Consider the following 57,671-nt stretch of genomic DNA (forward strand, 5'->3'; position numbering starts at 1 on the left):
TGCTGGGCTGCGTCATGGTATTCAGCTCGCCCTCGCTGCCCCCGGCGGAACCGGCGTAGCTCTCCCCTACCGGGGGCACCCCCTGGCCCAGGGACACGCCGGTCTCGATGGTCACCTGGTCGCTATCGGAGACCTCGGAGGTGCCCCCGGCGCTGAGGAAGGTGGGCCGGGGCGGAGCGGTCCCGGTGCGGTAGTCCACAGCGTAGGACATGGTGGTGCCGCCGGGGGTGCAGATGTCGCTGGCCGGCGTGAATCCGGCCACGTTCACCAGCCCCGATAGCACGGCGGGCTGGCTGAACACCCGCTCGCCGCCCGTGAATTCCCAGTACCAACCGCCCCTCTCCTTCACCTTGGCGCGCATCTCGGCAGGCTTGTTGGTGCCGCAGTCCGTTCCCCAGGGGCAATCGCTGTACTCCACCGCCTTGGCCTCCTGGACCACCAAGTCCGAACCGTCGGGGCATTCGGTGGAGTCGCCACCGCTCGCGGTCTGGAAGAAGCTGCTACCGCAGCGGCATTCGTAGGAGACCGGCTCCGCCCGGACTTCCACGCCTTCCATCCTGGGTATGGAGTCCGGGCTAACGGTCATCATCTTGGGAAGGTCGTCCTGCACCGTGACGGTACCGTCGCAGTTCTCCCCGCCGTAGACGTCCCCCTCCTCGCTTCCGGAGCCGTCGCCCCAGCACCCGTCCACGAAGCCGAAGAAGTACTGGGACAGATCGTCGGTCTGGTCATCCTCGGAGAAGAACCGCCCCGTGGCGCCGTAGATCCAGAGGTCGCCTTCGGGGTCCAGGGCGCCGCCCGGCGCGGCGAAGAAGGGCCGGCCCGTGGAGGAGCCCACCTCGGCGGCCAGGGTGAGATCCCAGTCCTCCACGGCATCCGCCAGATGGAGCCGGTAGAGGCGGCCCTTCTCCTCTCCGGGGGCGCCGTAGGTACCGAAATACACCGCGTCGGTCAGGTTGTCCTGATCGGGGTCGAAGGGCAGGGGCTCCCCCACCGACGCCGGGCCAGCGGCCGGTTGGTCGTCCCGGAAGTTCGCCGAATCGGTAAGGTCCATGGTCCGGGCCAGCTCTCCCGTCCGGAGGTTGAAGGTATAGAGCTGCGGAGGATCCACGAAGGTTTCCGCCTCCGGATCCAGGGGCCCGCTGCCCAGGACCAGGTACCAGTCGCCCTGGTTGTTGGTATTACCTCGGCGTACCACCGCCGGGGTGGTCAGGGCCAGGGATTGGTCATCGAGATTGCGCTCCCACAGGAGCTCGGGATTCTCCGGCTCGGTGACGTCCAATACGAAGACGGACGAGCTGAGGGTATCGGCCTCCCCGTTCCCGTCCACGTCGTCGCAGGATATTGCCTGCCCGCCGAAGCCCATGGTGCCCACCAGCAGGGTCCGCCAATCGTCCTTGCTGGCCATGGCATCGCTGGCCTCGCCGGCAACGGCCGCGTCCACCAGCTGCACCCGGTAGTCCACCGTGGGGATGTTGCACTCGGGCCCCATCTCCCCGTACCAGCGCAGGTAGGGCAGGGCGTTCTGCGGGATGAAGGACCAGGCCTCCTTGCCCGCGTTGCCGTTGTCCGGCTCCTCCAGGGTGGCGGTGGCGTTATCGTCGTCGGGAGCGCTCTCCACCGAACCGGCGTAGAAGGCGTGGAGCATGCCGTCGTTGGCGCCGACGAAGACCATGGGGGCCCGGTTCTGAATATCCGGGGCCTCGCCATCGGAGGTGTAGAAGTCGGTGTAACCGATGGCGCCTTCGTCGGCGTAGCTGGATACGGGGCCCGGCCGCAGCACGCGAGGGGTGGAGGTGATGATGGCCCCCAGCTTCCACACTTCCTCCCCGGCGTCTTCGCCGTAGTCCGTCGCCGTAAGGTCCTCGGCCTGCCGTACCCGGTAGTCCTCGGTGTTGCCGTCGGGATTGTCCATTCCCCTGATGAACTTGATCAGCTCGGTGGGGACGAGGTCGGAGCTGTCCGCCTGCCAGTAGGGGGCCAGGATATCCGCCACCTCCGTTTCCACGTCGAGATCCCGCAGGCGGTCGTCGGAAGGATCGCCCGGATCGCCGTGGTTGAAGTAGATCTCCCGGGAGCTGGTTTCCACCCCGTCGTTGACAGTGCCGGGGGTCCGCTGCTCCAGGCGGACACCCGCCTCCCACACCGGTGGCACTCCGGTGTTCAGGGTCTTCTTCACCCGGGAGCTCTCCGAGGGATCCGCGCAGGTGTCGGGAATATTGTCCTTGGCCTCGGCGCCGTCGATCTCCCCGTCGTCGGGGTAGTGGATGACCTCCACTTCCCGACCTTCCGTGTCGTACTCGAAGCTCAGGATGTGGTCGTCATCGAGAACCAGTTCGTCGTCCTGGCTGTTGTCGTCCCGGATGTTGCCCGCGGGGTCCGTCCACAGGGTGCGCAGGTGCCCCTGCCACGACAGGTTGTAGGTATCGCCCTCGGGGTCAATGACCGTCTTCTGAGGCTGGTAGTAGGCCTGCAGCAGGACGCCGCCGCTGCGGGTCTGGGTGGAGATTGTGGCCACGGTGGAGCCGGTGGAGACCCGCTCCAGGATGGCATTGATGGCCTTGCGCAGCTGGTTCTCCAGGTTGGTGCCCTTGCCCGCCTGGAAATAGGCGTCGGGGCTGTCGTCGAGGTTCTCGTCCCACTCCTCGCAGTTGACCCCCTCCTTGTTGTTGGTGTCGGGGTCCAGGTCACAGGCCCCGTCCTCTTCCACATAAGTAGGCAGCCCGTCCTTCTCGCCGTTCTCGTCCCTAAGGTCCTCGAAGGCGCCGTTGACGGCGCTGTTCTGCATGATCCGCTTGGCCTCGTCATTGTCCCCGAAGGCGTAGACGGGGTAGGTCATGATGTTCTGGGTCCCGTCGATATCCGGCCGGAAATCGTTTGCCCACATGTAGTACGCCACGTTGTCCAGGCCGTAATCCCCATTGAGGGAGTTATCCGGGTCTACGAGGTCGTAATCCAGGTCACCCGCCCGATAGGTGGTCAGGTCGTCGGGGAGCTTGTCGTCGGCATCAGGCATGCCGTCCGAGATCAGCAGCACGTAGCTGTTGGCGCATTGGGGGTATTCGCCGTCGTAGTTGAAGGGGTCCTTGTTGTCCGTGGTGGGGATGTCGCCGTTGTTGTATTCCGGGCCGTCGCCGGATATATCCCCCGGCATGCCGCTGGCCTCGGTCTCTCGAGCGTAATACCCCGTCGCGGTCCACAGGGCCTCCGCCAGGGGGGCATCACCACCCGCGGACCAGTTCTGCACGGTGCTTTCCACATCGGTCATGTTGTCCTTGCCGATGGGGGTGTCGATATACGCACCGTCCTCCGCGTTGGTGCTGGCCACTCCCCAGCGGGCGTCGTCGGCAACCTCCTGCAGCACTCCGGTACGCGGGTCGGAATCGGGCGGCTCGAAGACCTCACCGTGCTCCGTTTCGTACTTATTGGTGTCCTTCTGCCGTGAGGCCCCCTTGCCGCCCACCAGAACCACCCGCGCCATGTCCATGCGCGGCATAAGCAGGAAGTTCAGGAAGTTTCCGGAATACCAGGTGGTGGCTCCGGTGTTGTCATCATTGTCCGGGCCGAGGTAATCCCGCCAGTAGGGCTGTTCGGGGTCGCAGTGACCCCCGCTGGTGCAGTCCTGGACGACCTCCCAACCCCCGTTACTACCAATTTTGTACCAATAGTTGTTGTGGGCGTAGCCGGGGTACTTCTGGTTGGAGTCGTAGGAGTTCTGCAGCGCACCGTCTTTGTAGCAGCCCCAGAAGTCGTAATCGTCCAGGCCGTTGTCGGGGTCCGTCGGGCAGGCGCCGTAATCGGCGTAGGCGGCCCGGTTCATGCTCTCGGAGGTATCCAGGAGCACCAGGATGTTGGGCTTCAGGTCCGAGGCGATGGCGGGGTTGTCGTAGCAGTAGTTGTCCTTGACGGCAGCCCAGGCCGGACTGGAGGTCAGGACCAGCAGGGCGACGACGGCAAATGCGCGGACGGCGACGTTCATCGGCGCTCTCCCAGCTCGTAACCGAAGGGAAGGATGACGATCTTGGCAGCCCGGCGTTGGACCCCGCTGACACGCACGCGGTAGACGTCCTCCAGGTAGCGGGGCCGGTAGGGGCTGGGCTTCGCTTCGGGGCGGGTGGAGAAGAAGACCTTGGTCTGGTCATCCACCAGGAAGTGGGTGCCGCCCACCACCACGTGCTCATCGCCGCGCTCCTGGACCCGGCCGGTTACCGTCATAGCCGCGGCCCAGGTCGGCCCCAGGAGCAAGAGAGCCAGGAAGGAAAACAGGATGGTCGGACGCAAGAAGCTCCCCCTTCGGTCCGCATCGGAATATCCGGCTACAGCATACCTGTAGTGCCGGACAGGATCGACCGCAGGAGGAGCCCTGGCAGAGAAGTGACGTGCCCTGTCGCTAGAGCCGCTTTTTGTCCAACAAAAAACGCTCTACAGAGATTCGGCCTGCCCCTTTTTGCGGAGCTCGACGGGGACCTGAAAGTGCACCCCTTCCTCGGGGCCTTCCAGGCTAACCGGCCCCTCCCCACCCAGCTCCCGGAGGCGGTCCACCACGCCCTGCACGAGCATTTCCGGGGCGGACGCACCTGCGGTCACGCCGACCCGGTTGCAATCTTCGAGCCAATCGGGGTCCACCTCTTCGGCGTTCTGGACCAGGTGTCCGGGGACGCCGAGCCGGGAGGCCACCTCAACCAAGCGGTTGGAGTTGGAGCTGTTCGGGGCGCCCACCACCAGGATCAGGTCGGTATGCTCGGCCAGCTTCTTAACGGCGTCCTGACGGTTCTGGGTGGCGTAGCAGATGTCGTCGCCCTTGGGCCCCACAATGTTGGGGAAGCGCTGCTGCAGGGCCCGGACCACGCCGATGGTGTCGTCCACGGACAAGGTGGTCTGGGTGACGTAGGCCAGGTTGTCCGGGTCCGCCACCTCCAGATGGGCCACCTCTTCCTCCGTGGCGAGAAGGCGGATGCCGCCGTCCACCTGGCCCATGGTTCCCTCCACCTCGGGGTGGTTGGCGTGGCCAATGAGCACCACCTCCCGCCCTTCCTTGTGGTGGCGGACCACCTCGATGTGGACTTTGGTCACCAGCGGGCAGGTGGCGTCGAAGACCTTGAGATCCCTTGCCTTTGCCCGCTCGCGCACTTCCTGGGAGACCCCGTGGGCGCTGAAGATGGCGGTCTCCCCGGCGGGGATCTCGTCCACCTCCTCCACGAACACCGCGCCCTTCTCCCGCAGGTCCTCCACCACCTGGCGGTTGTGGACCACCTCGTGGCGCACGTAGATGGGCGCGCCAAAGCTCTCCAAAGCCCGCTCCACGATCTCGATGGCGCGATCCACCCCGGCGCAGAAGCCGCGGGGATTGGCGAGCAGGATTTCCATGGATCTATCTCCTCGGAGGCGGAGCCTCCAATGGTAAGCGGAATCAGCCGGCCCGATCCCGGCGGGCGGCGCGCTCCTCGCGGATCAGCACCCCCACCAGGACCACGGCCCCCACGGTGATGGCCGAGTCGGCAACGTTGAAGGCGGGGTAGTGGTAGACTTCCTGCCAGTGGACGTCGACAAAGTCCACCACGTAGCCCAGCCGGACGCGATCGATCAGGTTTCCCAGCGCGCCGCCGATGATCAGCCCCAGGGCCAGGCGGGTCCCGGCCTCGGTACGCCCCAGCCGGAACAGCCAGACCCCCAGGACCACGATCACTACCCCGGTAACCGCCGCCAGCAGCGGCACCTGCCATCCGCCGAGCCCGGACAGCATGCCGAAGGCCACGCCCCGGTTATGGGCGTGCACCAGGTTCAGGAGGTCAGGGACGAGCACGACCCCTGCCCCGGGGGCCAGAGCGGCCTGCACCAGAATCTTGGTCACCTGATCGGCAACCAGGATGACACCCGCCAACAGCCATGGCCAAGCCATTCGCACCGCCTCTTCCTTCAGGGCCGGCAAGGGGGCGGGCGGCCTAGATGGCCTGCCGCCGCTCCCCCTCGCCTTCCACGTTGGCGACGCAGCGGTCGCACAGTTCCGGATGCTCGGCGTGGCTGCCCACCGACTCGCGCCGGTGCCAGCAGCGCCCGCACTTGGGCGCCCCGCTCACCCGCGCCGCTACCCGCAGGCCCTGCGGCTCCTCGGCGGCCACCGCCTCAGCCGGGGCCTCCGCGGCGGGTCGCAGGCGGGCCTCGGAGGTGAGCAGCATGAAACGTAGCTCCGGGGCGTAGGCCTCCAGCAGCTCCCGCAACTCACCGTCGGCGTACAGATCCACCTCGGCGTCCAGGGCGGATCCGATGGTCTTGTCGGCGCGCATGGGCTCCAGCACGCCATCCACGGCGGCGCGCACCGCGCGCAGCCGCGCCCAGCGCTCGCGCAGGCCCTCGGGGTCCGCCACCTCGGGCAGCTCGTAGTAGGTCTCCAGCAGCACGCTCTCGGACCGCTTTCCGGCCATGTGCCGCCAGATCTCCTCGGCGGTGAAGGAGAGCACCGGCGCCAGCCAGCGCACCAGGGCCTCCAGCACGTGCTGCATGGCGGTCTGCGCGGAGCGCCGCCCGCGCGACTCCGAGGGCATGGTGTAGAGCCGGTCCTTGAGGATGTCCAGGTAGAAGGACGACAGGGTCTCGGCGCAGAACTGGTGCACGCGGCTGTACACCTTGTGGAAGGCGTACTCGTCGTAGGCCCGGGCCACGTCCCGCTGCACCTCCGCCGCCTCAGCGAGGATCCAGCGGTCCATCTCCAGCAGGTCGGCGGGGGCTAGGGCGTCGCGCTTCGGCTCGAAGCCGGCCAGGTTGCCGAGGATGAAGCGGCCGGTGTTGCGGATGCGGCGATAGGCCCCGGCGAGCTGGTCGAGGATCTCGTCCGAGATGCGGATGTCGCCGCTGTAATCCTGGGCCGACACCCACAGGCGTAGGATGTCGGCGCCGAGGCGCTCCATGACGTCCTGCGGGGCGATCACGTTGCCCGCGGACTTGGACATCTTCTTGCCCTCGGCGTCCACGGTGAAGCCGTGGGTGAGCACTCCCTTGTACGGGGCGCGGCCGCGGGTCAGCACCGACTCGATGAGCGACGACTGGAACCAGCCGCGGTGCTGGTCCGAGCCCTCCAGGTAAAGGTCCGCCGGGGACTGCAGGTCGTCGCGCTTCTCCAGCACCGCGGCGTGGGAGACCCCGGAGTCGAACCAGACGTCGAGGATGTCCTCCACCTTGTGGAAGCTGCCCCCGCCGCAGTGGGCGCAGGTGCGGTCGCCGCTGACCACCTCGGATAGGTCCATGTCGAACCAGGCGTCCACGCCGCGCTCCTCCACGGCAGCGGCCACCGCCTCCATGACCGCCGGGTCCTCCACGGGTGCGCCGCAGCCGTCGCAGGCCACCAGGGTCAGCGGGACGCCCCACAGGCGCTGGCGGCTGATGCACCAGTCGGGACGGTTCTCCACCATGCCGTGAATGCGGTGCTCGCCGCTCGCCGGGATCCAGGTGGTCTCGCCGATGGCGGCCATCGCCTTATTCCGCAGGTCGTTCTCGGCAAGGCTGATGAACCACTGCGGCGTGGCGCGGAACAGCACCGGCGTCTTGTGGCGCCAGCAGTGGGGATAGCTATGGGCCAGGTCCTCCCGGTGGACCAGCATGCCCCGCTCCTCCAGCAGGGCCACCACGCCCTTGTTGGCCTTGAGGGCCTCCTGGCCGGCGAAGTGGGGGGTGTCCTCCTTGAAGCGGCCCGCCTCGTCCACGCGCGTGTCCACGGGGAGGTCGTAGCGCTGGCCCACCAGGTAGTCGTCCTGGCCGTGGCCGGGGGCGGTGTGCACGCAGCCGGTGCCCGCCTCGATGGTGACGTGCTCGCCCAGGACCACCGCCACCACGCGATCCTCCAGGAAGGGATGGCGCAGGCGCACGCCCTCGAGATCGCGGCCCCGGCAGCGGGCCACCACCGCAGGCTCGCCCAGGCCCCAGCGCGCGGCCACCTCACTGGCCAGTTCCTGGGCCACCAGGTAGCGGCGGCCGTTGCCCTCGATGACCGCGTACTCCAGGTCGGGATGCACGGCCACGGCCCGGTTGGCGGGCAGGGTCCAGGGGGTGGTGGTCCAGATCACCGCCGCCACGTCCTCGCCGGCGCCCGGGCAGGCTGCCTCCAGGCCCTCGGCCACCGGGAAGGCCACGTCGATGGCCGGGTCGGTGCGGTCGTGGTACTCCACCTCCGCCTCGGCCAGGGCCGAGCCGCACTGCACGCACCAGTGCACGGGCTTGGCGCCGCGGTAGATGTTGCCCGCCTCCAGCACCTTGCCCAGCTCGCGCACGATCTGCGCCTCGTAGGCGTAGTCCATGGTGACGTAGGGGGCCTCCCATTCCCCCGCCACCCCGAGGCGCTTGAACTCCTCGCGCTGCACGTCGATGTAGGTCTGGGCGTACTCCCGGCAGCGGCGGCGGAACTCGGCGGCGGTCACCTCCTCCCCGGCCTCGGCCAGCTGCTCCTCCACCTTCTGCTCGATGGGCAGGCCGTGGCAGTCCCAGCCCGGCACATACGGGGCATCGAAGCCCGCCAGGTGGCGCGACTTGCAGATGACGTCCTTGAGGACCTTGTTCACCGCGTGGCCGATGTGGATGTGGCCGTTAGCGTAGGGCGGGCCGTCGTGGAGGATGAACTTGGGCCGTCCCTGGGCCGCCTCGCGGACCTTGCGGTAGGTGTCGTTCTCCGCCCAGCGGGCGAGCTGCTCCGGCTCCCGCTTGGGCAGGCCGGCCCGCATGGGGAATTCGGTCTTGGGGAGGTTCAGCGTGTCTTTGTAGCTCATGGTCGCTGCCGGGATCGGAGGCGTATGGAACAGGGTGGCTCCGGTCCGGCCGCCGCGGGCGGCGCGGGGCGCCCGGGATCCGGCCGGACCGAAAGGCCCAAATGGTATCACTTAACAGAGGAAATGCGTCGCGCCTACTCCGCGGACCGGCCGAAGTGCTCCCGAGCCTGGCGGACGTCGGCGGCGATCTGCTCCCGGAGGGCGTCCAGGCCGGGGAAATCCCGCTCCGCCCGCAGGCGGCGCTCGAAGACCAGCTCCACCCGGGCGCCGTAGAGGTCCCCATGGAAGTCCAGCAGGTGGGCCTCCACGCGCACGTCCACCCCCTTCACCGCGGGTCGCGTGCCCACGTTCACCGCCGCCGGGTGGCCGTCGAGCCCCGCCCCGTGCACGCGGCCGGCGAACACCCCGGCCACCGGCAGGCGGAGGTGGTGCAGGTGGAGGTTCAGGGTGGGGAAGCCCAGCTCGCGGCCGATGCGGTCGCCGGGCACCACCCGCCCGCACAGACTATAAGGCCGGCCCAGCAGCCGCTCCGCCCGGTCCAGATCGCCCTCCGCGAGGGCCTCGCGGATCGCCGTGGAGCCCACCACCAGCCCGTCCTCGCGGTACTCCGCGATCTCCTCGGCGGCAAAGCCCCGCTGCTCCCCGATCCGGCGCAGGTCCTCGACGGATCCCCGCGCCCCCTGACCGAATACGAAGTCGTGCCCCACCACTACGTGGCCCACGCCCAGGCCCTCCACCAGCACCCGCTGGACGAAGGCCTCCGGCTCCAGGGAAGCCAGGGACCGGTTGAAGGGCAGGACCAGAACCCGGTCGACCCCGTGCCGGCGCAGGACTTTCACCTTGCCGCGCAAGTCGGTAAGGCGCGCCGGGGCCCGCTCCGGGGCGAAAAACTCCTTGGAATGGGGTTCGAAGGTAACCACGCAGGAGGGCAGCCCGAGATCGGCGGCCCGCTCCCGGGCCCGTTCCAACAGACGCGCGTGGCCCCGGTGCACCCCATCGAAGTTGCCGATGGTGGCCACGCAGCCCCGGTGGCGGGGCTTGAGGTTATGGATTCCGCGGATCAGCTCCATGCTCCGGCCTTCTGCCCAGCCCGGTCGGTGCAACCGACGTGGGGATTCGGGGGGACTCTCGATCAAGCCTAACAAACCGCCGCCCTCCGGAAGGCCCCGGGACCCTAGCGGCTCCCCGAGCGGCCCTCCAGGAGCCGGCCCGCCAGCCAGCGCGGCGCCCGGCGCACCTCCTCCACATCCAGCAGCCAGGCGATGGCCAGGTAGACGGCTCCGGCGAGCCCCACCGCCAGCGTCAGGTCCAGGGCCCGCTCCCCGGCGCCGGCCTGGTCCCAGGCCCCCGGCCCCGGCGCCATCCACCAGGCCACCGCCAGCATGACCGCCACCGCCAGAGCCACCTTGGCGAGATGCGCCGGCCAGCCCGGCTGGGGATGGTACAGGCCACGGGCCAGCAGCGCGCGCAGCAGCAGTCCCGCGTTCAGGAAGGAGGCCAGGCTGGTGGCCAGCGCCAGCCCGGCATGGGCCAGGGGGCCGATGAGGGCGAGATTCAGGACGATGTTGGCCAGCAACGCCACCACCGCGATCCGCACCGGGGTGCGCGTATCCTGCCGGGAATAGAAGGCCGGCGCCAGGACCTTGACCCCGATGAAGGCCATAAGGCCCAGCGCGTAGGCCGCCAGGGCCCGGTAGGTGGCGGCGGTGGCCGGGGCGCCGAACTCCCCATACTGGAACAGGGTGGCCAGGATGGGGTAGCCCAGCAGCACCAGCCCGGCGGTGGCCGGGGCGCCGATGGTGAGGATCATGCGCAGCGCCCGATCGAGGGTGACGCCGTAGTCCGCATCCCGCCCCTGGCTCACCAGCCTGGATAGGGTGGGCAGGATGGCCGTGCCCAGAGCGATGCCGAACAGCCCCAGGGGGAACTGCACCAGCCGGTCGGCGTAATAGAGATAGGACACGCTGCCCCCGGCCAACAGCGAGGCGAGTATGGTGTCGATGAGCACGCTGATCTGCGCCACGCTCACCGACAGCATGCTCGGCCCCATCAGCCGCGCGATGCGCCGCACTCCGGGGTGGCCCGGCCGGAAGCGGGGCCGCACCGCCATGCCGAGGCGGCGCAGGAAGGGCCACTGGAAGCCCAACTGGAGCACGCCCCCGGCCAGCACCCCCCAGGCCAGGGCCGCGATGGGCCGCTCGAAGTAGGGCGCGGCCACCCCCGCCGCCACGATCATGGCCACGTTGAGGAGGACCGGCGTGAAGGCGGGCGCGGCGAAGCGACCGAAGGTGTTCAGCACCCCGCCGGCCAGGGCCACCAGGGAGATGAGGAACAGGTAGGGGAAGGTGACGCGCAGCAGGTCGGCGGTGAGGGCCATCTTCTCCGGGTCGTCGCCGAAGCCCGGGGCCAGGACCCACACCAGCAGGGGCGCGGCGACCATCCCCAACAGGGTAACCCCCGCCACCACGGCGGCCAGCACCCCGGACACCGCCGCCAGCAGCCCTTGGAGCTCCTCCCCACTGCGCTGCTCACGGTATTCCGTGAACACCGGCACGAAGGCGGTGGCGAAGGCCCCCTCGCCGAACATGCGGCGGAAGAAGTTGGGCAGCTTGAAGGCGACGAAGAAGGCGTCGGTGGCCATCCCCGCCCCGAACACCCGGGCCAGCACCATGTCCCGGACGAAGCCCAGGATCCGGGAGATCAGGGTCATGGCGCTGATGGTGGCGGTGGAGCGGAACAGGCCGGCCAAGGGCGCGTTCTCCGGGGGTTATTCGGTTCCGGGTTTTGACACCGGGGCGCAAGGCAGGGGATAATACGCGTTTCCCCGAGCCCGGGGAAACCGCGAGTCCAGATCCAGTCGAATGCGAAGGCCCGAATAGGAGGAAGCGAGCGTGGCCAATACGCCCCAAGCCCGCAAGCGCGTGCGCCAGAACGAAGAGCGCCGGCTGCGCAACAAGCACCACAAGAGCCGCATGCGCACGGCCATCAAGAAGGTCGAGAAGGCCGTGGCCGAAGGCGACAAGCAGGCCGCCGAGAGCGCCCTGGAACCGGCCGTCTCCATCGTCGACCATGTGGCCGGCAAGGGTGCGATTCACCGAAACACCGCGGCCCGCACGGTCAGCCGGCTCACCCGCAAGGTGCAGCAGCTCTCCTAGCTTCGGTCCCGCCGCGGGCCCCATTCCGCCTGGCACCCCGGTGCGGCGGAGCGGGGCCTGCGTGTGCGGAGCACAGCCCCCACCCTTCCGGTTCCTCCCCGCAAAGCCTGCCCCGACCCGTTCGGGACGGGTTCCTTTTTGCGTCCGCAGGCCGGACCAGCCTGTTTTGTGCACGGGCGTAGCGGGCGATGAGAGAACCGACCGTGGGACCCCACCCGCCGGGGCCTACAGAATCGCCAGGTCGTCCCGGTGGATGAGCTCCTCGGTATCCAGGTAGCCGAGCTCCTCGGCGATGCGCCCGGTGGGTAGGCCCTGGATCCGGCGCACCTCGTGGGCCGGATAGTTCACCAGCCCCCGGCACACCTCCCGGCCTTCCGGGTCCACGCAGGATACCACCTCCCCGCGGCGGAACTCCCCCTCCACCGCGGTGATTCCCACGGGCAGCAGGGAGCGCCCCTCCTCCCGGATGACCCGCGCCGCCCCGGCATCAACGTGCAGGCGCCCGTGGACCTGGAGCTGATTGGCGAGCCACTGTTTGCGTGCCGTGAGGGCGTCCCGTCCCGGATGCAGGTAGGTCCCCAGGGGCTCCCCCTGCCGCAGTCGCAGGATGCCGTCCTCCTCGTAGCCCGAGGCGATCGCGGTGCCGGTTCCCGAGCGGGCGGCCCGCTGTGCCGCCAAAATCTTGGTGCGCATGCCGCCGGTGCCCACGGCGCTACCGGCCCCGCCGGCCACCTGGAGGATGGCCGGATCCCCGGCCTCGCCCTCCCGGATCAGGGCGGCATGGGGGTCCACCCGGGGGTCGGCCTGGAAGACGCCCTCCGAGTCGGTGAGGATCACTAGCAGGTCCGCCTCCACCAGGTTGGCCACCAGGGCCGCCAGGGTGTCGTTGTCGCCGAAGCGGATCTCCTCGGTGACCACGGTGTCGTTCTCGTTGACGATGGGAACCACGCCCAGCTCGAGGAGGGTGCGCAAGGTGTTGCGGGCGTTGAGGTAGCGGCGGCGATCGGAGAGGTCGTCGTGGGTGAGCAGCACCTGGGCGCTCAAAAGGCCGTGGGCGGTGAAGCGCTCCTCGTAGGCCTCCACGAGCCCGCTCTGCCCCACCGCCGCGGCGGCCTGCAGATCGTGGATGGCGGTGGGCCGATCCGCCCAGCCGAGCCGGCCCATGCCGGCGGCCACCGCCCCGGAGCTCACCAGAATGGGCTCCACCTCCCGGCCCGCCAGCTCCGCAAGCTGGCGCACCCATTCGGTGATGGCCTCCAGGGCCAGCCCGCCCCCCGGCCGGGTCAGGAGGCTGCTGCCCACCTTGACCACCCACCGCCGGGCGTTGCGCTGCCGTTCACTCCGGTTCCGACTCACGTTCCAGCTCGCTCATGATGTCCGTGGTAAGACGACGCAGGCCGATGCCCGCCTCCGCCGAGACCCCGTATACCGGCCCGGGCCAGCCCAGCTCCTCCGCCAGCAGGTCGAGCCAGTCCTGGCGGTCGGATTCCGGCACCAGGTCCATCTTGTTGGCCACCAGCCAGCGCTGGCGCCCGAGCAGCTCCGGATCGTACTTCTCCAGCTCCGCCTCCACCCGGCGCACGTTGGCGGCGGGGTCGCTGCCGTCCGGCGGGGCGATGTCCACCACGTGCAGCAGCAGCTTGTTGCGGGCGAGCTGGCGCAGGAAGCGGGTGCCCAGCCCGGCGCCCTCCGCGGCGCCCTCAATGAGGCCGGGGATGTCGGCCATGACGAAGCTGCGCTCTGGGTCCACGCGCACCACGCCGAGGACCGGCTGGAGGGTGGTGAAGGGGTAGTCGGCCACCCGCGGCCGCGCCGCGGAGACGGCCCGAACCAGGGAGGACTTGCCGGCGTTGGGCAGGCCCACCAGGCCCACGTGGGCGAGCAGCCGCAGCTCCAGGCGCAGGGCGTAGCGCTCCCCCGGCATGCCCTCGGTGCTCTGCCGGGGGGTTCGGTTGGTGCTGCTCTTGAAGTGGACGTTGCCCAGGCCCCCACGGCCCCCGCGGGCCACCACCAGGCGCTGGCCGTCGGCCACCACGTCCCCCACCAGCTCCCCGGTCTCCTCGTTGAAGACCTGGGTGCCTACCGGAACGGGGAGCACGCAATCCTCCCCCGAGCGCCCCGTGCACTGCTGGCCGGCGCCGTCGGTGCCGCGCTCCGCCCGATAGCTCTTCTGGTACCGGAAATCCACCAGGGTGGCCAGCGACTCGTCCCCCACCAGCACCACGTCGCCGCCCTTGCCGCCGTCGCCACCGTCGGGGCCTCCCTTGGGGACGTACTTCTCCCGCCGGAAGTGGGCCACGCCGTGGCCGCCGTCTCCCGCCTGGACGCGGATACGGGCTTCATCGACGAAATGCATGGGAAGGCTCCCCGGGCGTGGGATGGTGCTTGGGGGCACGGGGCCCCAACGACGGCGGCCCCGCCACCGTGCCCGGCCTTGGGCCGATCGGTGGCGGGGCCGCCGGGGTCCCGTTGCGGGCCGGGAGCGCCTAGTGGTTAACGACGCTCACGTACTTGCGCTGCTTCGGGCCCTTGCGCTCGAACACCACGCGACCGTCGGCCTTGGCGAACAGGGTATCGTCGTTGCCGCGACCCACGTTGGCGCCGGGATGGAACCGGGTGCCGCGCTGCCGGACGAGGATGTTTCCGGCCTTCACCGCCTGGCCGCCGGAGCGCTTCAAGCCCAGGCGCTTTGACTCGGAATCGCGACCGTTGCGGGTACTACCGCCAGCCTTCTTATGTGCCATGCCTCACACTCCGTATTGCTCTAGGCGTCACCGGCGGGGGCCGCTAGCCCTCGATGCCGGTGATCTCCAGCTCGGTGTAGTCCTGCCGGTGACCCTGGCGCTTGGTGTAGCCCTTGCGCCGCTTCTTCTTGAAGATGCGGATCTTCTCGCCGCGGCCGTGCTCCTTGATGGTGGCCTTGACGCTGCCGCCGTCCACCACGGGACGGCCCACCTTCACGTCGCCGCCGTCCGCCACCATCAGCACGCGGTCGATCGTGACATCGTTGCCCGGCTCGCCATCCAGCTTCTCCACGCGAATGGTGTCGCCCTGCTTGACCTTGTACTGTTTCCCACCCGTCTCGATGACCGCGAACATTGACCGTCTCTCCGTGCCGATGACATCTCTCGCGAAAGCGGAAAATTATACGGCGGTTCCGCCCCCGAAGTCAAAAAGGGCCCGTCCCCTTCTCCGCCGTGGCCGGCCGGGGATCCGGCCAGCGCGCCAGGCGCCCCCGGAACACGGTGACCGCCGGCCCCGTCATCCGCACCGGGCTGCCGCGACCCGCCCACTGGATGACCAGTTCCCCGCCATCCAGAACCACGGTCACCTCCTCCCCCACCCGGCCCCACAGCCGCGCCGCCACCACCGCCGCGCAGGCGCCGGTGCCGCAGGCCAGCGTCACGCCGGCGCCCCGCTCCCAGACCCGCACCCGCAGCCGGTCCGGGGCCTCCACCGCCACGAACTCCACGTTGGCGCGGTTGGGGAACAGGGGATGGTGCTCCAGGGCCGGCCCCAAGACCTCCAGGGGGGCGGCGCCGGCATCGGGTACCTCCAGGACACAGTGGGGGTTGCCGACGGAGACGGCGGTGATGCGGTGCTCCTCCCCGTCCACCGCCAGCGGCGCCCGCACCCATTCTCCGGGCTCGGTGAGCGGGATCTCCGCCCCGTCCAGGCGCGGCACACCCATGTCCACCGTGACCCGGCCGTCGGCCAGGATTTCCGGTTCGATTTCCCCACCCAGGGTGGTCAGCCGCAGGAGGTCCCTGTCCGTCAGCCCCGTCTCCCGGGCGAAGGCCGCCACGCAGCGGGCGCCGTTGCCGCACTGCTCCACCTCGCCGCCGTCGGCGTTGTAGATGCGGTAGGCGAAGTCCACCCCGGCGCGCTCGGAGGGCTCCAGCACCAGCACCTGGTCGCAGCCGACGCCGAAGCGCCGGTCGGCAAGGGCGCGGATGCGCTCGGGGGTCAGGTCCACGGTCTGGCGCACACCGTCGAAGACGACGAAGTCGTTGCCCAGGCCGTGCATCTTGGCGAATTCGAGGTTCATGCCAACGGTTCCCCCACCGCAGAGACGCAGAACGCGCAGAGCAACAATTTGGCTCTCCGCGACCACTGCGCCTCTGCGGTTATCCCATCTGTTCGAACCATCCCCCGGCGGGAATGGACTCCGGCGCGTAGAGCTCCTCGACGGTCTCGCGGCGGCGCACCACCTCGAACCGGTCGCCGCTCACCAGCACCTCCGGGGCGCGCGGCCGGGTGTTGTAGTTGGAGGCCATGGTGGCGCCGTAGGCGCCGGCGCTCATCACCGCCAGCAGGTCCCCCTGCGCCAGCCGCGGCAGCGCGCGGTCCTTGCCGAGGAAGTCGCCGGACTCGCAGATGGGGCCCACCACGTCCACCGCCTCGGTTTCCCCGCCACCCTCCCGGACCGGGCGGATCTCCTGCTCGGCGCCGTACAGGGCCGGGCGCATGAGGTCGTTCATGGCGCCGTCCACCACGGCGAAGCGCTTCTCGGGCTGATCCTTGGTGTAGAGCACCGCCGAGACGAACACCCCCGCGTTGCCGGCGATCACCCGGCCCGGCTCGAAGATGAGCTTGCCGGCCCAGTCGCCGAGCTGGTCGTTGATGGCCCGGCCGAAGTCCTCGGGATGGGGCGGCGCCTCGTCCAGGTAGGAGATGCCCAGGCCGCCCCCCAGGTCCAGATGCTGGATCCGGTGGCCGTCCTCGGCCAGGGCGGACATGAGGGCCTGGAGCCGCTGCAGCGCCTCCACGAAGGGGGCCACGGAGGTGAGCTGGGAGCCGATGTGGCAGTCCACCCCCACCACCTCGATGCCCGGCATGGCCGCGGCGCGGTTGTAGAGGTCGCGGGCCTCGCCGATGGGCACGCCAAACTTGGTGGCGCGCAGGCCGGTGGCGATGTAGGGATGGGTGAGCGGGTCCACGTCCGGGTTGACCCGCAAGCTCACCGGGGCCCGCTGCCCCCGCGCGCCGGCCACGGCGTCGAGCAGCTCCAGCTCGCCCACGGACTCCACGTTGAAGGCCAGGATCCCGGCGTCGAGGGCCGCCTCCAGCTCGTCGCGGCGCTTGCCCACCCCGGAGAACACCATGCGCTCCGCCGGGATGCCGGCGGCCAGGCCGCGCGCCATCTCGCCGCGGGAGACGATGTCCAGGCCGCTGCCCTCGCGGCCGAGCAGATGCAGCACCGCCAGGTTGGAGTTGGCCTTGGCGGAGAACGCGACGAGGTGGTCACGGTGGGCGAAGGGTTCGCGGAACACCCGGAAGTGGTGGCGCAGGGTGGCCGCCGAGTAGCAATAGAACGGCGTGCCCACGGCCTCCGCGATGGCGGGCAGGGGCACCTCCTCGGCATGCAGCACGCCGTCCCGGTAGTGGAAATGGTGCACGGGGGATCTCCGGATTCAGTCCGCGTTATGTTGGAGGGATGCGGGGGCCGGCTCGGGGGACGCGAGGTCCTGCGCGGGCTCGGGCCGGTAGAGGGGGCCCTTCTGGCCGCAGCCGCTCAGGACCAGGACGAGGGCAACAAGCACTGCAGGAGCGGCCGTCCCGGCCGCGACCGGATGGGCCCGTACCGTGTAGGCGCCGCCTCCCGCCTGTGCGGCGGGATACGGCGCATCGCGGCCGGGACGGCCGCTCCTACACAGGCTTCGGGGGAACCGAGCCATCACCCCTCCCCCTCCATCCGCCGCCGGGCCCGCTCCACCGCCGCCCGCACCTGGTCCGGGGCGGTGCCGCCGATGTGGTCGCGGGCACTCACAGAGCCCTCCAGGGTCAGCACCTCGTAGACGTCTTCGCCGATCACTCCGGAGAAGCCCTGCAGGGTGGCAAGGTCCATGTCGGGCAGCTCCAGGCCGTGGTCGATGCAGTGGCGCACTGCCTTGCCCACCACCTCGTGGGCCTCGCGGAAGGGCAGGCCCTTGCGCACCAGGTAGTCGGCCAGGTCGGTGGCGGTGGCGAAGCCGGCGCTCGCCGCCTTGCGCAGGGCGTCGCGGTGGAAAGCGATACCCGGGACCATGTCCGCCATGACCTTCAGGGAGCCGCGCACCGTATCCAGGGCGTCGAACAGGGGCTCCTTGTCCTCCTGCATGTCCTTGTTGTAGGCGAGCGGCTGGCCCTTGAGCAGGGTGAGCAAGCTCATGAGGTCGCCGTTGACCCGACCGGTCTTGCCGCGCACCAGCTCGGGGACGTCCGGGTTGATCTTCTGCGGCATGATGGAGCTACCGGTGCAGAAGCTCTGCGGCAGGGTTGCGAAGCCGAACTGCGGCGAGGCCCACATCACCAGCTCCTCGGCCAGGCGCGACAGGTGCGCCATCACCAGCGAGCAGGCCGAGGCGGTCTCCACGGCGAAGTCCCGGTCGGAGACCGAATCCAGGGAGTTTTCGGTGACGCCGTCGAAGCCCAGCTCCTGCGCCACCCATTCCCGGTCGATGGGGAAGGTGGTTCCGGCCAGGGCGCCGCTGCCCAGGGGCAGGAGGTTGACCCGCCTGCGGGCATCCCGGAGCCGGCCTGCGTCCCGCTCGGCCATCTCCTGGTAGGCCAGTAGGTGGTGACCGAGGGTTACCGGCTGCGCCGCCTGCAGGTGGGTGAAGCCGGGCATCACCGTATCCGCCTCGCGCTCGGCGGTGTCCACCAGGGCGGCGCGGAAGCGGGCCAGCTTCGCCAGGATGGCGTCGATCTCGTCGCGCACGTAGAGGCGGAAGTCCGTGGCCACCTGGTCGTTGCGCGAACGGCCGGTGTGCAGGCGCTTGCCAGCGTCGCCGATGCGCTCGGTAAGGCGGGCCTCGATGTTCATGTGGATGTCCTCGAGGGCCACGGAGTACGGGAACTCGCCGGCCTCGATCTCCTCGCGCACCGCCTCCAGGCCGTCCAGGATGGCCTCCACGTCCGCTTCCGACAGGATCCCCTGCCGGCCTAGCATGCGGGCATGGGCCCGGGAGCCCGCGATGTCCTGCAGGGCGAGCCGCTTGTCGAAGTCGATGGAGGCCGTGAAGGCCTCCACGAACTCGTCGGTGGGCTGGGTGAAAGCGCCGCTCCAGGGCTTCTCGCTCACATTCGTATCCTTTTTGGCGGCCGGGACTTGTGGGCAGGAACCGTTACCACGGAGGCCACGGAGGAAACCATCACGGCCTGACTTGCTTGAAGGCCCGCCCGCTCTAACGTCAATACGGCGCCGTTCTCTGTGCCCTACGCGGTCAGCATCCCCGGTTAAAGGGCCCCGGCGTCTACGCTTGCTCTGGCGCCTCGATCAGCTCGATCTTGTAGCCCGTGGGGTCCACGGCGAAGGCGATGCGGGTGCCGTTCTTCATGGTCTTGGGCTCGAGGGAGAAGGAAACCCCCTTGGCCCGCCATTCCTCGAAGGTCTCGTCGACGCTTTCCACGTAGAAGGCGATGTGGCCGAAGGCGTCGCCGAGGTCGTAGTCGCGGCCATCGTGGTTGTAGGTCAGCTCGATCTCGTGGCCCGACTTGGGATCCCGGATGAAGGCCAGATCGGCCTCGGCGCCGGGCAGCTCCTTGTGGGAGCGCAGCTCCAGGCCGAGCTTGTTGGTGTAGAAATCCAGGGACTCGTCCATGGACTTCACGCGGAGCATGGTGTGGGCGATGCGCACGCTTTCCTCCTGTCTCCTGTGCTCGCGGGCTGGCCGCCCGGGGAACGGGAACGGCGGGCCGGGACCGGAGGCCGGGACGGGCCGCCGTCCCCGAGGACGGGATTCCGGTGAGCGGGAACAGGGAAGGATACCAAAACGGGCGGGCAAAAACCGAGGGGACGCCTTGCCTCGGCCCTGGGGGCGGAGGAAAGGCGCCCCGGACGCCCTTGGACGGAACGCCCGGGGCGGTACGGCCGAGGCCGGCGAAAGCCCCTATTCGGCGGGCCGGGGCGCCGCCTCGCGCCCCAGCGGGGCCTGCTCCGGCCGCTGGCCTTTGTCGTCCTCCCGGGGGCTGGATTCCGCCGCCCCGCCCGGGCCGCCTTCTGAGCCCTGGGCGGGGGCCGCCTCGGCGCCGGCCCCGGACCCCGTGGCCCCGGAGGGACTGGCGAAGCGGTCGTTGAGCTTCTGCACGTAGCCGTCGGCCGTCTCCATCAGGCCCTTGAGGCGCTTGCGGGCGCCCCGGCCCCACCCCGCGGGGGTGGTGGTGAGGGCGGGACGCCAGGGGCGCGTGCTGCGGGCGAAGGCGCGCTTGAGCTGATCCTGCACGGGGTTGGCGGGATGGTTCGCCTCGATCCAGCGGACCACCTTGCGGGCCGACCAGCGGCGCACGGCGAAATGGCCCCAAAGCAGGCCGACCACCACCACCGCCGCCACGGAGATGGCCCCCACCGTGCTGTCCAGCAGGCCGGCCAGCCACGCCGGCGGCTCGAAGCGCAGGCCGTCCCAGTAGCCCGCCCACGCCGTGGCGCCGCCCAGGAGGACCAGGGCGGCCCCCAGGATCAGGCCGTCCCGCACCCAAACCCCCTGCACCCAGCGCCGCAGGGCCTCTCGAAGCTGGGGCACGCGCTCCTCCTCGATCTCCCGGGCCGTGCGCTCCAGGTCGCCGATGATGCGGTAGGCCCGCTCCACCCCCACCCGGCGCATGCGCTGGTGGATCTCCTCGAGGTCCGCGTCGCGCTTGGACTCGAAGCGCCGGCGCTTGGCCTCGTCCTCCATGGGCACGGCCGCATCGGGGTTGTAGATGGTGTAGAACCGCCCCGCGGTCAGGCCTTCCTGGGCCAGGGCGCGCTGCCAGGAAGACACCACGTCCTCGGGATTGTCCTCGGCGGCGGCGCTGTCGATCTGGTTGAGGATGTAGAGGAACTTGCTGGAGTCGCTGCGGGTGTTGGTGTTGGCCACCAGGTGGCTGAGGGTGTCCTGCATGGCCCCCGGCTCGGGATGGCGGGCGTCGAAGAACACCAGCACCAGGTCAGAGAGGTCGATGATGTAGTCGGTGATCCGCAGGGTGGAGGTGCGCTGGGCGTCCGCGTCGAAGCCGGGGGAGTCGATGAGGATCTGGCCCTTGAGCTCGGGGGCGGGGCAGGTCTTCAGGCGCAGATAGGAATCCAGCAGCTCCCCCTCCCCCGGCGCCACCTTATTCAGCTCCTCGCTCATCTGGTAGAAGGGGAAACGGGCGTCGGAGTTCAGGGAGATGCCGGGCAGCTCCCGGACCTGCTCGTCGCTGGCGTAGCACAGGACCGTGAACTTGTCGTCCACGGCCTGGGTGCCCGTCCGCTGCACCGGATACTGCAGGTAATGGTTGATGAAGCTCGACTTCCCCGCCGAGAACGTGCCCAGGACCGAGATCAAAGGCCACCAGGGGATGAACATGGCGTAGGACTCGTCCCGGCTCAGGAGCCCCATGCGGTAGCCCACCCGGTCGAGCCTGCGGAAGCTCCGTACCACATCCACCAGGATGGGGTTCTCTTCCTGGAGGTGGTGCTCCAGGTTGGATAGCTGCTGCTTGATGTAGCTGGAAGCCTGGGAACGGAACACGGCGCCCTCCTCTGGAAACATGGCGAACTGGACTCCCGGGGATCCGCCGCCCCGCCAAACGGCGGGCCCGCTCGGCCTGGCCTCGACCCCCGAGCGCCGGGCCTAATGTTAGCACTCACATACTCCGGGTACATGCCCAACCGGCCCCGCAGGACCGGGGGCTTGCGCCTCCGCCCCCCCTTGCGGCCGTGTCCGGCAAAACCCCGGAAACCGGACAAGCCTTCCTTCATTAGTGGGAACAGCAATCTGGTGGGGTCAAGCCCCCGCGGGGCCCGCGGGAGAGCCCGGAGAGGCCGCCGGTACCGGCCACGGTGGCGGATTGGGGGTACGTGGGGTCCAGCCAGCCCCCGGTACGCCCCCGCCCGGCCTTTAATCGCGGGCGCTGATGGGGCATAAAAGGCGCTTTCTGCCTGCCATTTGACCTTGGCCAAAGAAAGGGCGATTACCCGTGCCTTCCACATCCGCAGCCTCCGACAACCGGCTCCTGCAGGTGGGGGCCCACCTCTCCACGCAGGGCGGACTGGAGCAGGCCCTGGTGCGCGGGGCCGCCATCGGCGCGGACTGCATCCAGATCTTCACCCGCAACCAGCGGCAATGGCATCCCAGGGGGCTGGAGGAAAGGGAGGTGGAGGCCTTCCGGCGCCTCCGGGGGGAAACGGGCATCCGCACGGTGATGAGCCACGGCTCCTACCTGGTGAACCTCGCCGCCCCCGACCCGGACAAGCACGCCCAGTCCTTCGGGGCCATGGAGGCGGAGCTCGAGCGGTGCCACCGGCTCGGCGTGGAGCTGCTCAACTTCCATCCCGGCGCCCACATGAAAGCGGGGCGGGAGGCCGGCATCGAGCGCATCGCCGACACCCTGAATGCGGTGTGCGCGCGGCACCCGGACAAAAAGGGGGTGCGCCTGGTACTGGAGAACGTGGCCGGACAAGGCACCACGGTTGGCCGGAACTTCGGGGAGCTGGCCGCCATCCTCGAAAGGTTGGAGGAGCCCGAGCGGTTCGCCGTGTGCGTGGACACGGCCCACGCCTTCGCGGCCGGCTACGATCTGCGTAGCGCGGAGGGGTGGGAGGCTACGTGGGCGGAGCTCGACCGGAAGCTGGGCATGGACCGGCTGGCGGCCGTCCACGTCAACGACTCCGCGGTCCCCTTCGCCTCCCAAAAGGATCGCCACGCCAACCTGGGCCAAGGGGAGATAGGAGCGGAGCCGTTCCGCCGCCTGGTTACCGACCCCCGCACACGCCGGGTGCCCCTGTTCCTGGAAACGCCCGGCGGGACCGCCGCCTGGGAGGAGGAGATCGCCTGGCTGCGCACCGAGGCCGTCGCACCGCCCAGGACAGGGGCGCCTTCCGCCGTCCGTGACAAAGGGGCGGATCCCGGTCGATAGAGGCCTAAAGGCCGACGTCGTCCGGCCCTTTTACGGCCCTTTTCGGACAGAAATCTCCCCGGCACGTCGCCGGACCCCTTCTGTCCCCCTCACATCCCTTCTCCGTCCAGAACGGCATCCGGACAAAGCCGTTAGCGCCCTTTACAGGGACCGCGCAAAGCTTCTTGCCTCGATTTTTTATCCTTTGAAAACAACAAAATAAAAACTGGCACGGGCCTTGCCTAGGGAATGGGGAACGCCCATTACGGGCGACGACTCCCAACCAACTACCTACCTTTTTAAGGAGGATTCCCATGGAAATTCCCGGCAAACAACCCGCGAAGGGCTGCCTGTTCCTGGTCCTGCCCGGTCTGCTCCTCTTTTCCGGCAGCTCCCTGGCGGAAATCTACGGCGAGGAGGCCGACCTCACCGGCACCCGCGACACCTTCGACGTGGGCGGCCTGGAGGCGGCCAACGCGTGGAGCGATTCCGACATACTCCTCAGCTGGGAAATCACCCCGGACGGGGACAATTGGGACTACGCCTACACCTGGACCATCCCCGAAGGCGCCCGGGACATCAGCCACTTCGACCTGGACGTGACCGACGACGCCCACAACGACCCCAACGCCATCACCGACGCCAACGCCCCCTACGAGTGGGTGGACATGCTGGCGGAGGATCCGGGCGGGTCGCCGGACGGCTACGAGAACCTGGGGGTCAAGTTCGACGAGGAACGGGCCGAGTACACCTTCACCTCCAACCGTTCCCCGGTTTGGGGCGATCTCTGCCTGAAAGACGGCGGGGGCCCCGATACCTGCGGGGACCTGACGGATATGGATGCGGACGACTTCCTCACCGCGGAGGAGTACGACGGCGATACGGCCCTGGTCTGGAACACCGGGTACGGCAACCGGGACTCCGAGGAGGCGCTCCACTACATTGCCCGCCCCGACGCCATCAACGGCGGGAACGGGGGCAATGGGGGCAATGGGGGCAATGGCGGAAACGGGGATAACGGCAACGATATCCCCATCCCCGGAACCCTGGCCCTGCTGGCCGTGGGCACCCTGGGAGCCGGACTCTCCTTCCGCCGGCGCAAGGAGGGCTGAGTCTCACCCGGGTTCGCCGCCTGCCGTTCTGGTGCGGGAGCGTTCCTCCCCCCACACCCGCCTCGCGGCCGGCGGCGAGGGCCCCCTTCCGAGGGGGCCTTTTTGCGTGCCGCATCTACCCCGTCCGCACCCTGGGCCGAACCAGGGGGACGAAGGCCACGGGGAGCACGGGCTCGCTGACCACCTCTCCTTCCTCCTCCTTGGTAACCAGGAGGAGGTCCTGCCCGGCCTGGGGACCGTCCACGGGAATGACCATGCGGCCCCCGGGCGCCAGCTGGGCAACCAGGGCCTCGGGAACGGCATCGGCGGCCGCGGTCACGAGGATTCCGTCGAAAGGAGCGGCCTCCGGCCACCCCTCGCCGCCGTCGCCGATGCGCACCGCCACGTTGTCGTAGCCGAGCCGCCGCAGCCGCGCATCGGAGGCCTCACCGAGGTCCCGCACCACCTCCACGGTGTAGACCTCGGCCACCAGCTCGGCGAGCACCGCCGCCTGGTAGCCGCAGCCCGTTCCCACCTCCAGGACCCGCTGGGCCGGTTCGGGGTCAAGGAGGTCGGTCATCAGGGCGACGATGTAGGGTTGGGAGATGGTCTGCCCGTGCCCGATGGGCAGGGGTACGTTGCCGTAGGCGTCCTCCGCCAGCTCGAGGGGCACGAACTCCTCGCGGGGAACGGCGGCCAGGGCCTCCCGCACGGCGGGGCTCAGTCGGCGGCGCCCGGTGTACCCCGCCGTGGCGCGGAATTCCTCCTCGATCTCCCGGAGCAGTCTCGCTGTTTCCTCCATGCCTGCCCTCCCGGGCTCGGGGGCCTGTGGCGGAACATTCCTTCATAGTCTTTGGACCCTGCCGGGCGTCCACGATTCGGCAGGGAGGTCCCCGAGGAATCCAGGGAAGGGATTGGGACACTCCCGGAGATCCGTCCTACGGAAAAAAAATGGGGAGAGACACGGAAAATTTGGAAGAAAACCGTATGGCACGGGAGGAAGGACAGTCAGGAGGACCTGCGCTCAAACTTCGCGAGTCACCCGGTTTAAAGGTACAATATAAGGGAAACTACTTATGCTTATACTCCTACCCGGGAGGATACGACCCCCATGCCCAGTGACACCACCGAGGCCGTGAAGAAGAGCCTGGGCCGCTGTCTCCATCACGGTGATGTCTTCGGTACCTTCTACCAGATCTTCCTGCAGCAGGATCCCCGCATCCCGGAGCTATTCGCCAACACGGACATGGAAGAGCAGAAGAAGCTCCTGCGCAACGGCGTCAACAACGTCATCGCCTTCTACGACCAAAGCTTTACCGCCAAATCGGTCCTGGAGCGGATCCGGTACACCCACGGCCGGTCCCGTCTGAACATTCCCCCGGAGCTGTACAGCCATTGGGTGGAGGCCATGATCCAGGCCGTCGGCCAGTTCGACCCGGATTTCGACCCCCTGCTGGAGGAGAGGTGGCGGAACGTGCTGAATAACGGGACCGAGTTCGTCATGGCCGGATACCACGAGGACTGACGGGCCCTTCGCTTCCTACGGGTCCACCCGGAATCCCAGCCTTCCGGGAAGCCCACCGACCTGCCCTGTTGGCGGGGCAGATCCCGTGCACGGTAATCCCCACCTTGGCCAGGGCCCGGAAGGGCACCACGCTCTCGTAGCCCTCGCCGTAGTCCCCACGAGCCGCCGAATCCGTTTGGCCGCTAGGGCTGCCTCCTCCTTGCCGGACAGGGCCTTCCCTGCTAGCAAAGGCCCACGGGACGGCCCATTACAAAGGAAGCCCCCGGCCCAAGGCCGGGGGCTTCCTTTTCCGATCCTACCGGTCGGGTCGACGCCTGGCCCCTACCCCTTCCTGGCGTCCAGCTTCTCCTTGACGATCTGGTTCACCTGCTGGGGGTTGGCCTTGCCGCCGGTCTTCTTCATGACTTGGCCGACGAAGAAGCCGAGCACCTTGTCCTTGCCGTCGAGGTACTGCTGGACCTGGCCCTCGTTCTCGCCGATCACCTCGTCCACCACCGCCTCGATGGCGGAGGTATCGGTGATCTGCTTAAGCCCTTCACGCTCGATGACCGTGTCGGGATCGATGCCCTCGGCGTACATGGGCTCGAAGACCTGCTTGGCGATCTTGCCGGAGATGGTCTCGTCCTCGATGCGCTGCACGAGGACGCCGAGGTTCTCGGCGCTGATGGGGGATTCCGTGATGTCGCGGCCGTCCTTATTCAGGGCACCCAGCAGCTCCACCATGGTCCAGTTGGCCGCCAGCTTGGCGTCGGCACCAGTGGCCACGACCCGCTCGTAGTAGCCGGCCAGCTCCCGGCTGGTGGTGAGCACGGAGGCGTCGTAGTCCTTGAGCCCGAACTCGGTCATGAAACGCTCGCGCTTGGCGTCGGGCAGCTCGGGCAGAGAGCCCCGGGCCTCCTCCACCAGAGTCTCGGGGACGTCGAGGGGCAGCAGGTCCGGGCAGGGGAAGTAGCGGTAGTCGTTGGCCTCTTCCTTGGTCCGCATGGAGCGGGTCTCGCCCTTGTCGGCGTCCCACAGGCGGGTCTCCTGCGTGATGTGGCCGCCGTCCTCGAGCACCTCCTGCTGGCGGGCCATCTCGAAGGTGATGGCGCGCTCCACGTTACGGAAGGAGTTGAGGTTCTTCAGCTCCGTGCGGGTGCCGAACTCCTCGCTGCCCATGGGCCGGATGGAGACGTTGGCGTCGCAGCGGAAGGAGCCCTCCTGCATGTTGCCGTCGCAGATCTCCAGGTAGCGCACGATGGAGTGCAGCTTCTTGAGGTAGGCGACGGCCTCTTGCGGCGAGCGCATGTCCGGCTCCGAAACGATCTCGATGAGCGGCGTGCCGGTGCGGTTCAGGTCGATGGCGGTGACGCCTTCGCCGAAGCCCTCGTGGAGGGACTTGCCGGCGTCCTCCTCCATGTGGATGCGGGTGATGCCCACCACCTTGGGCTCGCCGTCCTCGGGCTCGGTGCGCAGCCGGCCGTGCTCGATGAGCGGCAGCTCGTACTGGGAGGTCTGGTAGCCCTTGGGGAGGTCCGGATAGAAGTAGTTCTTGCGGGCGAACACGGACCGCGGCCGCACCTCGGCCTCCACCGCCAGCCCCATCATCACCGCCATGCGCACCGCCTCGCGGTTGAGCACCGGCAGGGTGCCAGGCATGCCCAGGCACACAGGGCAGGTCTGGGTGTTGGCCTCCGCCCCGTACTGGGTGGAGCAGCCGCAGAACAGCTTGGACTTGGTGGAAAGCTGCGCGTGGACCTCGAGTCCGATGACCGGTTCGAATTCCATGATTGGTGCCTGCTCCGCTTGCCGGGCTAGAAGCCCTCGGGGATCCGGGTGTGCCAGTCGGTGGCCTGCTGGTACCGGTGGGCGGCGTTCAGCAGCAGGTCCTCCCGGAAGAAGTTCGCCATCAGGTGCATGCCCACCGGCAGCCCGCCCTCGGAGAACCCGCACGGGAAGGAGATCCCCGGCACCCCGGCCAGGTTGGCCGCGGTGGTGTAGAGGTCCGAGAGGTACATGGCAATGGGGTCGGCGGCCTTCTCGCCGATGCCGAAGGCGGCCGTGGGGCTGGTGGGCCCGGCGATGAGGTCCACCTCCTCGAAGGCCTTGGCGAAGTCGTCGCGGATGCGGGTGCGCACCTTCTGGGCCTTCAAATAGTAGGCGTCGTAGTAGCCCGCCGACAGCACGAAGGTGCCCACCATGATGCGCCGCTGCACCTCGGCGCCGAAGCCCTCGGCGCGGGTGGACTCGTACATATCCACCAGGTTCTCCGGCTCCACGGTGCGGTGGGTGTAGCGCACACCGTCGAAGCGGGCCAGGTTGGAGCTGGCCTCGGCGGCGGAGATCACCTGGTAGGTGGGGATGGCGTACGGGTAGTGCGGCAGATGGATCTCGCGGACCTCGGCGCCGAGCTCCCGGTACTGGTCCAGGGCCGCCCGCACCGCCCGCTCCACGTCCGGGGCCAGGCCCTCGGTGAAGAACTCCGCGGGCACGCCGATCACCTTGCCGGAAAGGTCTCCTTCCAGGGCCCCCGGGTAGTCGTCCACGGGGCGGTCCACGCTGGTGGAGTCGCGCTCGTCGTGCCCCGCCATGGCCCCCAGCATGTGGGCACAGTCCTCGGCCGTGGGGGCCATGGGGCCGGGCTGGTCCAGGCTGGAGGCGAAGGCCACCAGGCCGTAGCGGGAACAGCGGCCGTAGGTGGGCTTCAGGCCGGTGACGCCGCACAGCGCCGCTGGCTGGCGGATGGAGCCGCCGGTGTCGGTGCCGGTCGCGCCGGCGCACAGTCGCGCCGCCACCGCCGCCCCGGACCCCCCGGAGGAGCCGCCGGGGACGGTCTCCGTATTCCACGGGTTGCGTACCGGACCGAAGTAGCTGGTCTCGTTGGACGAGCCCATGGCGAACTCGTCCAGGTTGGTCTTGCCCACCACCACCGCGCCGGCCGCGGCGAGGCGCTCCACCACCGTTGCGTCGAAGGGCGACCGGTAGTCCTCGAGCATCTTCGAGGCGCAAGTGGTGCGGCCCTCGACGGTGGCCAGCAGGTCCTTGTGGGCGATGGGCACGCCTTCCAGGGGCCGCGCCTCGCCCCGCGCGATGCGCTCATCGGCGGCATCGGCGGCGGCCATGGCGGCCTCCCGGAAGGACTGCGTAAAGCTGTTCAGGCGGGGATCCAGCTCCTCGATGCGATCGAGATAGGCCTGGGTGACCTCGCGGCTGGAGAATTCCTTCTCCCGCAGGCCTTGCCGGATCCGGCTCAGGGTCAGTTCGCGAACCACGACAACCCCTTATTCGGTGATTGTTCAGCGGGCGGACCGCGCCCCGGGCGGGCGCGGCGTGCGGCGGGAAGCGGGGACGGGCTATTCCACCGAGCGGGGCACCCGGTAGTAGCCCTCCACCACGTCAGGGGCGCTCTTCTGAAGCTCTTCCCGGTTCCAGTCGCTGGTGACCGCGTCCTCCCGCAGGGGCTGGGAGAGATCCAGCGGGTGGGCGAGCGGGGTCACTTCCGAGGTGTCCACCTGCTCGATCTGGTCGATCAGGTCCAGGACCCGGGACAGATCCTCGGCCACGTCCGCCGCCTGCTCGGGAGCCAGGCGCAGACGGGCGAGATGGGCGACTTGTTCGGCGGTATCCCGATCCAGGGCCATCGGCGCGCCTCCTGCATTGAAAGGAGCGAAGCTACCATACCCCCCACCGGGCCTCAAGTTGAGGAGGTGCTCCACAAAAGAGGTTTTATCCCGTACAGTCCCCACCGTCACAAGGATAAGGGGGGGATGGCGGAGGCAGCCCCGCCGCCCCGTTTGGAACCAGTCCCGCGCCTCGAAGGGGGGGCGCAAGGGTGGTAGCATTGAGCGCGCATCCGGTGCGCCGGGATTTCCAAATTGCCGATGTCCCCGGCCCCTGCTAACCTACGGCGCAACGTTAGTCAGTATTTACTTATGCTACCGACCGGTTACCGCCAGCGCGGGACCGAACGGAGGATGGAACGCGGATGATTGTCGATCGCCTCATGGGGGCCTTCTCCAGCGACCTCGCCGTGGACTTGGGCACGGCCAACACCCTCATCTTTGTCCGCGGAAAGGGCATTGCCCTTTCCGAGCCTTCCGTGGTGGCCATCCGGGAAGGCGAGCGCGGCATGAAACGCATCCAGGCCGTGGGCAACGAGGCCAAGGAGATGCTCGGGCGCACGCCGGGCAGCATCACCGCCATCCGACCCATGCGGGATGGCGTCATCGCCGACTTCCAGGTCACCGAGGCGATGCTCAAGCACTTCATCCGCAAGGCCCACAGCAACCGCATCATGCGGCCGAGCCCGCGCATCATCGTCTCCGTGCCCTACGGTTCCACGCCCGTGGAGCGGCGCGCCATCCGGGAATCCGCCGAGAGCGCCGGGGCCCGTCAGGTGTTCCTCATCGAGGAGCCCATGGCCGCGGCCATCGGCGCCGGACTGCCCATCGGCGAGGCGCGGGGCTCCATGGTGGTGGACATCGGCGGCGGCACCACCGAGGTGGCCATCATCTCCCTCGGCGGCATCGTCTACTCGCAGAGCGTGCGCATGGGCGGCGACAAGATGGATGACGCCATCGTCGGCTACATCCGCCGCAAGTACAACGTGATCATCGGTGAGAGCACCGCCGAGCGCATCAAGATCCAGATCGGCAGCGCCTCCCGGGTGTCCGAGGCCGACAACCAGGAAATGAGCGTCAAGGGGCGCGACCTGGCCCGCGGCATCCCCACCACGCTGAACCTCACCACCAACGAGATCCTCGAGGCCCTCGAAGAGCCCCTCAACACCATCGTCGAGGGGGTGAAGGTGGCCCTGGAGCAGGCCCCGCCCGAGCTGGCCGGTGACATCGCCGAGCGGGGTCTGGTGCTGACCGGCGGCGGGGCGCTGATCCACTCCATGGACAAGCGGCTCATGGAGGAGTCCGACCTGCCGGTGGTGGTGGCCGAGAACCCCCTCAACTGCGTTGCCCTCGGCGGCGGACGCGCCCTGGAAGAGATCGACACCTTCCGCGACGTCTTCGCCCGCGAATAGCGCCTCCGGCCCTTCGGGAACCGGCAACACAGGTCGCCGATGGGATTCCATGCCTCCACCCGCCAATCCAGGCCCGGCGTGGCCGCCACCGTGCTGGCGGCCCTGGCGGTCCTGCTCATGGGCGCGGACAGCCGGCTGGACTGGACGGAAGGCATCCGCAGCGCCCTGCTTTCGGCCCTCTACCCCGTGCAGCGGGTGGTGAGCGCCCCCATTCTCCTCACCCAGGCGGTGACCGACGAGGTGGAGAGCCACTTCCAGGTGCACCGCAAGAACGAGGTCCTGCGGAAACGGCTTGAGCACCTGGAGGCGGAGAACCAGGAGCTCGGGGCCCTCCGCCGCGAAAACGAGCGGCTTCGTCAGCTTCTCAACGAGGCCCAGCGTCTCAAGCGCTCGGTGAGCGCGGCCCAGATCATCGCCGAGAGCCCGGACCCCTTCCACCACACGGTGACCGTCAGCCGCGGCCAGCGCCATGGGGTCCACCCCGGACAGCCCGTCCTGAGCGCACAAGGGGTGGTGGGGCAGGTAAGCAGCCGTTCCCCCCTCAGCGCGCAGGTCATTCTCCTGACCGACCCCAACAGCGGCATCCCCGTCCTGGTACGGGACTCGCGTGTCCGGGGCATCCTCGCGGGCACGGGGAGCAAGGACAAGCTGGAGCTGCGCTATGTCCCCTCCAGCGCCCGGGTGAAGACCGGGGACATTCTGGTAACCTCTGGGCTCGGGGGAGTTTTCCCCAAGGGAATCAAGGCGGCCCGGGTCGAGGAGGTGGTTCGGGACCCCCATTCCCCCTTTGCCGAGATCACTGCGCGTCCCACCGTGCCCGTCTCCCGGCTGGAGGACGTGCTGCTGCTCGAGCAGGACACCCAGGAACCGCCGGAACAGGCACGGACGGGGAACTCGGACAAGGAGGCGTCTTGAACCTAAGGGGGCATCTGGTAGTCGCTTCGAGCATCGCGCTGGCCCTTGGCCTCGGGGGGCTGCCGCTGGCGCCGTCCATCGCCTACCTCTGGCCCGACTGGGTGCTGCTGACCATCTCCTACTGGGGCCTGGCCGCCCCCCACCGCTACGGGCTGGGGGTCGCCTTCGCCGCGGGGCTGCTGCAGGACGTCTCCGCGACCACCCTGCTGGGCCTCCACGCGCTGATCTACGTGCTGGCCATGTACCTGATCATCGAGAACCACCTTCGTCTCCGCCTCCTCCATCTCTGGGGGCAGACCCTGGTCCTCTTCTTACTGGCCCTGTTCAGCGTGCTGTTTCAGATCTGGGTGGAAGGACCGACGGAGGAGCTCGGGCCCAACCTCTGGGCGGCGGTCCCGGCCGTGACCACCGCCCTGTTCTGGTCACCGGTATTCCTCCTCCTGCGCAGCCTCCGGCAGCGCTTCGCCATCGCCTGACCTGCCATGGGCCGCCCCTCTCCCCTCGGACGCCGCGGTTCGGTCTCCACCCCACTCTCCTCCCGGATGCGGCAGTTCTCCCATTTCGAGAGCCGCACCCGACTGGTGGGCCTGGGGCTGCTGGGCCTCGGCCTCCTCCTTATGGGGAGGCTGTTCTACCTGCAGATCGAGCAGTTCTTCCACTACCGCACCCTGGCGGATGAGAACCGCATCACCGTCCGCCCGGTCCCTCCCCCGCGCGGGCTAATTTACGATCGCCGCGGGAGGCTGCTGGTGGAGAACCAGCCGGCCTTCGCCCTGGAGCTGTACCCCGAGAAGGTGGACGAACCCTCCCGCGTTTTCGACCGCTTGGTGGAGGTGCTGCCCGCGGCGTCCGCCCACCGGGAGCAAATGAAGAAGCGGCTCGCCGAGAGCCCCCGCTATCAGCCCGCGGTCATTCTGAATAAGCTGACCACCGAGCAGGTTTCCAAATTCGCCGCGCAGCAGCATCGCTTCCCCAGCATCCGGATACGGGCCCGCTCCCAGCGCAACTACCTGAAGGGGGCGCGGACGGCCCATGTCCTGGGCTACCTGGGCAGCCCGAACCGGGGGGACTTCCGGGAGTTCGACCCGGACCTGTACCCCCACGGGGCCCGGCTGGGCAAGATGGGTCTGGAACGGGAGTACGAGAAACTCCTGCACGGCGCCCCGGGCCTGCGGGAGGTGGAGACCGACGCCTTCGGCCGGGTGGTGCGGGAGCTTTCCACCGAGTCCCCCGAGCCCGGCAAGAACCTGATCCTGACACTCGACCAGGATCTGCAGGCGGCCGCGCACGAGGCCCTGGCCCCGTACAAGGAGGCCTCCGCGGTGGCCCTGGACCCGGATACGGGCGGCATTCTGGCCATGGCCAGCCGCCCTACCTTCAATCCCAACGAGTTCATCGGCGGCTTCACCTCCGCAACCTGGGACAAGCTCCGTCAGGACCCCGACGAACCCCTGGTGAACCGCGCCATCCAGGGACTCTACCCACCCGCCTCCACCATCAAGCCGGTCCTCGCGCTGGCGGGGCTCCGGGAGGAGGCGGTGGACCCTTCCACGGAACTCACCTGCAACGGTACCTTCAATACCGGCCAGGACGACCACACCTTCCACTGCTGGAAAACCCGCGGCCACGGCCCCATGACCGTGGACCAGGCGGTGGTGGAATCCTGCGACGTCTATTTCTACAAGCTGGCGGACCGCCTCGGTATCGACCCCATCCACGAGGCTTTGGATGCCTTTGGCCTGGGTGCCCCGACGGGGGTCGACCTCCCGGGGGAGCGCCGGGGGCTCAACCCGGACCCACAGTGGAAGCGCCGCAACCGCGGAACCGTCTGGTATCCCGGTGAGACCATCATGACCTCCATTGGCCAGGGCTACATGCAGGCCACCCCGCTGCAGCTGGGCACCCTCACCGCGGCCCTCGCCAACGGGGGGCACCGGGTTACGCCGCATCTGGTCCACGGGATCCAGGACCCCGTCACCAGGAAGGTGGACTACCGGGAGCCGGAGAAGACCCCCATCGACCTGGTGGACGAGGAATCCCTTCAATTGGTTCGGGACTCCATGCGCCGGGTGGTGGGCTCCCTCCATGGCACGGCCCACTCCATCGCCGGGGGCTGGATCCCGGTGGCCGGCAAGACGGGCACCGCCCAGGTGGTCCGCATTGATCGGGACAGAGAGGAACAGCTGGACCCCGAGGAGAAGGCGCGCAAGCTACGGGACCACGCCTTGTTCCTGGCCTTCGCCCCGGTGGAAGATCCGCAGATCGCCGTGGCGGTGGTGGTGGAGCACGGCATCAGCGGCGGCAAGTCGGCCGCACGGGTGGCCCGGTACATCATCGACAGCTACTTCGGCGGGAAACCCTGATGGCCCTTCTGAGCCCGGACAGCCCTTGGCGGCGCTTCGACTGGCCCTACTTCCTGCCCATCCTGGGCCTGGCCATCATCAGCCTGATCGTCCTCTACAGCGCCGGCGAACGGGATGCGGGGCTGGTGCTGGGGCAGAGCGCCCGCATGTCCATCGCCTTCGGCGCCTTCTTCCTCGCCGCCGCCATTCCCCCGCGCCTGTTCGCCCTGCTGGCCCCGTACCTGTACGCGGGCACCCTGTTGCTGCTGGTACTGGTGCCTCTCATCGGCAGTTCCGGCATGGGGGCCCAGCGCTGGATCGAGCTGGGGCCGGTCACCATCCAGCCCTCGGAGATCATGAAGCTCGTCCTGCCCATGGCCCTGGCCGCCTTCCTGAGCCACCAGGACTATCCCCCGAAACCGACGGTGCTGGCCGCCTGCCTGGCCATAATCCTGCTCCCCACCGGTCTGGTCATGATGCAGCCCGACCTCGGCACCTCCGTGCTTATCGGGGCGTCGGGCCTGGTGATCCTGTTCCTCGCTGGCGCCCATTGGGGCTATTTCGCCGGCCTGGCGGCCCTGGTCCTGGCGGCCCTGCCCCCCGCCTGGTACATGCTCCACGACTACCAGCGCCAGCGGGTGCTCGGCTTCCTGAACCCGGAGGCGGACCCCCATGGATCCGGGTACCACATCATCCAGAGCAAGATCGCCATCGGCTCCGGGGGGATGACCGGCAAGGGATGGCTCAACGGTACCCAGGCCCAGCTGGACTTCCTGCCCGAGCGCCACACCGATTTCATCTTCGCCGTGTTGTCCGAGGAGTTCGGCCTGATCGGGGGGGTGGCCCTGCTGAGCCTGTACCTGCTGCTCACCATGCGGGGACTGGTGATCGCCTTCCGCAGCCGGGACATCTACAGCCGCCTGGTGGCCGGCGGCATCTCCACCATCTTCTTCTTCTACGTGGTCATCAACATCGGCATGACCACGGGCCTCATGCCGGTGGTGGGTGTGCCGCTGCCCCTGGTGAGCTTTGGTGGCTCCTCCCTCCTGGCCCTGCTGGGCGGCCTGGGCCTGGTGATGGGCGTCAGCATGCGCCGGGGACGATGAAGGGGGGCACGGGCCGTGGTACTATTTTTGTCATCCGGCGTCTGTCGCCGCTTGTCCACCAGTCAGCCAAGGATCCTGCGCGTCCCGAACATGGCCGCCCTGCCATCGCCTTGCATCCCCACCTCCGGACCCCCGAGGATCGGTGGCCGATCGGGGGTCTCCTTGCTGGGGGCCCTTCTGGCCTTCCTGGTCGCCGGCTGCGCCACCCATCCCGGGGAGGGGCATGGGCCGAGCGGCGCCACATCCGGAGGGAACAAGACCAGCCCCTACAAGGTGAACGGCGACTGGTATCACCCCCTCCGAACCGCCCGGGGGTATCAGGAGGAGGGGCTCGCTTCCTGGTACGGCGACAAGTTCCACGGCCGCCCTACCGCCAACGGCGAGGTATTCGACATGCACCTGCCCACGGCGGCGCACAGGACGCTCCCCTTACCCACGCTCGTCCGCGTCACCAATTTGGAGAACGGCCGCTCCACGCAGGTGCGGGTGAACGACCGGGGGCCCTTCGTGGATACCCGGGAACGGATCATCGACCTGTCCTATGCCGCGGCCAAGCGCCTGGGCATGAACAAGCAGGGAGTGGCGCGGGTGCAGGTGGAGGCCATTGGCGGCCCCGGGTTGGAGGGCCCTGCACGCGCCCGGAACGGGGCCGACGGCGGCGGGGACCGGGTCTACCTGCAGGTGGGAGCCTTCCGGGAGGAGGGCAACGCCGAGCGGCTAAGGCGGCGCCTCCGGGACCTGGACCTGGATCCGGTGGAGATTGCCAACGCCCGTCAAGACGGCGCCCCCCTGTTCCGCGTCCGGATCGGTCCTCTGCCCGGCGTGGGCCGGGCGGACGACCTGGCCCAGCACCTCCACCGGCAGGGGCTGCCCACGGGGCACCTGGTCCGGGACTAACCCCGCCCCAGCCCCCCGGCCCCCACACCGGACCCCTTGAACGGGCCCCCGGCCTGCCCCGGTTGCCCTTCGCAGGAATACCGAGCAATCCCGCAAGGCGAAAGGGCGGGCGCCCGTCGCTGGGATACTGCGTAGGCCGCTCCGGAAGGGAGCGCATTTCCGCGGCGGTACACTGGCCGTGCAACAACAACCCGACGGAACCGATGTGCCGATGATCCATTGTCCAACCCCATTCCGCTGGCTGCTGCCGGCCCTTTTGCTCCTTGCTCTGCCCGCCGCCGGGTCCGCGGTCCCCGAGCCGCCGTCGGTGGAAGGGCATTCCGCCTTCCTGATGGACCTCCGCTCCGAGCGGGTGCTGGCCAGCCAGGCGGAGACAGAGGCTTGGCACCCGGCCAGCCTGGCCAAGCTTATGACCCTCTATACCGCCTTCACCGCCCTGGAGGAGGGGCTCATTTCCCCCGACGACAAGGTCCGGGTGAGCAAGGAGGCCTGGCGCACCAAGGGCTCCCGCATGTTCCTGGAAGCGGGGAGCGAGGTGCCCCTGCAGCGGATCCTGAAGGGCATCGCGGTGCAGAGCGGCAACGACGCCTGCGTCGCCCTGGCCGAGCACGTGGCGGGCTCCGAACAGGCCTTCGTGGAGCTCATGAATGAGCACGCCCGGGAGCTGGGCCTGGAGGATACCCGCTTTGCCAACGCCACCGGCCTGCCCACCGAGGGGATGCAGACCACCGCGCGGGACATGGCCCACCTGTCGGCGGCCCTGATCCGGGAGTTCCAGGACCGCTACCCCATGTTCGCCGTCCGCAAGATGACCCACAACGAGGTCACCCAGTACAATCGCAACCGCCTCCTATGGTGGGACGAGTCAGTGGACGGCCTGAAGACGGGCCATACCGAGGCGGCGGGGTACTCTTTGGTGGCCTCTGCGGAGCGGGAGGGTATGCGCCTGGTCTCGGTGGTCATGGGCACCGACAGCGAGCGGGCGCGGGCCAAGGAGTCGCAAGAGCTGCTGGACTACGGCTTCCGGCACTTCCGCACCTTCAAGCTGTACAAAGCCGGGGAACCCCTGCACGAGGTCCGGGTCTGGAAGGGCGACCGGGATAACGTCCGGGTGACCCTGCCGCAGGATCTGTACGTCACCCTGCCCCGCAACCAACGGGACCGGCTGGAGGTGACCCTCGACTTCAGCACGCCCCTGACGGCGCCGGTGGCGCAGGGGGCGGATGTGGGCCGCCTTACGGCCAGCCTGGAGGACCGCACCCTGGCCACCGCACCCCTGACCACCCTGGAGGAGGTTCCCACCGGGGGCTTCTTCCGGCGTACCCTCGATACCTTCCGGGCCTGGTTCACGGAGTAGCGTTTTGTCCGAGCCCACACCCATCGCCTATGTGAACGGGACGTTCCTGCCCCTTTCGGAAGCCCGGGTTTCCATCCTGGACCGGGGCTTCCAGTTCGCCGACGGCGTCTACGAGGTCATCCCCGTCTATGGCGGCAGGCCCTTTCGCCTGGACGCCCATCTGGGGAGGCTGGAGCGCTCCCTGCGGGAGATCGGCATGGCGCCCCCCATGGACCGGGAGGCCCTGGGGGAGCAGGTGCGGGAGCTCATCGCGCGCAACGAGGGACGGGACTGCCAGGCCTACATCCAGGTCACCCGCGGGGAGGCGCCCCGGAACCATCCCTTTCCCGACGCGGTCCACCCCACCGTGGTCATGACCTGCACGCCGGTGACCCCGGTGCCCGAGGAATGGATCCGCGAAGGGGTCTCCGTGATAACGGCGGAGGACATCCGCTGGGCGCGCTGCGACATCAAGTCCATCGCCCTGCTCCCCAACGTAATGATGCGCCAGAAGGCGGCCGAATCCGGGGCCTTCGAGGCCCTCTGGGTCCACCAGGGGCAAGTCATGGAGGGCGCGGCCTCGAACATCTTCGCCGTGTTCGGCGGGCGGGCCGTGACCCCGCCCGACGGCTCGCGGGTTTTGCCCGGGATCACCCGCGACGTGGTCCTGGAGCTGGCCGCCGAGCAGGATCTCCCGGTGGCTTCCGGGGAGATCGACGCGGCGGACCTGCCGCATGCGGAGGAGATCTGGGTCACCTCCAGCACCAAGGAGGTGCTGCCGGTGACCCGGCTGGACGGCGAGCCCGTGGGCAAGGGGCGCCCCGGGCCCCTCTTCCGCACCGTGCTGGACGCCTACCGGGCCCGCATCCGGGAGCTGCGGGCCCGAGCCGAGGAGGAACAGCCATGAGCGAGCAATGCCCGCTCGGTGGGGCCCAGGTGGAGTACCCCATCCCCTACACCGTCAAGGCCTTCGGCGCCAACGCCGCCGGCTTCCCGGAGCGGGTGCGGAAGGCGGTGGAACAGCACGCCGCCCTCGGCACCCACGCGGTGCACACCCGCGAGAGCCGCAACGGCCGCTACATCAGCGTCTCCTGCGCCTTCCAGGCCGAGAGCCGGGAGCAGTTGGATGCCATCTATGCCGACCTCCAGTCCGATCCCGACGTCCTCGCCGCCCTCTGAAGACGAGGGGGAGCCCCGGCTCCGCGACCTTGGCCACCGGGAGTACGGCTTGGTCTGGGAGGCCATGCGCGCCTTCACCGCGGAGCGGACGGCCGAGACCCCGGACGAGCTGTGGCTGGTGGAGCACCCCCCCGTGTTCACCCAGGGCCGCAACGGGCGCCCGGAGCATCTGCTGAACATCACCGGCATCCCCGTGGTGGAGACCGACCGGGGCGGCCAGGTCACCTACCACGGCCCCGGGCAGGTGGTGGCCTACCCGCTGCTGGATCTGCGCCGACGCGGCTGGGGGGTGCGGCACTACGTAGCGGCCCTGGAGCAGGCGGTGATCGACCTGCTCGCCGACTACGGACTGGCCGGGGTGCGCAAGGAAGGCGCGCCGGGGGTCTACCTGGATCGCCCCGGCCTGCCCAAGATCGCGGCCATCGGGCTTCGGGTCCGGGGCGGCTGCACGTACCACGGGGTGAGCCTGAACCTGACCAACGACCTCGAGCCGTTCACCATGATCAACCCCTGCGGATACGCGGGCATGGCCGTCACCCGCATCGGCGACCACGTTCCCGGGCTGGACGCGGAGGCCGCCAAACGGGCCTTCACGTCCGCCCTTCTGCACCAATTCCGTCCATCGCAGGAGTCCGTCCATGGCCGATAGCCGCCGGGACGCCGAAGCCGCCCCCGGGGAGGAGGCCGCCAATCCCCACCCCGGCAAGGGCGAGTACAAGATGCGCAAGGCGCGCTTCGACCGCACCCAGGAGGACCTGGGCCGCAAGCCGCGCTGGCTGCGCGTACGCTCCCCCTCCGATCCCCGCGTCCACGAGATCAAGGACATCCTGCGCAGCCACGAGCTGCACACCGTCTGCGAGGAGGCCTCCTGCCCCAACCTTGGGGAATGCTTCGGCGGGGGAACGGCCACCTTCATGATCCTCGGCGAGGTGTGCACGCGGCGCTGCTCCTTCTGCGACGTGGCCACGGGGCGGCCCGCGCCGCCCGACCCGCTGGAGCCCGCCCACCTGGCCGCCGCCGTGGCGGAGATGGGTCTCGACTTCGCGGTGATTACCTCCGTGGACCGCGACGACCTCACGGATGGCGGCGCCGGCCAGTTCGCCGAGGTGATCCGCCTGCTGCGGGACCAGTGCCCGGACACGGGCATCGAGATCCTCACCCCCGATTTCCGCGGCTGCGAGGAGGAGGCCCTGGCCCGCCTGGCGGAGCATCCCCCCACCGTCTTCAACCACAACGTGGAGACGGTGCCGGAGCTGTACTACACCGTGCGCCCCAGCGCCGACTACGGCCGCTCCCTGGGCCTGCTGCGCCGCTTCCGCGAGGTGGTTCCGGACGTGCCCACCAAGTCGGGGCTCATGCTGGGCCTCGGCGAGGAGCTGGATCAGGTGCGCCGGGTCATGTCCGACCTGCGCGCCCACGGGGTGGACATCCTCACCTTGGGCCAGTACCTGGCGCCGAGCGGCCACCACCACCCGGTGCGCGCCTACATCCACCCCGACACCTTCAAACGGCTGGAGGAGGAAGCCCTGGAGCTCGGCTTCCTGAGCGTCAACGCCGGCCCCCTGGTGCGCTCCTCCTACCACGCGGGAGATCACATTCCCGGGCGGCCCTCGCCGCTTCCCGATTGACAGTCCGCCGCTTCCGCCTGATACGCTGAAGCTCCAACTTTTATAACTGCCTGCGGGCAAAGAGCGCCCGGGGCAAACCGCGCGAAGGAAAGGTTCATGGAAAACCGCATAACCGTACCTGCCCACCGAACCGGCCTGCGGGCAATGCTGATCATGGCCATGACGGGGGCCCTGTTCGCCGGCTCCGCCGTCGCCCAGATGGGCCCAGGGGGCGGAGGCGGAGCTCCCGGGGGGGGACAGCCTTCCATGAGCGAGGAGGACCGCCAGGAGCTCCAACAGGCCCAGCAGCAGGTACAGAAGCTCCAGCAGCGGCTCGGCGAGATCCAGCAGCAGGCTCTGGATAACAACCCCGAGCTGCAGGAGCAGCAGAAGGAGCTGGAGGCCCTGCTCAAGGAGAAGATGCAGGACAAGGGCACCAGCCCGGACAAGGATCTCGACCGCATGAAGGAGATCCGCAAGGATCTGAACGAGAACCAGGACATGGCGGAGGAAGAACGCCGGCAGCTCATGCAGGAGTTCCAGCAGAAGGCCCAAGGCTTCCAGCAGGCCCAGCAGCAGGCCATGCAGGACCCCGAGGTCCAGGAGGCCCGGGAGCAATTCCGCGATGACCTGCTTGCCGCCATGGAAGAGGAGGATGCCAAGGCCGAGCAGCTCATCCAGGATCTGGAGCAGGCCCAGAAGGAGTTCCAGCAGCTGATGTCCGAGCGCTTCTCCGGCCCGGGTGGCGGCCAGGGCGCCCCGCAGGGCGGCGGCGGCCAGGGCGGCGGCGCCGGCCAGATGCAGTAGGCCGGCCCCACAGCCGGACCTTCCCTTACCGCCCCCGGGCCTTCCCCGGGGGCGGTTTTTTGTGTAATCCTTCGACCTTCCGGACACTCCGGGAGGCCTCCTCGGCCTGCCGGCCCCAGCCCGCCCTTCGCGAGGTCCGATGAAGCGGTCCCCTCAACGGCTCCTTCTCGCCATCGTCGCACTCCCGGCCATGGCCGCCCCGGCCCCGGCCCAGGAGACCGAGGAGGGCCCGGTCACCATGGAGGCGGATCGCATCTCCCTGGACGGCAACCGGGTCCAGGCCTGCGGCAACGTCCAGACCCGGCGGGACGGCACCCGGATGGAGGCGGACCGCGTCACCTACCGGCGGGACACCGGCTGGGTGGACCTGGAGGGCGATATCCGCGTCCGGGACGCCGGCTACGAGGCCACCGCCCCCTCCGCCCGCCTGAACCAGGAGACGGGGCTGGGGGAGATCCGGGAGCCACGCCTGCACCTCCTGGACAGCGATGCCTGGATCCTGGGGGAGCGCCTGGACCGCTACGCCCCCGAGCGGTTCCGCATGGACAGCGCCATGTACACCGCCTGCGCCCCCGACGCCCCGCCCTGGGCACTGCGCTCCGGCACCATCTACGTGAACCAGGAATCGTCCTTCGCCCATCACTGGAACACCCGCCTGGAGCTGGCGGGGATCCCCGTGCTCTATACCCCCTACTTCGGCCACTACACCGACGAGGAGCGGCACACAGGCTTTCTCTATCCCTCCGTCGAATTCTCCGGCAGCCGCGGAACCGACATCACGGTGCCCTTCTACTGGAATATCGCCCCCCAGATGGACGCCACCCTGGGCCTGCGCAACATGACGGCCCACGGCCTCATGCCCCAGCTGGAGCTCCGCCACCTGGGAAAGGACGTGGAAACCCGCGTGTACGGTGAGCACTTGGCCGACGACAAGGCGACCGGCGACGACCGCTACTACTACGCGGCGGAGCAGCGGGGGACCCTGCCGGGCGATGTGGGCTATCTGCTGGATGCGGAGCGGGTAAGCGACCCGGAATACCTATCCCTGTTCGGCCGCGACCTGGAGCGCGGCTCCCAGCGCTACCTGACCTCGGTGCTCTCCCTGTCCCGGGGGTGGGGGAACTACCGGGCGGACGCTAGCTTCACCTACCTGCAGGACCTGCAGGACTTTAACGCCCCGGACACCCTGCAGGCGCTCCCTCGGCTGAGCCTGCAGGGGGACCAGCCCCTGTTCGGGGCCTTCCCCGGCTATCTGGAGCTGGAGGGAGAGTACGTGCATTTCTACCGCGAGGAGGGGGATCGGTACCACCGCTCTTTCGTGGACCCCTCCCTGAGCCTTCCCCTGGACACCCGCTACGGCTCCATCGAGCCCCGGGCGGGCGTCCACGCCACCGCCTACCGGCGTTCCGGGGGCACCCCCGGAACGGGCGACCGGGACCAGACACGCACGCTGCCCCATTTCAGCCTGCGGGCGGACAGTCGGATCCACCGCATCTGGGACTTCGGCGGCGGGGCCGTTCGCCACTCCATCGAGCCCGAGCTGTTCTACCTCTACATTCCCTATGAGGACCAGGACGACCTGCCGGTCCTGGACACCAAGGCCTCGCCCCTGCGCTTCGACGACCTGTTCGAGATGAACCGCTTCTCCGGCATCGACCGCATCAACGACGCCAACCAGCTCACCACCGCCCTGACCAACCGCGTGGACGCCAAGCGGGGGCAGCGGCACTGGGAGGCGGGCCTCCTGCGCCTGGGGCAGATCCACTATTTCCGGGACCGCCGGGTCACCCTGGATCCGGGTACGGAGCGGACGACCAGCGCCACCTCCAACTACTTCGCGGAGTTCGGCCTTCGGCCCATTCCCGAGGTCGCCCTTCGGGGGGCCCTGGAGTATGATCCGGACCGGCCGGCCTTCGCCCTGAACCAAATGGACTATTTCCAGTCCCAGCTGACAGCGTCGCACCCGTCCGGCCACCGGTTCAGCGCCCGGTACCTGGTCCGGAACGCCTTTGCCGATGGCTCCCCCGAAACCGTTACCGAGGAATACCGCACCGCCGCCCAGGTGGACCTCGGACCCAGCTGGGACGCCTTCGGCCGGTATCGGTATTCGGCCTTGTTCCGGGAGCCGTTGGAGCGAGAAATCGGGTTGGACTATCATGCCGGATGCTGGGGCGTTCGCCTCGCCTACCAGGACCGCCTATTGCGCCGGAGCGAGGCGGGCGAGCGCGACACCACCGTGTACCTGACGGTCCGCCTACGGACCCTCGGGGAGTTCGAGTTCGGCACCGACCCCAGCGACCTCCAATAGACCACTTCACCGATCTGACAGCCAGCTTGCGGGAGCCCGACCAGTTGCCAAACACGCCAGCGAACCCCCGTTTCCGGATCCGCCGCCTGGGCCGATCCCTGTTCCTGACGCTCGCCCTGGGGGCGGCGTTCTTGGCGTCCTCCCCCGCTCCCGCCGCCCAGCTCGTGGACCGGATCGTAGCGGTGGTCAACGACGAGGCCATAACCGCCACCGAGCTGGAGCAGGCCCTCCAGCAATCCATCTCCAACCTCCGCCAGCGCATGGGCCCCGGGAACCTGCCGCCCCGACAGGTGCTGCGCCGCCAGCTCCTGGACCGTCTGATCATCGACCGCATCCAGCTGCAGCGAGCCCGGGAGCGGGGCATTCAGGTATCCGCCCAGGAGGTGGACCAGGCCATCAGCCGGGTCGCCCGGCAGAACAACATGGCCCCCGGGCAGTTCCGCCAGGCCCTGCGCCGCCAGGGCATCGACTTCGGCCAGTACCGGGAGCGCCTGGAGGAGCAGATCCTGCGCAGCCGCCTTCAGGACCGGGAGGTGCGCTCCAAGGTGCACGTGACCGACGAGGAGGTGGAAAGCTACCTGGCCCGGAAGGGTCAGGGCGGCCGCCAGCGCTACGAATACGAGCTGCAGCACATCCTGGTGGAGGTGCCGGAGCAGGCCTCCCCGGAGGAGACCGACCGCCTGCGGACCAAGGCCGAAGGGCTCCGGGAACGCATTCGCGGCGGCGAGCAGTTCGGCAAAGTGGCCGCCGCCGAGTCGGACGGCCAGAACGCCCTGGAGGGCGGCGCGCTGGGCTGGTTCCAGCCCGGCGAGCTTCCGGCGCCGGTGCTGGCGGAGGTAGAGGCCGTGGAGCCCGGGCACCTGTCCCGGGTGGTGCGGACGCCCAGCGGCTTCCACCTGTTCAAGGTCACCGACCGGCGGGCCGAGGAATCCGCGCAGGAGACCCAGGTGAAGGCCCGCCACATCCTCCTGCGCACCGACAGCGGTCGCAGTGAGCGCGAGGCCCGCCGCCTGGCGGGGGACCTGCTGCAGCGCGTGCGCAGCGGGCAGGGAGACTTCGCGGCGCTGGCCCGGCAGTTCTCCGACGGGCCCTCGGCCCGGGACGGCGGGGCGCTGGGCTGGATCAGCCGCGGCGAGATGGTGCAGCCCTTCGAGGAACTGGTGTTCTCCCTGGAGCCGGGCACCTACGGCGGACCCGTGCGGACCCAGCACGGGATCCACATCGTCGAGGTCCAGGAGGAGCGGCAGAAGACCATCGACCCCGAGGACCGCCAGAAGGCCGCCCAGAACGCCCTGCGCACCCGCAAGACCCGGGAGCGCATGGACCAGTGGCTCCGCCAACTGCGGGCCCAGGCCTACGTGGACATTCGCCTCGATGAGCGATGATCCCAGGCACAAAACCGGCGGCGCGGCGGTGGCCCCGGGTGCAGCTCCCGTTTTCCCGGGCATTCTTGACCGTACCGGCGGTTTTCCCACCGCATGCCGATTAGGGGTGTCATGCGACTCGACCTGTTCCTGAAGACCACCCGCCTGATCAAGCGCCGCCCCCTGGCCAAGGAGGCGGCGGAGGCCGGCTGCATCAGGCGCAACGGCCGCCCGGCCAAGGCCGGTGACGAGGTCAAGGCGGGGGACCGTCTGGTCATCGACCTCGCCAACCGGCATGTTGAAGTGGAGGTCCTTGCCGAACCGCCCAAGCAGGTGCGCAAGGACGAGGTGGACCGGTACATCCGGGTCCTTTCCGCCAACGAAGGGAGCTCCGGAGCATGACCACCCGACCCATGGCCGTTACCCCCGGCGACCCCGCCGGGATCGGGCCCGACCTGGTCCTCCAGGCCGCGGCCGACGCCGCCTGGCCGGGCGGCCTGGCCGTCTTCGCCGACCCCGAGGCCCTGGCCCGCCGGGCGCGGGAGCTGGGGCTGGTGGTGGGCCTCCACGAGTGGCACCCCGGGGAGTCGCTGCCCTGCACGGGCCTCGCGGTGCACCCGGTCCCCCTGGCGCAGCGCGCCGAGCCCGGCCGGCCGGACCCGGCCAACGCCCCCGCCACCCTGGCCGCCCTGGACCGGGCGGTGACGGCGGTCATGGAGGGACACTGTCAGGGCCTGGTCACCGGCCCCATCAGCAAGGCCGTGATCAGCGAGGGGACCTCCCTGCCCTTCTCCGGCCACACGGAATACCTGGCCGAGCGCGCCGGGGCCTCCCACCCCGTCATGATGCTCGTGGGGGGCAACCTGCGCGTGGCCCTGGTCACCACCCACCTTCCCCTGCGCGCCGTGCCCGACGCCGTCACCCCGGAGCGGGTCAAGCGGACCGTGCGCACCGTGGCCGAGGCGCTGGCCAACGATTTCGCCGTGCTCGAGCCCCACATCCTGGTGACGGGGCTCAACCCCCACGCCGGCGAGGGCGGCCACCTGGGGGACGAGGAGCAGCGGATCATCGGACCGGCCCTCGACGCCGTGCGTGCCGAACTGGGGGCCAGCGCCCAGGTGGAAGGCCCCGTCCCCGGGGACACCGCCTTCACTCCGCGCTGCCTGCGCGAGGCGGACGCGGTGATCTGCATGTACCACGATCAGGGGCTGGGCCCGCTCAAGCAGCAGGCCTTCGGCGGGGCGGTGAACGTCTCCCTGGGGCTGCCCTTCGTGCGCACCTCCGTGGACCACGGCACCGCCTTCGATCTGGCGGGAAGCGGCAACGCCGGCGGTGGCAGCTTCCGCGAGGCCATCGCCCTGGCCCGTACCCTGTCGGCGAACCGCGCCCGCGCCAACGAGTAGGCGGGCCATGGAAAAGCACCGCCCCCGCAAGCGCTTCGGCCAGAACTTCCTGCGCGACGGCAACATCGCGCGCAAGATCCTGGACGCCCTGGACCCGGACCCCGCCGACGCGGTGGTGGAGATCGGCCCCGGCGAAGGCGCCCTGACCCGGCTGCTGCTGGAGCGGCTCGACCGTCTCGACGCCATCGAGCTGGACCGCGACCTCATCCCCGCCCTGGAGGGCCTCGCCGGGGGCGACCGGCTGCGCGTCCAGGCCGCCGACGCCCTGGCCTTCGACTTCCGGGCCCTGGCGGCGGAGCGCGGCAGGCGCCTGCGGGTGGTGGGCAACCTGCCCTATAACATCTCCACCCCGCTGCTGTTCCACCTCCTGGACCAACGCGACGCCCTTTCGGACATGCACTTCATGCTGCAGCGCGAGGTGGTGGACCGGCTGGCGGCGCAGCCCGGTACCAAGACCTACGGCCGGCTGTCCGTTATGGCCCAGCTGGACTGCGCGGTTACCTCTTTATTTCGGGTGCCACCGGGTGCATTCTATCCCGTACCGCAGGTGGAATCGGCCGTGGTTCGCCTCCGCCTGCGGCCGGAAGACGCCCCCCGCCCCCGGGATCGGACCCGCTTTGCGGAGGTGGTGACCCGTGCCTTCCAGGCCCGGCGCAAGACCCTGCGCAACGCGCTCCGCGGCCTTTGCGACCCCTCCTGCCTTGAAGCGGCGGACATCGATCCCCATCTACGGGCGGAATCGCTCGCGGTGGACGACTTCATCCGGCTGGCGGACCGCGTTACCGAAGGCGCGGGGAGGCCGGCGGAATCTTGAACCGACCCCATGGTCAAACCGAAGGGTTCCTTGATGCAGGCAGGGAGCAAGGGATGAGCACCGAGGACCCATCGACCCTGACGGATAACCCGGTCGAGCCCGAGGAAGAGGAGGAGGTCGGCAGACCCTCCCTTTACAAGGTGCTCCTACTCAACGACGATTTCACCCCGATGGAATTCGTGGTGGAAGTTCTGCAACGATTCTTCGGAAAGGACCGCGAAACGGCCACCCGGATCATGTTGCAGGTGCACCATCACGGTAAGGGTGTCTGCGGGGTCTACCCCTACGACATCGCCGAGACCAAAGTGAACCAGGTTGTGGATTACGCCCGCAGCAACGAGCATCCCCTCCAGTGCACGATGGAAAAGGAATAGGCTGCGATGATAAGCGACGAGCTCGAATTCACGCTCAACCGAGCTTTCCAAGAGGCACATAAACGCGGCCACGAGCTGATGACCGTGGAGCATCTCCTGTACGCGCTCCTGGAGAACCCCTCCGCGGCCGAGCTGCTGCGTGCCTGTGCCGTCGAGATCCCCGCACTGGAGCGCAAGCTGGACCAGTTCCTGGACGAATCCGTCCCCTCGGGGAGCGGCAACCCGGCGGAGACCCGGCCCACCAACGGCTTCCAGCGGGTCATCCAGCGCGCCGTGCACCACGCCCAGAGCGCCGGCCTGCGCGAGGTGACCGGCAACCGGGTGCTGGTGGCCATCTTCTCCGAGAAGGACAGCTTCGCCGCCTACTTCCTGCAGCAGGCCGGGCTGACCCGCATGGACGCGGTCAACTACATCAGCCACGGCATCACCAAGACCAAGAGCAACGAGTCCGAGCAGCAGGAAGAGGGCCAGGCCGAGGAGGGCGAGGAGAAGTCCCGCGGGGGCAGCCCGCTGGAGCGCTTCGCCACCAATCTCAACGAGAAGGCGACGGCGGGCAAGATCGACCCGGTCATCGGCCGCGACTCCGAGATCGCCCGCACCAGCCAGATCCTGTGCCGCCGGCGCAAGAACAACCCGCTGTTCGTGGGCGAGCCCGGCGTGGGCAAGACCGCCATCGCCGAGGGCCTGGCCCTGAAGATCACCGAGGGCGAGGTCCCCGCCCTGCTCGAGGATGCGGTGGTCTACGCCCTCGACATCGGCGCCCTGCTGGCCGGCACCAAATACCGGGGCGACTTCGAGGAGCGCCTCAAGGCAGTGCTCAAGGCGCTCAAGAAGCAGCCCCACGCCATCCTGTTCATCGACGAGATCCATACGGTGATCGGTGCGGGCGCGGCGAGTGGGGGCACCATGGACGCTTCCAACCTGCTCAAGCCGGCGCTGGCCTCCGGTGAGCTCAAGTGCATCGGCTCCACCACCTACGAGGAGTACCGCAACTACTTCGAGAAGGACCGGGCCCTGTCCCGGCGCTTCCAGAAGATCGATGTGGAGGAGCCTTCCGTCGACGAGACCATCTCCATCCTGGAGGGGCTCAAGGCGCGCTACGAGAAGCACCACCAGGTGCGCTACACCAAGCCGGCCCTGCACGAGGCCGCCGAGCTGTCGCACCGCTACCTGCACGGCCGCTATCTGCCGGACAAGGCCATCGACCTCATCGACGAGGTGGGCGCCGCCATGCGGCTGCGGCCCAAGACCAAGCAGCGCAAGACGGTAGGCCCCAAGGACGTGGAGGAGGTGCTGGCCAAGATGGCGCGCATCCCGTCCAAGAGTGTCTCCCGGGACGACCGTGAGGCCCTCAAGAACCTGGACCGCGACCTGAAGCTGGCGGTATTCGGCCAGGACGAGGCCATCAGTCAGGTCTCCACGGCCATCAAGCTGTCCCGCTCCGGGCTGCGCGAGCCGGAGAAGCCCATCGGCTCCTTCCTGTTCGCCGGCCCCACCGGCGTGGGCAAGACCGAGGTGAGCCGGCAGCTCGCGGCCACCATGGGCCTGGAGCTGATCCGCTTCGACATGAGCGAGTACATGGAGGCGCATACCGTTTCCCGGCTCATCGGCGCGCCTCCGGGCTACGTGGGCTTCGACCAGGGCGGGCTGCTCACCGAGGCGGTGAACCGCAACCCGCACTCCGTGGTGCTGCTCGACGAGATCGAGAAGGCCCACCCGGATCTGTACAACGTCCTGCTGCAGATCATGGACTACGGCAAGCTCACGGATAACAACGGTCGCCAAGCGGACTTCCGCAACGTGGTGCTGATCATGACCACCAACGCGGGCGCGGAGGCCATGAGCAAGAAGTCACTGGGCTTCATCGAGTCCTCCACCGAGAGCGCCGGCGCGGACGCCATCCACCGCACCTTCTCGCCGGAGTTCCGCAACCGGCTGGATGCCACGGTGTTCTTCCAGCCGCTGGCCCGCGAGGTGGTCGCCCAGGTGGTGGACAAGTTCGTCAGCCAGCTGGAGCAGCAGCTCTCCGAGCAGGGCGTGGAGATCGAGGTGGACGAGGCGGCCCGCAACTGGCTGGCCGAGCGGGGTTACGATCCCGCCATGGGCGCCCGCCCCATGGGCCGGGTGATCCAGGAGCAGATCAAGAAGCCCCTCGCCGACGAGCTCCTGTTCGGCAAGCTGTCCGAAGGCGGCAAGGTGATGGTGAGCCTGGAAGGCGACGAGCTCACCTTCTCCTTCCCTGAGACCCCCGAGGCCACCGAGCCCGTGGAGGCCTAGGGCCACCGGCAAGGCAAGGGCGGACCCCCGGCGGGCCCGCCCTTTTTGTCTCCGGGCATACCCTTCAGCCGAGGGAGGGAGCCGTGTACCTCCTGGACCCCAACGCACCCTTCCCCACCTTCCCCGACCCGCGGCACGCTTCCAGCCCCGAGGGCATCGTCGCCATCGGCGGGGACCTGGGGGTGGACCGCCTGATTCAGGCCTACCGCCAGGGCATCTTCCCCTGGTACAACGAGTACGAGCCCATCCTCTGGTGGAGCCCGGACCCCCGTCTGGTGCTCTATCCGGAACGGCTGCACGTCAGCCGCAGCCTGCGCAAGGCCTTCCGCCGCGGCGACCTGACCTTCACCTTCGACCGGGACTTCTCCGGGGTAATGCGAGGCTGCGCGGAACCGCGGGGCACCACCCCGGAATCCGCGGGAACCTGGCTGAACGGGGAGATGATCGCCGCCTACGAGCGCCTCCACGCCCACGGCCTGGCCCATTCCACCGAGGCCTGGGACCGGGAGGGGCGGCTGGTGGGGGGACTGTACGGCGTGGCGCTGGGCCGCGCCTTCTTCGGGGAATCCATGTTCACCCGGGTGACGGACGCCTCCAAGATGGCCTTCGTCCATACGGTGCAGGCCCTGGGGGAGGCCGGCTACCGGCTCGTCGACTGCCAAGTGTACTCCGACCACCTGGCCCAATTCGGCGCTCGGGAGATCGCCCGGAACCGGTTCCTCGCCGAGCTCGACCGCTGTCTGGCCGGACCCGAGCCCGCTGGCCCCTGGCCCCATCCCGGCGACGCGGTGGGGGCATCCTCCGGAGGCACCTAGGTCCCCTCCCGGACCGCGTGGCCCGGGTTCAAAGGCAGGCCGCCCGGCCTCCCTCCCCCGGCTCCCGCTCCACGGCCGTGAGCCGGGCGGTCACCGAGCCGATACCGATCCGGGACTCCATGCGCACCGGCAGGTGGCGGCGGTCGTCGGTGAACCACACCCATAGCCCCCCTTCCCGCGCGAAGATGCCGTCCGTCTCCAGGCGCGGGCGAACCTTCACCGTCGGCGTATCCGGGCCGAGCACGGTGTCCAGCCGCTCCCGGCCCACCACCTTCACCGTCAGCTCGTAGCCGCGCCCGTCGTCGAACACCGGGATGCGGAACCGCTCCCCCGCCTCGAGCCCCCGGGCGCGTGTGGCGTACAGGGCGGTCACCACGTCCATGGTGGCCGGGTCCACGGGAAAGTAATCGGTCCGGCCCGACTCCAGATCCTCCGTGTAGACCACGCCGTGCCGGGCGAAGCGGGCCCTCCGGGCTTCCCGCTCCTCCCCCTCCCGGCGCCGCACCTTGTAGCTCAGCGCCCGGACGCCCCCGCCGGTCAGTCGGGTCCGGGCCGTTATGCGGTCGCGCACCTTGTAGACACCGTCCACGAGTGCGTTGGTGCAGGCCTCGATGCGAAGCTCGGCCCGTCCGGCATCCGCTTCCCGGGCCTGAATGACCGCCCTTCCGGCCGGGAACTGCGCCCAATCCACCCGGAATTGCAGCCGCTCGAAGCCCCCGTCCCAGCCGTATTCCGACGCCGAGGCCAGCCCGGGCAGCAGCAGGGCCGCGACCCCCAGGAGCAGAGCGGTGGACCACAGGGGTCGCGCAAAAACCTTGATTGTTTTATGGTTGAACGGCTTCGGACCTTCCATGCTTCCGGCCCGCGGTGCGCGCGTGTGTCCTGATGTGGCCCCCATGGAATACGTCCCCCCAACGTGAAAAGAGCGCCCTATGTCCCAGCCCCCCACCCCGGAGCGGACCAGCCGCATCCCGGACCTGGTGCGCAGCTTCCGGCTGGAGGATCTGCTGACCGCCCGTCAGCATTCCCGGGACTTCACCTTCTACCGCTCCGATTACCTCCTGGTGCGGGTGAAATTGTTCGCCCTGCTGTTCGGCGTGGCAACCCCCCTCTGGCTTCCGGTGGACATGTGGCTGCTGCCGCCGGAGAGCCTGGCGGCCATGGGCGGGCTGCGGGCCCTGACCGGCTTCCTCTTCCTGCTCCTGGCCCTGGTGGGCACACGCCGACGCAGCCTGGCCCGCGCACGGACGGCCCTAGTGGGCCTGATCGTCATCCCCGCCCTCTTCTACCTCGCCTCACGGATCATCCTGGGGGAGGAAGCCATGCAGGGGGCGCTGGTGGGCTACACCTTCCTGCCCTTCGTGCTTCTGGCCGGCGGCGCCCTGTTCCCGTTGACCTTCCTGGAGGGCGGGGGGATCCTCGTGGTGGTGTACCTGTCCGTGCTCGCGGTGGGCTGGCACGCCGGCACCCTGTTCACGCTCCCCTTCCTCGGCACCCTGTGGCTCCTGGTGCTCCTGTCGGGCATCGCCCTGTGGGCCCAGTCGGCCCAGCTGCACATGCTGCTTGGCCTCTACCGCCAGGCCACCCGGGACCCGCTTACGGGCCTGTTCAACCGTCGGGCCCTGTTCCGCCAGGGCGAGGCGGAGTTGGCGCGGGCCCGCCGCCAAGGGGCCCCGGTCTCCCTGCTGCTGCTGGACATCGACCGCTTCAAGCGCATCAACGACCACTGGGGCCACCGGGTGGGCGACGCCGTCCTCCGCCATCTCGCGGACATCCTCCAGCGCGAGTTCCGGGCCGGGGACCTGCCGGGGCGCTACGGCGGCGAGGAGTTCGTGGTGCTCGCCATGGGTGCCGACTATGACGGCGCCACGGCCCTGGCGGAGCGGATCCGTCTGGCGGTGGCCGACAGCCCGGCCCCCGTGCCCGAGGGCAGCCTCCCCTATTCGGTAAGCATCGGGGTGGGCAGCGGCCGGGCCGACGAGCCCCTGGAGGAGCTCCTTCAGCGGGCCGACGAGGCCCTGCTGCAGGCCAAGGAGGCGGGGCGCGACCGGGTGGTTGCCCTGGCGGGGACCTCCTCAGCCCCCGCCCCCGGATGGGCCGCCGATCTTTCCCCCTCCGGAGGGAACGGTTAGCCTAGTGTCATGCCTCGGAATTGCATCGAATTTCTGAGGCATGACACTAGGTTGTCCGTAGGTAACCAACACCCGGGGGAAAAGCGTGACAAACGGTGCGGAGGGTGCACCCCTGTCCTTCGCCCAGCGAGTGGCCGCCCTGGTCAGCCTGGGCATCCTGCTGGTGGGGGCCTACCTGGTGCTGCAGCCGTTCCTGGTTCCCATCCTGTGGGCCGCCATCCTGGTCTATGCCACCTCCCCCATCTACCGCTGGTTGACGGCCCGTTTCCCCAACCGGCCCATCCTCAACAGCCTGGCCATGACCCTGGGGCTGATCCTGCTGCTGTTCGGGCCCGCAGCCATCATCAGCCTGTCCCTGGCGGCGGAGTCCGCCACCGTGGTGGAGGCGCTGCGGGAGTTCTCCCGGCAGGACCATACCCCCCTGATGGAATTCCTGGTCGGCATCCCGCTGGTGGGGCCGACGGCGGCCGGGGAGCTGGAGACCCTGATCCAGAACCCGGAGATCCTGACGGAGACCCTGCTGGAATGGGCCCAGCGATCCTCCGGCATGCTGCAGGAATGGGCGGGGGATGTGGCCCGGAACATCGCCAAGCTCGGCATCGCCCTGCTCACGGTGTTCTTCTTCTACCTGCACGGCCAGACCCTGGTGGAGCAGACCCGGCGTGCGGGGCTCCGCCTCGGCTTCGACCGCCTCTGGGAGTACCTGCCGGCGGTCACCCGGACCCTCAACGCGGTGCTGTTCGGGCTGATCCTTACCGCCCTCGCCCAGGGCCTGCTCGCCGGCATCGCCTACGCCGTGGTGGGCCTGCCGGTACCGGCCCTGCTGGGCACGGCCACCGCCCTGCTGGCCCTGCTCCCCTTCGGCGCGCCCATCATCTGGGTCCCCGCCGGTGTCGTCCTGATCGGCCAGGGCGACTGGATGGGCGGGATCGGCCTTCTGCTGTGGGGGATGCTGGTAGTGAGCTGGGTGGACAACCTCATCCGCCCCATGGTGATATCGGCGTCCACCCGTATCCCCTTCCTTCTGGTATTTTTCGGGGTGATCGGGGGCGGCTTGGCCTTCGGCCTCATCGGCCTGTTCATCGGCCCCATCATCCTCTCCGTCCTCATGACCGTTTGGCGAGAATGGACCGAAGCCCCCCAATGAGCGCACACGCACTTGCCGGTTTCCTGCTCGCCCTGGTGACCGCCCTCTGGACCGGACCCGCCGCGGCCGAGTCCGAGATCGGGGGCGTCTACAGCCTGGAGCTCGGTCAGAGCCGGGAGCGGGCCGAGCAGGCCCTGGCCGACGACGAGCACTTCCGCCGCATCGCCGCCCGGCATTTCGAGGGCTTCCCCCTCTACGAGGTCACCCTGGGCAGCCACGAATTCCACGTGCATCCCCGTTTCCGGGACGACCGCCTCGCGGAGATCACCCTGCAGTTCCAGGAGAAGGCCTCCTCCAACGACGTGGACCCCCTGATCCACGAGCAGCTGGCCTTCGGTCTCTCGACCTTCCGCACCCGCTTCGGGGAACCGGACCAGGTCTTCCTCGAGCCCCGGGAAGTGGCGCCCCGGGATTTCGAGGAGGACGACCGGGTCGTAACCCACCAATGGACGCAGGGAGAGCGGGTGGCGCAGCTCCTGCTTTGGCGGGAGGGCTTCACCTACGGGGCGGAGATCCTGCTCGCCGAGCAGTCGGCCCGGGAGCCGGAGGGATCCCCCGCCGAGGCCTTCTAGGGACTCACTCTCCCAGGGCGGCCCGGAGCCGCTCCAGGGTCCGTCTTCCGGCCGGGTGGTCCCGGCTGCGAATCACCGCCACGCGGCCGTTGGCGGGGCGCCCCGTGCCATCCAGGTCCAGGGCCACGGTTACGCCCTCCTCGCCCGCGTCCGGGACCGCGCCCAGATCCAGGCCCACCTTCTCCCCGTGTCGGCTGAACAGCGAAAACAGGTAGCCGCCGGGCAGAGGGCCCGGATCGCGCCAGACGCCCTCGTCCACCAGGGCCGCCCAGGCGGGGACGAACCCCGGTCCGTAGAAATCGAAGAAACCGTTGGAGCCGCGCAGGTGGGCCTCGATGAGGGTGGCGCCGATCAGCTCGAAGTTGCAGATACCCGTATAGCCGGGGAGGTTGGCGGCCACCCACTCGCTGAGGATCCGCTCGTTGGCCGGGCGCTCCACCCCGATGCGCCAGTACACCGGCCGGCCGTCCACCCACTCGTCGCCGGCCACAGTGTGGGCGAACCAGACCACCTCGCCGTCGCGCACCAGGCAGTCGGTGCTGCTCTGCTCCCCCTCCAGGTACCGGCACCAGAAGGTGCCCGGAACGTGGGCCACCCCGCCCGCCTGCGCCTTGTGGGCGCCGATGGCCATGCCCGCCAGGTTGGTGATGGGGCGCACGAACACCGGCTCCCCGGCCCCCAGGCCCAGCTCGGCGGGCTCCACCCCGGCCGGGGCGGCCACCAGGCCCTGGGACAGGGCCAGCTCCAGCTTGTTGTAGACCCAGCGATGCGCCGGGTTGAGCCGCCACGCCGCGCCATCGCTGACGCCGATGTCGGCGGCGGGCTCGGCGGCGTCGAACAGGAACCGGCGTTCCGGAAGGACTCCGTGGAAGGGCATCGGCCGCTCCTTTGCGGGCTTACTCCCCGGCGGGCGCCACGTTGCACAGCCCGGACTTGAAGGGCGGGAAGCCGCTGATGGGATCGGGGTGGGCGTGGTCGGTGAGGCGGTTTACGTCCGCCCCGGCCCAGCCGTGGAAGCAGTGCACCACCCCGGGCTTCACCGCGTCGGTCACCTCGGCGGTGAAGGTCACTGCCCCGCGGGGCGTGTGCACCTCCACCGGCGCGCCGTCGGCGATCTCCAGCGGCTCGGCGTCCCAGGGATGGAGCTGGGCCCGCGGAACCGGATCCCGGGCGGCCAGGGAGGGGAAGCGCTGCTGCTGGGAGTGGGTGAAGTACTTGCTGCGCCCGCCGCTGGTGAGCACGAAGGGGTGCTCCCGGGCCAGTTCGGGGGTGGACGCGGGGCTCTCCGCCGGCTCGCGGTACACCGGCAGCCCGTCGTAGCCCGCCGCCCGCAGCTCCTGGGAGTCAAACTCCACCTTGCCGCTGGCGGTGGGGAAGCCCCGCACCTCGTAGAGCCGCTCGCCCTCGAAGGCCTCCTCGTCCAGGGCGTCCGCGAAGACCATGGCCCCGTCCGGGTCCTCGTAGGCCTGGCGGCGCACCTCCGGGGCCAGCCCCTCGGCGGCCTCCGCCCAGGACGCCGCCAGGTCGCCGTGCCAGAAGCGCTCCGCCATGCCCAGGCGCACCCCCAGGTCCAGGGCAACCTGGGCATCGGGCCGGGCCTCGCCGCGCGGCTCCAGCACGGAGTGGCGGTAGCGCACCTCGCCGCGGAACTGGCAGCCCGGGTAGGCCACCAGCGCTTCGCGCTCCAGGTTGGTGGCCGCGGGCAGCACGATGTCCGCCCGCTTGGCCGTCTCGGTGAGAAAGAAGTCGGAGCAGGCGAAGAACTCCAGGGCCTCCAGGGCGGCGAGCATGCGGCCGCTGTTGGGCCACATGGAGGCGTTGATGCCGATGGCGAAGAGCCCCCGGATGGGCTGGGGCTCCCCGGTGAGGATGGCGTCGGGCAGCAGCATGCTCTGGCCCGCCGGCCAGTAGCGGGTCCAGATGGGGTAGGTCTCCTCGCCGAGCCGGGGGGGAAGATCGTCGATGGTCTCGCGGAACAGGTCGATGGGCTTGGGCCGGACCTTGTCCAGGAAGAAGCGGTTGCCGCCGGGAATGTCCAGATTGCCGGTGGTGGCCGCCAGCAGAATGATGGCCCGGTGGTTCTGGAAGCCGTTGCTGTGCTGGACGGTGGCGGTGGGCGACAGGGCGATCTGGGCCGGACCGGAGGTGGCGTACAGCTCCGCGGCACGGCGAATGGCCCCGGCGTCCACCCCGCAGATGCGGGCCACCCGCTCCGGCGGGAATTCCCGCGCGTAGTCGCGGAGGCTGTTCCAGCCCAGGGCCCAGCGCTTGAGGAAGGCCTCGTCCGCCCAGCCGTTCTCGAAGATGACGTGGTGGAAGGCCAGCGCCAGGGCGCCGTCGGTGCCGGGTCGAATCTGCAGGTGGATGTCCGCCGCCTCGGCGGTCCTGGTTCGCCGCGGGTCCACCACCACCATGGCCCGTCCTTCCCGGCGCTGCGCCGCGTGATGCTCCTCGAAGGGCACCACCGAGGCCGGCGGGTTGGTGGACCACACGAGCAGGCAGCGGGTCTGCTCGGCCTCCAGCAGGCTGGCGGACTTGAGGCGGTAGCCCAGCGTCAGCTTCTCCGCCGCCAGGGTGGCCGAGAAGCAGCAGCCCGACTCGGTGAGGTAGTTGGGCGAGCCGAAGGCGTGGGCCAGGCGCTGCAGCTGCGGCCGCGCCTCCTTGGTGTAGCCGGCGAAGAAGGCCGCCTGCTCGGCCCCGTGGCGCTCGCGGATCTCCGCCAGCCGGGCGGCGATGGTGTCCAGGGCCTCGTCCCAGGAGATGGGCTCGAAGCGGTCGCTCCCCCTGGGGCCCACCCTCCGGAGCGGCTGGAGCAGCCGCTCCGGGTGGTACTGCCGCTCCAGCTGGGCGGCGCCCCGGGGACAGTCGGGGCCGCTCAGGTCCACGGCCCGGCCGGCGCCGTCGACGGCTACGTCGAAGGCGCAGTTGGCGTCGCATTCGTAGCAGGTGGTGCGCTTCCAGGTGGTGCCTTCCGCCGCCATGGACTCCCTTTCCATGCCCCCCCTGATCGGAGGGGACGCCGTTTGCCCGACTCAAAAAGGCGGGCATTCTGGCATATTCGGGCGGCCGATGGAGAGGGCGACGCGAGCCGGAACCGGAAGGAGTCGAGGGGCGCCTCAGGCTGGTCCCTCCGCGCCGCGCCACAGGCACCGCCCGAACCAGAGGCCGAACAGGGGGCCGGCGGCGAGCGGCAGCAGGAGGTAGGCCGGCGGCAGGGCGTAGCGGACGGCCGCCAGCAGGGCGAGGCTGGCGACCGTCACGGCGAAGCCGATGGAGTTGGCCAGGGTCAGGGCGGAGCCCACCAACGCACGGGGGGCATGGCGGGCGTTCAGGGCGGAGAACTGCGGCGAGTCTCCCGCCACCGTCACCCCCCAGACCAACAGGAAGGGCACGAGCAGGCCTTCCGGGGCCGCGAAGGCCAGCGGTGAGGCCAGGCAGCACAGCCCGGACACCGCCAGCTGCCCCAGGGCCACCGGGCCGCTGCCCAGGCGCCGGGCCAGGAGGCCGCCGCCGGCACAGCCCAGGGCCCCGGCGGCGATCACGCCGAAGGTGAGCAGGGCCGTCTCGTCCACCGGGAAGCCCCGGGCCAGCAGCCACACCGGCACGAAGGCCCAGAAGGCGTAGAGCTCCCACATGTGGCCGAAGTAGCCCAGGACCGCGGCGCGGAAGCGGGGCCGCCGGAAGGCCCCGAGCACGCCACCGAAACGCACCGGGCCGCCCCGCGCCAGGTAGGGCCCCTCCGGAACGCGCCCGACCAGGAGGCCGCCGAGGACCGCCGCCAGCGAGGAGGTCCCCAGAACCAGCCGCCAGTCCCAGGCCGCGCCAAGGGCACCTACCAGATGCGCCGAGGCCGTACCCAGCACCAGCGCCCCCACCAGGAAGCCCAGGGCCAGGCCGAGCCC

Annotated in this window: 52 protein-coding genes (2 of these 52 cut by a window edge); 27 read left to right on the top strand and 25 right to left on the bottom strand. The window is 69.4% G+C overall.

All coding sequences use genetic code 11. From position 1 onward, the window contains the following. From AN478_RS05525 to murJ, 7 genes are all read right to left on the bottom strand, one after another. Positions 1–3,979, bottom strand: partial view of a pilus assembly protein gene (locus tag AN478_RS05525; RefSeq protein WP_054965622.1) — the 5' portion only. Its footprint begins 74 nt before the window's first position; only the first 3,979 of its 4,053 coding nucleotides appear in the window; its start codon is at positions 3,977–3,979; its stop codon lies beyond the left edge, outside the window. Beyond that, a complete protein-coding gene (locus AN478_RS05530; protein ID WP_054965623.1) occupies positions 3,976–4,281 on the bottom strand; it encodes a hypothetical protein in 306 nt (101 codons plus the stop codon). The genes AN478_RS05525 and AN478_RS05530 overlap by 4 nt, the downstream gene beginning before the upstream one ends. Positions 4,282–4,422: 141 nt before the next feature. Further along, the gene (gene ispH / locus AN478_RS05535; protein ID WP_054965624.1) at positions 4,423–5,367 is read right to left on the bottom strand and encodes a 4-hydroxy-3-methylbut-2-enyl diphosphate reductase; all 945 of its coding nucleotides are present in this window, start codon (positions 5,365–5,367) and stop codon (positions 4,423–4,425) included. A 43-nt stretch (positions 5,368–5,410) separates the two neighbouring features. Continuing rightward, a complete protein-coding gene (lspA, locus tag AN478_RS05540; protein ID WP_054965625.1) occupies positions 5,411–5,899 on the bottom strand; it encodes a signal peptidase II in 489 nt (162 codons plus the stop codon). 43 nt (positions 5,900–5,942) lie between these two features. Next, positions 5,943–8,753: an isoleucine--tRNA ligase gene (gene ileS / locus AN478_RS05545; protein ID WP_054965626.1), complete on the bottom strand. Its 2,811-nt coding sequence runs from the start codon at positions 8,751–8,753 to the stop codon at positions 5,943–5,945. Between the two features lie 134 nt (positions 8,754–8,887). Continuing rightward, the gene (gene ribF / locus AN478_RS05550) at positions 8,888–9,823 is read right to left on the bottom strand and encodes a bifunctional riboflavin kinase/FAD synthetase (RefSeq protein ID WP_054965627.1); all 936 of its coding nucleotides are present in this window, start codon (positions 9,821–9,823) and stop codon (positions 8,888–8,890) included. Between the two features lie 104 nt (positions 9,824–9,927). Next, positions 9,928–11,502 (bottom strand): murein biosynthesis integral membrane protein MurJ, encoded by a 1,575-nt coding sequence (gene murJ / locus AN478_RS05555; RefSeq protein WP_231627338.1) that lies wholly within the window; start codon positions 11,500–11,502, stop codon positions 9,928–9,930. A gap of 142 nt (positions 11,503–11,644) precedes the next feature. On the opposite strand from murJ, the gene rpsT reads away from it, so the two are divergent. Beyond that, the gene (gene rpsT, locus AN478_RS05560; protein ID WP_054965628.1) at positions 11,645–11,908 is read left to right on the top strand and encodes a 30S ribosomal protein S20; all 264 of its coding nucleotides are present in this window, start codon (positions 11,645–11,647) and stop codon (positions 11,906–11,908) included. 225 nt (positions 11,909–12,133) lie between these two features. Here the strand turns inward: rpsT and proB are convergent, their stop codons facing one another. From proB to AN478_RS14690, 10 genes are all read right to left on the bottom strand, one after another. Next, entirely contained in the window at positions 12,134–13,264 is a 1,131-nt protein-coding gene (gene proB / locus AN478_RS05565; protein WP_054965629.1) for a glutamate 5-kinase, read from the bottom strand. Next, a complete protein-coding gene (gene cgtA / locus AN478_RS05570; RefSeq protein ID WP_054965630.1) occupies positions 13,245–14,264 on the bottom strand; it encodes an Obg family GTPase CgtA in 1,020 nt (339 codons plus the stop codon). The genes proB and cgtA overlap by 20 nt, the downstream gene beginning before the upstream one ends. Positions 14,265–14,394: 130 nt before the next feature. Continuing rightward, complete coding sequence (gene rpmA, locus AN478_RS05575; RefSeq protein ID WP_054965631.1) at positions 14,395–14,652, bottom strand: 50S ribosomal protein L27; 258 nt, start codon at positions 14,650–14,652, stop codon at positions 14,395–14,397. 43 nt (positions 14,653–14,695) lie between these two features. Beyond that, positions 14,696–15,007 carry a 50S ribosomal protein L21 gene (rplU, locus tag AN478_RS05580; protein ID WP_054965632.1) on the bottom strand — a complete coding sequence of 104 codons (312 nt, stop codon included), beginning with the start codon at positions 15,005–15,007 and terminating at the stop codon, positions 14,696–14,698. Between the two features lie 70 nt (positions 15,008–15,077). Next, positions 15,078–15,956 carry a diaminopimelate epimerase gene (gene dapF, locus AN478_RS05585; protein ID WP_054965633.1) on the bottom strand — a complete coding sequence of 293 codons (879 nt, stop codon included), beginning with the start codon at positions 15,954–15,956 and terminating at the stop codon, positions 15,078–15,080. A gap of 79 nt (positions 15,957–16,035) precedes the next feature. Continuing rightward, a complete protein-coding gene (lysA, locus tag AN478_RS05590; RefSeq protein WP_054965634.1) occupies positions 16,036–17,307 on the bottom strand; it encodes a diaminopimelate decarboxylase in 1,272 nt (423 codons plus the stop codon). 15 nt (positions 17,308–17,322) lie between these two features. Next, complete coding sequence (lptM, locus tag AN478_RS14830) at positions 17,323–17,586, bottom strand: LPS translocon maturation chaperone LptM (RefSeq protein WP_074471417.1); 264 nt, start codon at positions 17,584–17,586, stop codon at positions 17,323–17,325. Further along, complete coding sequence (gene argH, locus AN478_RS05595) at positions 17,586–18,971, bottom strand: argininosuccinate lyase (protein ID WP_054965635.1); 1,386 nt, start codon at positions 18,969–18,971, stop codon at positions 17,586–17,588. Before argH ends, lptM begins: the two co-directional genes overlap by 1 nt. Positions 18,972–19,143: 172 nt before the next feature. Then, on the bottom strand, positions 19,144–19,527 hold the full coding sequence (locus AN478_RS05600; protein ID WP_054965636.1) for a VOC family protein: 384 nt from the start codon (positions 19,525–19,527) through the stop codon (positions 19,144–19,146). Between the two features lie 252 nt (positions 19,528–19,779). Continuing rightward, positions 19,780–21,381: a dynamin family protein gene (locus AN478_RS14690; RefSeq protein ID WP_269434440.1), complete on the bottom strand. Its 1,602-nt coding sequence runs from the start codon at positions 21,379–21,381 to the stop codon at positions 19,780–19,782. Between the two features lie 448 nt (positions 21,382–21,829). On the opposite strand from AN478_RS14690, the gene AN478_RS05610 reads away from it, so the two are divergent. Both AN478_RS05610 and AN478_RS05615 read left to right on the top strand, forming a co-directional pair. Further along, on the top strand, positions 21,830–22,768 hold the full coding sequence (locus AN478_RS05610; protein ID WP_074471415.1) for a deoxyribonuclease IV: 939 nt from the start codon (positions 21,830–21,832) through the stop codon (positions 22,766–22,768). A gap of 293 nt (positions 22,769–23,061) precedes the next feature. Next, positions 23,062–23,859 carry a hypothetical protein gene (locus AN478_RS05615; RefSeq protein ID WP_054965637.1) on the top strand — a complete coding sequence of 266 codons (798 nt, stop codon included), beginning with the start codon at positions 23,062–23,064 and terminating at the stop codon, positions 23,857–23,859. Positions 23,860–23,974: 115 nt separating this feature from the next. Here the strand turns inward: AN478_RS05615 and AN478_RS05620 are convergent, their stop codons facing one another. After that, positions 23,975–24,640, bottom strand: coding sequence for a protein-L-isoaspartate(D-aspartate) O-methyltransferase (locus tag AN478_RS05620; protein WP_054965638.1), 666 nt, complete (start codon positions 24,638–24,640; stop codon positions 23,975–23,977). 309 nt (positions 24,641–24,949) lie between these two features. Between AN478_RS05620 and AN478_RS05625 the strand changes: the two genes are divergently transcribed. Then, the gene (locus tag AN478_RS05625; RefSeq protein ID WP_054965639.1) at positions 24,950–25,363 is read left to right on the top strand and encodes a globin; all 414 of its coding nucleotides are present in this window, start codon (positions 24,950–24,952) and stop codon (positions 25,361–25,363) included. A gap of 321 nt (positions 25,364–25,684) precedes the next feature. On the opposite strand, the gene gatB is transcribed toward AN478_RS05625, so the two are convergent. The 3 genes from gatB to gatC form a co-directional block, all read right to left on the bottom strand. Next, on the bottom strand, positions 25,685–27,130 hold the full coding sequence (gene gatB / locus AN478_RS05630; RefSeq protein ID WP_054965640.1) for an Asp-tRNA(Asn)/Glu-tRNA(Gln) amidotransferase subunit GatB: 1,446 nt from the start codon (positions 27,128–27,130) through the stop codon (positions 25,685–25,687). A gap of 26 nt (positions 27,131–27,156) precedes the next feature. After that, positions 27,157–28,614: an Asp-tRNA(Asn)/Glu-tRNA(Gln) amidotransferase subunit GatA gene (gene gatA / locus AN478_RS05635; protein WP_143004147.1), complete on the bottom strand. Its 1,458-nt coding sequence runs from the start codon at positions 28,612–28,614 to the stop codon at positions 27,157–27,159. Between the two features lie 81 nt (positions 28,615–28,695). After that, the gene (gene gatC, locus AN478_RS05640) at positions 28,696–28,983 is read right to left on the bottom strand and encodes an Asp-tRNA(Asn)/Glu-tRNA(Gln) amidotransferase subunit GatC (RefSeq protein WP_054965641.1); all 288 of its coding nucleotides are present in this window, start codon (positions 28,981–28,983) and stop codon (positions 28,696–28,698) included. 344 nt (positions 28,984–29,327) lie between these two features. Here gatC and AN478_RS05645 point away from each other — a divergent pair, with 344 nt between their 5' ends. The 20 genes from AN478_RS05645 (at position 29,328) to aat (ending at position 49,918) form a co-directional block, all read left to right on the top strand. Next, positions 29,328–30,374: a rod shape-determining protein gene (locus AN478_RS05645; RefSeq protein WP_399353721.1), complete on the top strand. Its 1,047-nt coding sequence runs from the start codon at positions 29,328–29,330 to the stop codon at positions 30,372–30,374. A gap of 78 nt (positions 30,375–30,452) precedes the next feature. Beyond that, positions 30,453–31,289 carry a rod shape-determining protein MreC gene (mreC, locus tag AN478_RS05650; protein ID WP_176758769.1) on the top strand — a complete coding sequence of 279 codons (837 nt, stop codon included), beginning with the start codon at positions 30,453–30,455 and terminating at the stop codon, positions 31,287–31,289. Beyond that, a complete protein-coding gene (mreD, locus tag AN478_RS05655) occupies positions 31,286–31,765 on the top strand; it encodes a rod shape-determining protein MreD (protein WP_054965643.1) in 480 nt (159 codons plus the stop codon). Before mreC ends, mreD begins: the two co-directional genes overlap by 4 nt. Positions 31,766–31,831: 66 nt before the next feature. Further along, positions 31,832–33,652 carry a penicillin-binding protein 2 gene (mrdA, locus tag AN478_RS05660; protein ID WP_054965644.1) on the top strand — a complete coding sequence of 607 codons (1,821 nt, stop codon included), beginning with the start codon at positions 31,832–31,834 and terminating at the stop codon, positions 33,650–33,652. Next, entirely contained in the window at positions 33,652–34,737 is a 1,086-nt protein-coding gene (gene rodA / locus AN478_RS05665; RefSeq protein WP_054965645.1) for a rod shape-determining protein RodA, read from the top strand. The genes mrdA and rodA overlap by 1 nt, the downstream gene beginning before the upstream one ends. A gap of 162 nt (positions 34,738–34,899) precedes the next feature. Then, positions 34,900–35,634 carry a septal ring lytic transglycosylase RlpA family protein gene (locus AN478_RS05670; RefSeq protein WP_054965646.1) on the top strand — a complete coding sequence of 245 codons (735 nt, stop codon included), beginning with the start codon at positions 34,900–34,902 and terminating at the stop codon, positions 35,632–35,634. Positions 35,635–35,845: 211 nt separating this feature from the next. After that, positions 35,846–36,991, top strand: a complete 1,146-nt coding sequence (locus tag AN478_RS05675; RefSeq protein ID WP_054965647.1) for a D-alanyl-D-alanine carboxypeptidase family protein — start codon at positions 35,846–35,848, stop codon at positions 36,989–36,991. A 4-nt stretch (positions 36,992–36,995) separates the two neighbouring features. Continuing rightward, entirely contained in the window at positions 36,996–37,877 is an 882-nt protein-coding gene (locus AN478_RS05680; protein ID WP_054965648.1) for a D-amino acid aminotransferase, read from the top strand. Further along, positions 37,874–38,149 carry a YbeD family protein gene (locus AN478_RS05685; protein WP_054965649.1) on the top strand — a complete coding sequence of 92 codons (276 nt, stop codon included), beginning with the start codon at positions 37,874–37,876 and terminating at the stop codon, positions 38,147–38,149. Before AN478_RS05680 ends, AN478_RS05685 begins: the two co-directional genes overlap by 4 nt. Continuing rightward, positions 38,106–38,798, top strand: coding sequence for a lipoyl(octanoyl) transferase LipB (lipB, locus tag AN478_RS05690; protein WP_074471414.1), 693 nt, complete (start codon positions 38,106–38,108; stop codon positions 38,796–38,798). The genes AN478_RS05685 and lipB overlap by 44 nt, the downstream gene beginning before the upstream one ends. Next, entirely contained in the window at positions 38,788–39,777 is a 990-nt protein-coding gene (lipA, locus tag AN478_RS05695) for a lipoyl synthase (protein ID WP_054965651.1), read from the top strand. The genes lipB and lipA overlap by 11 nt, the downstream gene beginning before the upstream one ends. Positions 39,778–39,873: 96 nt before the next feature. Continuing rightward, positions 39,874–40,563 (top strand): hypothetical protein, encoded by a 690-nt coding sequence (locus AN478_RS05700; RefSeq protein ID WP_054965652.1) that lies wholly within the window; start codon positions 39,874–39,876, stop codon positions 40,561–40,563. Between the two features lie 139 nt (positions 40,564–40,702). Then, on the top strand, positions 40,703–42,871 hold the full coding sequence (locus tag AN478_RS05705; RefSeq protein ID WP_054965653.1) for an LPS-assembly protein LptD: 2,169 nt from the start codon (positions 40,703–40,705) through the stop codon (positions 42,869–42,871). A gap of 44 nt (positions 42,872–42,915) precedes the next feature. Further along, entirely contained in the window at positions 42,916–44,256 is a 1,341-nt protein-coding gene (locus AN478_RS13925) for a peptidylprolyl isomerase (RefSeq protein WP_054965654.1), read from the top strand. Between the two features lie 111 nt (positions 44,257–44,367). Next, a complete protein-coding gene (locus tag AN478_RS05715) occupies positions 44,368–44,637 on the top strand; it encodes an RNA-binding S4 domain-containing protein (RefSeq protein ID WP_054965655.1) in 270 nt (89 codons plus the stop codon). Next, positions 44,634–45,638: a 4-hydroxythreonine-4-phosphate dehydrogenase PdxA gene (pdxA, locus tag AN478_RS05720; protein ID WP_054965656.1), complete on the top strand. Its 1,005-nt coding sequence runs from the start codon at positions 44,634–44,636 to the stop codon at positions 45,636–45,638. The genes AN478_RS05715 and pdxA overlap by 4 nt, the downstream gene beginning before the upstream one ends. A gap of 7 nt (positions 45,639–45,645) precedes the next feature. Continuing rightward, positions 45,646–46,452, top strand: a complete 807-nt coding sequence (gene rsmA / locus AN478_RS05725) for a 16S rRNA (adenine(1518)-N(6)/adenine(1519)-N(6))-dimethyltransferase RsmA (protein WP_054965657.1) — start codon at positions 45,646–45,648, stop codon at positions 46,450–46,452. Between the two features lie 53 nt (positions 46,453–46,505). Further along, positions 46,506–46,826, top strand: a complete 321-nt coding sequence (clpS, locus tag AN478_RS05730; protein WP_082432866.1) for an ATP-dependent Clp protease adapter ClpS — start codon at positions 46,506–46,508, stop codon at positions 46,824–46,826. Positions 46,827–46,832: 6 nt separating this feature from the next. After that, positions 46,833–49,103, top strand: coding sequence for an ATP-dependent Clp protease ATP-binding subunit ClpA (gene clpA / locus AN478_RS05735; RefSeq protein ID WP_054965658.1), 2,271 nt, complete (start codon positions 46,833–46,835; stop codon positions 49,101–49,103). Positions 49,104–49,186: 83 nt separating this feature from the next. Beyond that, a complete protein-coding gene (gene aat, locus AN478_RS05740) occupies positions 49,187–49,918 on the top strand; it encodes a leucyl/phenylalanyl-tRNA--protein transferase (RefSeq protein WP_074471413.1) in 732 nt (243 codons plus the stop codon). Positions 49,919–49,946: 28 nt separating this feature from the next. On the opposite strand, the gene AN478_RS05745 is transcribed toward aat, so the two are convergent. After that, positions 49,947–50,771, bottom strand: coding sequence for a DUF3108 domain-containing protein (locus tag AN478_RS05745; RefSeq protein ID WP_054965659.1), 825 nt, complete (start codon positions 50,769–50,771; stop codon positions 49,947–49,949). Between the two features lie 79 nt (positions 50,772–50,850). On the opposite strand from AN478_RS05745, the gene AN478_RS05750 reads away from it, so the two are divergent. From AN478_RS05750 to AN478_RS05760, 3 genes are all read left to right on the top strand, one after another. Then, positions 50,851–52,050 (top strand): GGDEF domain-containing protein, encoded by a 1,200-nt coding sequence (locus AN478_RS05750; protein ID WP_054965660.1) that lies wholly within the window; start codon positions 50,851–50,853, stop codon positions 52,048–52,050. Between the two features lie 85 nt (positions 52,051–52,135). Next, on the top strand, positions 52,136–53,197 hold the full coding sequence (locus tag AN478_RS05755; protein WP_082432868.1) for an AI-2E family transporter: 1,062 nt from the start codon (positions 52,136–52,138) through the stop codon (positions 53,195–53,197). After that, complete coding sequence (locus tag AN478_RS05760) at positions 53,194–53,769, top strand: hypothetical protein (RefSeq protein ID WP_054965661.1); 576 nt, start codon at positions 53,194–53,196, stop codon at positions 53,767–53,769. The genes AN478_RS05755 and AN478_RS05760 overlap by 4 nt, the downstream gene beginning before the upstream one ends. Positions 53,770–53,773: 4 nt before the next feature. Here AN478_RS05760 and AN478_RS05765 read toward each other — a convergent pair whose 3' ends face one another. The 3 genes from AN478_RS05765 to AN478_RS05775 all read right to left on the bottom strand — a co-directional run. Beyond that, on the bottom strand, positions 53,774–54,646 hold the full coding sequence (locus AN478_RS05765) for a hypothetical protein (protein ID WP_054965662.1): 873 nt from the start codon (positions 54,644–54,646) through the stop codon (positions 53,774–53,776). A gap of 19 nt (positions 54,647–54,665) precedes the next feature. After that, a complete protein-coding gene (locus tag AN478_RS05770) occupies positions 54,666–56,750 on the bottom strand; it encodes a molybdopterin-containing oxidoreductase family protein (RefSeq protein WP_054965663.1) in 2,085 nt (694 codons plus the stop codon). 135 nt (positions 56,751–56,885) lie between these two features. Beyond that, on the bottom strand, positions 56,886–57,671 hold the 3' portion of the coding sequence (locus tag AN478_RS05775) for an MFS transporter (protein WP_054965664.1). Its footprint extends 411 nt past the window's final position; 786 of the gene's 1,197 nt are visible here — the last part of the coding sequence; the start codon falls outside the window, past its right edge; its stop codon occupies positions 56,886–56,888.

This window comes from Thiohalorhabdus denitrificans, assembly GCF_001399755.1.
GTDB classification, from domain to species: Bacteria; Pseudomonadota; Gammaproteobacteria; order Thiohalorhabdales; family Thiohalorhabdaceae; genus Thiohalorhabdus; species Thiohalorhabdus denitrificans.

Excerpts from the sequence above, each read along its gene's own strand:
- AN478_RS05685 (WP_054965649.1), top strand. The coding sequence starts at position 37,874 with ATGAGCGAGCAATGCCCGCTCGGTGGGGCCCAGGTGGAGTACCCCATC.
- pdxA (WP_054965656.1), top strand. The coding sequence starts at position 44,634 with ATGACCACCCGACCCATGGCCGTTACCCCCGGCGACCCCGCCGGGATC.
- rplU (WP_054965632.1), bottom strand. The coding sequence starts at position 15,007 with ATGTTCGCGGTCATCGAGACGGGTGGGAAACAGTACAAGGTCAAGCAG.
- rpmA (WP_054965631.1), bottom strand. The coding sequence starts at position 14,652 with ATGGCACATAAGAAGGCTGGCGGTAGTACCCGCAACGGTCGCGATTCC.
- AN478_RS05745 (WP_054965659.1), bottom strand. The coding sequence starts at position 50,771 with ATGGAAGGTCCGAAGCCGTTCAACCATAAAACAATCAAGGTTTTTGCG.
- ileS (WP_054965626.1), bottom strand. The coding sequence starts at position 8,753 with ATGAGCTACAAAGACACGCTGAACCTCCCCAAGACCGAATTCCCCATG.
- AN478_RS05700 (WP_054965652.1), top strand. The coding sequence starts at position 39,874 with ATGGAAAACCGCATAACCGTACCTGCCCACCGAACCGGCCTGCGGGCA.
- rsmA (WP_054965657.1), top strand. The coding sequence starts at position 45,646 with ATGGAAAAGCACCGCCCCCGCAAGCGCTTCGGCCAGAACTTCCTGCGC.
- ribF (WP_054965627.1), bottom strand. The coding sequence starts at position 9,823 with ATGGAGCTGATCCGCGGAATCCATAACCTCAAGCCCCGCCACCGGGGC.
- AN478_RS05645 (WP_399353721.1), top strand. The coding sequence starts at position 29,328 with ATGATTGTCGATCGCCTCATGGGGGCCTTCTCCAGCGACCTCGCCGTG.
- AN478_RS05770 (WP_054965663.1), bottom strand. The coding sequence starts at position 56,750 with ATGGCGGCGGAAGGCACCACCTGGAAGCGCACCACCTGCTACGAATGC.
- AN478_RS05765 (WP_054965662.1), bottom strand. The coding sequence starts at position 54,646 with ATGCCCTTCCACGGAGTCCTTCCGGAACGCCGGTTCCTGTTCGACGCC.
- AN478_RS05625 (WP_054965639.1), top strand. The coding sequence starts at position 24,950 with ATGCCCAGTGACACCACCGAGGCCGTGAAGAAGAGCCTGGGCCGCTGT.
- gatB (WP_054965640.1), bottom strand. The coding sequence starts at position 27,130 with ATGGAATTCGAACCGGTCATCGGACTCGAGGTCCACGCGCAGCTTTCC.
- lptM (WP_074471417.1), bottom strand. The coding sequence starts at position 17,586 with ATGGCTCGGTTCCCCCGAAGCCTGTGTAGGAGCGGCCGTCCCGGCCGC.
- rodA (WP_054965645.1), top strand. The coding sequence starts at position 33,652 with ATGGCCCTTCTGAGCCCGGACAGCCCTTGGCGGCGCTTCGACTGGCCC.
- gatC (WP_054965641.1), bottom strand. The coding sequence starts at position 28,983 with ATGGCCCTGGATCGGGATACCGCCGAACAAGTCGCCCATCTCGCCCGT.
- lipA (WP_054965651.1), top strand. The coding sequence starts at position 38,788 with ATGGCCGATAGCCGCCGGGACGCCGAAGCCGCCCCCGGGGAGGAGGCC.
- lspA (WP_054965625.1), bottom strand. The coding sequence starts at position 5,899 with ATGGCTTGGCCATGGCTGTTGGCGGGTGTCATCCTGGTTGCCGATCAG.
- AN478_RS05615 (WP_054965637.1), top strand. The coding sequence starts at position 23,062 with ATGGAAATTCCCGGCAAACAACCCGCGAAGGGCTGCCTGTTCCTGGTC.
- mrdA (WP_054965644.1), top strand. The coding sequence starts at position 31,832 with ATGCGGCAGTTCTCCCATTTCGAGAGCCGCACCCGACTGGTGGGCCTG.
- AN478_RS05705 (WP_054965653.1), top strand. The coding sequence starts at position 40,703 with ATGAAGCGGTCCCCTCAACGGCTCCTTCTCGCCATCGTCGCACTCCCG.
- cgtA (WP_054965630.1), bottom strand. The coding sequence starts at position 14,264 with ATGCATTTCGTCGATGAAGCCCGTATCCGCGTCCAGGCGGGAGACGGC.
- dapF (WP_054965633.1), bottom strand. The coding sequence starts at position 15,956 with ATGAACCTCGAATTCGCCAAGATGCACGGCCTGGGCAACGACTTCGTC.
- lipB (WP_074471414.1), top strand. The coding sequence starts at position 38,106 with ATGCCGACCTCCAGTCCGATCCCGACGTCCTCGCCGCCCTCTGAAGAC.
- AN478_RS05715 (WP_054965655.1), top strand. The coding sequence starts at position 44,368 with ATGCGACTCGACCTGTTCCTGAAGACCACCCGCCTGATCAAGCGCCGC.
- AN478_RS05760 (WP_054965661.1), top strand. The coding sequence starts at position 53,194 with ATGAGCGCACACGCACTTGCCGGTTTCCTGCTCGCCCTGGTGACCGCC.
- clpA (WP_054965658.1), top strand. The coding sequence starts at position 46,833 with ATGATAAGCGACGAGCTCGAATTCACGCTCAACCGAGCTTTCCAAGAG.
- clpS (WP_082432866.1), top strand. The coding sequence starts at position 46,506 with ATGAGCACCGAGGACCCATCGACCCTGACGGATAACCCGGTCGAGCCC.
- ispH (WP_054965624.1), bottom strand. The coding sequence starts at position 5,367 with ATGGAAATCCTGCTCGCCAATCCCCGCGGCTTCTGCGCCGGGGTGGAT.
- AN478_RS05675 (WP_054965647.1), top strand. The coding sequence starts at position 35,846 with ATGATCCATTGTCCAACCCCATTCCGCTGGCTGCTGCCGGCCCTTTTG.
- AN478_RS05620 (WP_054965638.1), bottom strand. The coding sequence starts at position 24,640 with ATGGAGGAAACAGCGAGACTGCTCCGGGAGATCGAGGAGGAATTCCGC.
- AN478_RS05750 (WP_054965660.1), top strand. The coding sequence starts at position 50,851 with ATGTCCCAGCCCCCCACCCCGGAGCGGACCAGCCGCATCCCGGACCTG.